This is a genomic window from Butyrivibrio sp. VCD2006 (assembly GCF_000423925.1).
Taxonomy (GTDB): Bacteria; Bacillota; Clostridia; order Lachnospirales; family Lachnospiraceae; genus Butyrivibrio.
The window spans coordinates 115,344-173,014 of the sequence record NZ_AUIX01000015.1 but is presented as its reverse complement, the minus strand read 5'-3'; the positions used below and the strand labels follow the sequence as shown (position 1 = coordinate 173,014).

The following is a 57,671-nucleotide window of genomic DNA, read 5'->3' as shown; positions in this document are numbered from 1 at the left end:
CTTTAACGCATTTTCAAGCGTCAGAGCCTCCTGTGACAGCTCATCCGCACCTATTGTCTTTGCTGTGCTCTTTAGTGAATGCACTGATATAAGATAGTTTTCCCAATCCTTATTATCGAGAAATTCAGTGAGTTCCTTCCCCTTATTGCTATCCGCAAACATCTCAAGCTGAGACAGGTAAAATTCCTCATCACCCATGCAAAATGTCAGGCCCGCTTCCACATTTATATCAGCGAATATCTCAGAAAGACTTTTTGTCTCCTGTACCCTCTCCCTCTCCTCAGGAACCTGGTTTACAGGCATATTCTCTTTATAGAAAAGATGCTCAAGCGATGCTCTGCTCTCGATAAGATTACTTGGCATGATATCTATAAGAAGATCGTAGAGCTTATCGGCAACCACAGGCTTTGACAGATACGCATCAAAGCCAAGCTCCTTAAATCTCTCCTCATCGCCGCGAAGTCCTCCCGCAGTCAGCATGATTACAGGGGCGTCCTTACTAAGACGCTCCTCCTTCATGATACTAAGGGTCTCGACGCCATCCATTATCGGCATCATATGATCCATAACAACAAGATCATATGTCTTTTTTCTAAGCTTCATCAGTGCCTTCTGTCCATCAACGGCAGTGTCTATAGAGGCCTCAGTTTTATTCAGGATTTTTAGTAGCAGATCCACATTCATGGCATTGTCATCAACAACAAGAACCTGTGCCTTAGGCATGATCGGAACTATTGTCTCATCAATGTCCGTCTCAAGAAGAGCAGAATAATCAAAAAGACTGCTGATATCCACATCCTCTCCTGGGTTCTGCGCAATAAGGTTAAGAAGATTATTGAAAAATGCCAAAAGAGTCTCTCCCGCACCCTTTATCTTAGATGCATATTCAGAAACTCTGGGCTCCCTGGTATTTTCAAGAATAAGGTTATCAAACCCTAAGATAGAATTGATGGGTGTCCTTATCTCATGTGACATCTGAGACAAGAACTCACTCTTTGCTTCACTGGCTTCCTCGGCCTTTTTTCTTGCATCAAGCGCTTCCTTCTCTGCCTTTTCCAGCTTGCCGATGGTTTTCTCCAACCTATGAAAATCAGGTGTTTCCAGTGAGAAAAACAGCACCAGCATTGCAAGGGATGCCGAGAAGAATATAAGCACCATATCTGTCAGAATAAACTTCTGAACAAAGTAGGTTCCTATTACGAGAATTGTAGCGATACCTATGCTGAAAAGCTGAATGATCGAGTAGCACTCATGATTGACCGCAGTAAAACCCGTGGCAAGAAGCACATAATAACAGGGAAGAAGAAATGCGCTTGCAAAGTAAAATGCACCATACGTAATGCCTTTTCCCGGCTGATAAGTGTAAACACTACCGGTATAAACATTTTGTACTATAAGAAAGCACTGACCAATAACAACTGCGAGATTGATCTTGTGCAAAAGAGTATCCTTGATATCCACATTTGCGCAGGCAACAATGTACTCAGCATATGCGTCTGCCGCAATGGTCGCTGCCAGAATAATGAATGCCTGAATCACATAGTGTCCCACCAGCGGAATCGCATCGCCTTGTATAAGAGACCATTCCGTAATTACATCAACTACCGTTGCTACGCCAAGATAATATGCGAACTTTCTAAAAGCCTTTGTTGTCCTTGACGCATCAGTATAAGTGATCGTCAGGAAAAGGCAGATCATTATATTGTAAAAAATCGCTGATATCTCAAAAGACAGTTTTGGAAATAACATCCGGTTCCCCCTTCATCAAAAACTTAAGCATACATAGAAATCGCAGCCTTTAGCATGTTAAATTCTACCGGCTTTTCCAGATAATTAATAAATGAACTCACCTTCAAAAAATCCCCTCGAAAATCGGCAGCGCTTCCCAGGACTACTGCCTTCGTCTCAGCATTACCCCCGGGATTCTGACTTAGTATTTCCTCCAGAAGTTCAGTTCCGCTAAGTGTTGGCATGTAATAATCAATGAAAATCAGATCATACTTCTTTGATAAAAGCTTCTCCATCGCTTCATCAGCACCGTCTGCCACATCAACGTCCACATCTTCAATTTTCTTTATCAGCTCCGACAAATACAGTCTCTCCGCAGCTGAATCATCTATTAATAGTATGTTTCTGCTCACTCTTTTTCCACCTGCAGCCTCTCATATACAGCATCTGAAAGTGCATCCTTCTCCTCAATAAAGGCGCCTATGCGCTCTCTTAAAGGCTCAAATTCCTTCCTCCTGCATAGTGCTTCAAGCTTCTCTGCAATTTTCAGAAGATTGTCAGCACCTATCAAACTCGCCATATCCTTCTCTGACATGATAAGTGACATTGCTTCATTATAATTCGCATTTCTCACAGCATTTGAAAGCCTGCTTCCGATATCCTCCTCAGAATATGCCATGAGTATCTTTTTATACAGCCCTATGTCATGGAGAAGATATTCCCTTGCATGCGCAACTCTAAGCATCGGGAACTTCTCCTGAAGATTCTCCCAGGCACTAAGATCCAAATCACTATCGAACTTCTCGCCCTTCTTGGGAAGGTGCTTCTTAAGCACTTCCCTCACGCTGTCTTCTGTAAAGGGCTTGGTAAGATATGTGGCAAAGCCCTCCTTCAGATACTTTTCCTCTTCTCCTGCAATTGCATTGGCAGTAAGCATTATGATCGGAGTATTATCGCAAAGTCTCTCACTTCGAAGTGTTCTTAATGCCTCTATTCCATCCATAACCGGCATCAGATGATCCATGAAAATCAGATCATATCTAAACTTCCTTACCTGTAAAATAGCCTTCTGACCATCACTTGCCGTATCCACCGTAAATCCCATGGATGTGAGCATCCTGTGCATCAGATCAAGGTTAAGGGGAGCATCATCCACAACAAGAATTCTCATGTCATGAGCCCCACGGAGCTTGCGATCTCCATCCTCATCGCTTTCATCCAAAAACTCACTCTCATCCATTCTCTCAATGAGATCTGCCATGGACGGCAGTCGCCTTGGACCATTTTCATCCGACTCCTCGGATACGTAATTGAGCACGTTTTCAAAAAAGGTCAGAAGACGTTTTGCTGAAATCTTTACACGTCTTGAATATTCCTTTGTTGTCTCCTCATTTGTATCTGCAAGTATAAGATTGGAGTAGCCCATTATCGCATTGACAGGAGTGCGTATATCGTTTGACATCTGAGCCAGAAACCTTGTCTTCGCACGGCTTCCCTCAGTTGCCCTGATGTTGGATGCCTCAAGCTCTCTCTTGGAAATTGACAGCTCCTCAAGAGTCTTTCTCAGCTTCACATAATCGGGAGTTTCAAGTGTAAGAAACATTACAAGAATAGCCAGCGAAGCCGCAAAAAAGGTCACCAGAAGATTTCTGTACAAGAACATCTGAAGCGCATAAAGAGCAATCATAAATATAAATGTAACAGCCAGTGCGTATTTCATCTTTTTCGCATAGCTCTCGGAATGACTTAGAATAAACACTCCGCCATAAAGAATATAGTAGAGTGGATACGCATACACAACCATCATGAAAAGTGGTCCTACTGCGGTACCCCTTCCATCAACATATGCAAAAACCGTGCCTGTAAAAAAGTTCTGCAATAGCATTATCACGTAAATCCCAAGAAGCACTCTGTTAATAAAGGCGCCTGTAGTCCTGCTGAACTGTTCCCCTACATAGGAGATAACATATCTTATGAACTGATATGCTCCAAAGGTAGCCAGAAGATAGTTGGCTGTGTTCATCAGATACATGAGAAAAATCGGAACCCTGGGCCCGAGACTAAGCAATATTGCATCTACCACGTCCACAACCGTTCCCCAGAAAACCAGAGAAGCCAGAAACTTAAACTCTCTGTTTACCCTGGTATTCTCCGTGTATCTGATTCTAAAGAACACACACAATATGAAATTTAGCGGAACTACTGCAAGTTCCAGAAAAATATTGTATTTTAGTATCAATTTAAATGCTCCCGATTTGCTAATATTTCATATGCTTCCCTGAGCTTCTCCTCAGTTGCAAGAAGCGGTAAATCCTTATTTTTACTCCTTCTGCCACTATCTGAAACCTTCTTTATCTTCTCCTTTGGCAGATATCTTCCAAGGATCATTTCAAGCTCCGTATAAACAATAGGCTTTAACAGATAGTCGGTAAAACCAAGCTTTTTATACTCACTCTTTGTCTCCTGAAGCGCCCCTGCCGTAAGTGCTATGCAGGGAGTCTTTCTGTTTCGTAATTTTGTATTTCTCCCATCATCCGCTTTAGTGTTTTCAGCATTGGATGAGTGATTTCTACGGGACTTACCGCCCGGGTAATTATGCCTTTTACCCTTCTCTCCCTTTTTGTCAAACTCACCGTGAAGTCTTCGTATCATCTCACCGCCGTTTAATCCCGGCATTTTGAGGTCTACAAATATCAGGTCGTAATCATTTTTCTCAGCCATCTCAAGTCCTGTCATGGCTGAAAGAGCGGAGTCAACCTGTATCCCGGTCCCGCCGAGCAAACCTTCCATAACCGAAAGATTGAGCTCCGCGTCATCAACGACAAGCACCCTCGCATCAGGAGCAGTAAAGTTTATCTTAAAGTTACTCTTATCTGCTACATTTCTGACATAATTCTGCTCCAGATCGCCTACAGGCTCACTGTCTGCCACCTTCTGTCTGATTGAAAAATGGAAGTTACTTCCCTCTCCGTAGATACTCTCAACCTCAAGATCGGAATCCATAAGTGAAAGTATCTTTCTCACAATCGAAAGCCCGAGACCGCTTCCCTCTATATTTTTTATCTTATCCTCTTCTATACGCTCAAAGGGCATAAAGAGCTTCTTTAAATCTTCATCTCTTATTCCGATTCCGGTATCTCTTATTGATACTTTAAGGAATATCTCATCAGTATCCGAATTCTGCCTTCTGGGGATAGCCTCATAATCAATGGAAAAATCTATTTCTCCCTCATCGGTATACTTGACCGAATTAGTGAGAAGATTGGCTATACACTGCTTTAATCTGTCAGCATCACCGTAGAGCCTCCTCGGAATATTTTCATTAACATATCCCTTTAGATCCAATCCCTTGGCAAGAGCCCTTGGACGGATGAGACTCACCATATCCTCAACCACCATCCCAAGGTCATATTCGGCTATGAAAAGCTCCATTTTTCCGGCTTCAATCCTGGAGTAATCAAGTGAATCATTTATAAGTGACAAAAGAGTATTTCCTGCAGAACGTATATTGTAGGCATACTGCCTGAGCGCAGGATCATTATATTCGCGAAGTATCAGCTCATCATAACCCAAAATAGCATTTATAGGAGTCCTTAGCTCATGCGACATATTCGCAAAATATTCCATTCTGCGCCTGGCATCCTCTTCATCGATTTCCTTCTGCCTTCTTAGTGTCTCATAAGCACTGTCCCTTTGGCCGGATATGTAAATAAATGCTGACATAACAAGGAAAAAGGCAAAAAGGAGCGTAAAAAAGAGAACCCACAAAATTTCCCATTTGTAGGATAATGCCACGCCTCCCATAAAAAGACTAAGGAGAGTAAGGATTACATAGATTATGAATTTTATACGATGAGCACCGAGAATCTTGTTTAAATCCATTGCCGCTTAACCCGTAATGCGATAGCCTTTTTCATCAAGGACCGCCATCGCTTTTTCAAAGTCCTCAGCTTTGACAAGAATATAATCCGTGTTATATGTAGAAACCGCGAAAATACCTATATTATTCTTAGCAAGGGCAGTAGATATTTTCGACAGAATACCGATCAGGGTAAAGTCCAGTTTCCCCTCGATTCTGAAGGCCTTCCATCCATCACTTCTCTCAGTGGTGTTATCAGGAACAATCTCTGTGTCACAAACAAGGGATATCTCTTCATCTGTTTTTCCCACGAAAACAAACTCCCTGTTCATATCAACTCCTGAGAAATCCTCCACCTTGCATACAGTAAAATTGTTTTCTAATCTCTTAAGTTCCATAGCTTCGCATTCCTTTTATTCTATAGTCTTATATTTTTTCAAAAAATCATCAAGCGGAAGTGGTGAAGAGAACAACATGCCCTGAAGATAATCGCAGCCTACATCCGTCATTTTCCTTGCCATCTCTTCTGTTTCAATTCCCTCAGCAGTGATCTCAAAATTCATCCTTTTAAAAGCTTCAACCATCATCGGAAGAATTTCATCCTCATGATTGCAGTAGTCCCAGACAATTTCCATATCAAGCTTTACGTTAATGAAGGGACTCTTCTTTAATCTTGTAAGATTAGAATACCCCTTTCCATAATCATCGAGCACAAACTTAAAGTCATCCCTTTGCATGATCTGTATCTGCTTTTCCATCTGCTGCTCATCGATCATGGCTTCTTCTGTTATCTCAAGATGTATCTTGTCAGGTGAAACCCCATAGGCCTTGATCGTTGATAGAAATCTCTTTCCAAGATCCGATCTCATAAACTGAATCGGGGACAGGTTTACATTTATGAAAAACAAGCCCCATTTCTCTGTTTCATTTTCGGCTATAAACTGGCAAACCTTCTCAAATACCTGTTCACCGAGCTGATTTATTCTTCCGTTCTTTTCAGCAAGCGGAATAAAAGCTGATGGTGGAATTATATCACCTTCGCTATCACGTATCCTTGCAAGTGCCTCCGCTCCGACAACCTTTCTGCTTTTAGCTGCTACAATTGGCTGAAGGAATACCTCAACCTCTCTCTTATCGATTGCATTCTCCATGGAACGCTTAAGTGAAATTCTCTCCTCAAAATCCGCAAGAGCATTCTCATCCGCCAGAATATTGAAATCACTTCCCAGTGCATCCGCCTTTTCCAGCATAACTCCGATAATATTCAGCACCTCATCCGCAGAGTTATAGCCCTTTGAGCAGTCAATCAGAGCAAATCCGGCCTCCAGATACAGTTCAGCATCATCGGATTTCCATGGAAGCATGAATCTATGCCTCATTTCCTCATGAATATCCTCCCAATTCATTGTTACATCACCTAAGATAATGAACCTGCCACCCTGATAATAGAACTCAAGACATTCAGGATAGTTACTTTTCAAAAAGTTGGAAATCATCGCTATTCCCTGATTCATCTGAGTACTGCCATAGATTTCCCTGACATCATGGTAATCGCGGATACAAAATGCAAGCATTTTGAACCTTCCGCGGCCTTCATTTTCCTCGATATAACTCCTTAGAGCCTTACTGTTAAACGCCATATTCCTGCGCTCTAAGTAATACTCAGGATTACCAAATGACAGATAAAGCACAATAGATGCCATCAGGCAAAAGGTATCATAGATCAGCAATGTGGGAAATATTATCCTGAAAATCGACCCCAAAAGAAGAATAATATTGAAACTTACCGTGCTGACTCTCTCATTTCTGCGTCGTATCTTATGGCGATATTTATAGATTGTTACAAAAGAAACCGCCAAATAGAAATAAAGACAAAGGTAAATCACAGGATAAAATGCGCCCTGATGATATCCGTTTTCATCAATATAAAAAACGGTTCCTCTGAAAAAGCCTATCAAAACTATAGACAGCGAAACAAAATAGGGAAGCGAAAGAATAAATCCACTTAGCTTATTTTTCCATAGATTCAGCCTGAGAATAGTAATGGTAATTTCAAAGAAAAGATAAGCTCGAACAAGAAATGCCAGAAAAAAAGCTGAATTCAATACAACCAGAAGCCATGCCGGCAATACAGCGTACATATTGTCAGCCCAACTGGCAAACACATCAAAAATTATTACCATTCCCTCGACTATCAGAATAGCCAGATATGTTTTGTTCATCCTTATGGGTAGTCTTGGCAATGCGAAATAGTACCCCATAATAATGATCAAAATCATAAAGCTCGGAATAATATAGCTATAATCCCAATTAACCATGTTAGTCCCCCGGATCAGGACGATTTTGTCTTATAGGAAATACATATTACTTTTTAAATCCAAAAACTATTTGGTGCATAGTATAACTAATATCATAATAACATTAATTATTCGGGTAAAACATTACTCCGGCCATTAAATACCCGAAAATTAATTTTAAGATTTAATGATAAAAATCTAAAATACTTCCCTTATCCAAAAGGCACTAGGCTTCGGCCTCTTCTGAATCTACTCAAAAATCTATGTCTCTGTGGCACCGGACAGGCTCACTTCTTACTTCCTATGCCGAAATTCCAAAATATGCCACGGGTTATATGTGTGATTTTGCAACATGTTTGAGTAATTTTCAGACGGTAGCACTGCCGGTACCGTCTGAAAATTATGAGTTATGCAAAATCACACATTCATATAACCCGTGGCATATTTTGAAATGTTTTGAGGCACGGAAGTAAGAAGTGAGCCTGTCCGGTGCCTACAGAGACATAGATATTGCCAAAAGGCCAGAAGAGGCCGAAGCCTAGTGCCTTTTGGGTATGGGAAGTAAAATGTTAATCCTTAAATTGTTTAAGTTCTGAGGCTGCAAGAGGAACTGTAAGTAGAAGTGACAGAACATCAGCGCAGGCCTGTGTTATCTCGACTCCGAGAATACCAAGTATTCTGGGGAGTATGAGTATAAGAGGTATGAAAAATATACCGTTTCTTGCCGATGAAGTGATGGTTGCCTTTAATCCTTTTCCGATGGACTGAAGCATCATATTGGAAATGACTAAAACTCCTCCAAGCGGAAGTGTGGCGGACTGACATCTTAAGGCCACTGTTCCGACAGCAATTACATCCTTATCATCACGAAACAGCCCTATTACCTGCGGTGCGAACGCAAAACATACCGTTCCAACAACCAGAAGGAATAAGGTTGAGTACTTTACACAGAAAAAATAACCCTCACGTACTCTTTTCTTAAGTCCTGCTCCATAGTTAAATGAGCAGACAGGCTGATATCCCTGTCCAAATCCGATAAGGGCAGACATCATCATCATCATGACACGGGTTGTTATGGACATTCCGGCAATGGCAGCATCTCCGCCAAGACTTCCGGCTGCTGTATTAAGAAGAAGTGTTGCAATGGCAGCCATACCCTGTCTGAAAAGTGAAGGTGCTCCGCCGTTGATTATCTCCTTAAGGAAATGCAGATTTAAGTGGACGTTTGCGAGACTAAGTCTGATATTCTCACCTTTCATGCTCCCCATAAATAGAACAAAAAAGCTTGTGATCTGACCTGCGATTGTCGCGATTGCTGCGCCTCTTACTCCAAGGCCGAATACAAAAATAAGTAGCGGATCAAGACCCATATTCATCACAGCGCCGCACATAAGGCCTACCATGGCATACATGGCACTTCCCTGGAATCTGAGCTGATTGTTAATAACGAACTGTCCGATCATAAAGGGTGCTCCGAGAAGGATGATTCTCATGTAATTCTGAGTATCCTCAAGAGTAGTCTCTGTTGCACCTATCATGAATGAAAGCTGTTCAATATACATGTTTCCGACAACTGCTATGATGATCCCGATTATAAGAGCAAGCGCAAAGCCGGAGGATGCCATCTCATTAGCTTCCTTGTGGTTTCCTGCCCCAAGCATTCTTGAGAGGTAGTTACCTGATCCGTGTCCGCAAAAGAAGCCTATGGCCTGTATCAGGGCCATAACAGTGAAAACGAGTCCGACAGCTGCTGTAGCCTGTGTGGATATTCTTCCCACAAAGAAAGTGTCTGCAGTGTTATATATTGCAGTTACGAGCATGCTGATTATGGTCGGTACCGATAACGTCAGTATCAACTTCGGTATCGGTGTCTTCGTCATCATTTCTCTTCTTCCGCTGTTCTTACTCATTTTGTTAAAACCTTTCTGGAATAATACGGGGCAAATGGCGCACTCTACGCTCAGCGATGCTGAACCCAGAGTATGTCATTTGCCCCTCATTTTTTCGGTATAATTTTGGTTGAGATATCTCCAAGCATAATTATTTCAATTATGCATAGGTTATCGCCAATATGATTAAATCATCATCCTTGCGTGGGTGCAGTGCTCTCAGTAGGTGTCTCGGTTGGAGCGGGCTCTGCGGGTTGTACTTCTGCAGGTGCGGGTTCTGCTGCCACAGGTGTTTCAGCATTTGCAGGATCAGCAGCGGGTGCTTCAGTGGGAGCAGGCTCCGTAGGCTGTGGTGTTGTAGCCTCTACAGGTGTGTTTTCTGTCTCAGAAACAGTCTCCGCATTTGCTGCTTCTGCTGCCAGTCTTTCATCCACTTCCATCTGCTGAGCTGCACTGATAGGCATTTTGACTACTTTTACTTCGCCTGTTTCAGGATTAACTACTTCTCGTTCTACAACAGCCTCAGGTGTTGTTTTTCCGCCATAAACAAATACGCACTCACCCTTCTCGACGATATCGTATATCTGGGCTGCTTTTTCTGTCGGCAGATTGATACAGCCGTGTGAACCGTTAATTATGTAATACCAACTTCCAAACTCTGATCTCCAGCTGGCATCGTGCATACCTACGTTTCCATTAAATGGCATCCAGTATTTAACATCAGATGCATAGTTTTCACCCACAAGAGTTGCATCTCTTTGCTTGTATGTGATTCCATAGGTACCCGTAGGCGTCGTTCTTCCCTTGTTTACACAGCCTGATACAAAGTCAGAATCAATGGCAACCGCACCGTCCTTGTAAACCCAGAGATGCTGCGCTGTCAGGTCGATCTCAACATAAGAATCTCCCCAATCGTTTTCTCCATACTGCTTGGCAGTGCCATAGTAAACCGGAGTTCTCTCGGTCTTTTCACCGTTTTTAACAGCCTCTATAAGTTCTCTGGTCTCAGTACCCCTGTCCATCCACCAGCCATAATCTCCGCCGGTGACAGTAACTTCCTCTCCTGTATGTGAGACAATAGTGCGGGTTTTACCAAAGCTGTCATACTGACGGGCCATGGTATTTACGAAATCCCTTACCTTTTCCTCGTTGAATGTGACGCTGGTGCCATCTATATCGCACCACTCTTTGATTCTGGTTCCGTCGACAACGAGCTGCTCATCACCAAATGTATAAACTATTCTGGCCTTGCAAAATGCATTCAGATTATTGCAAAGATCATTTAGCTCCTGATTATCCGAGAAAATAGTAGGCACCTTATAGCAGTCATCCTCTATTGTAATCTCAGGTTCAAGAACATCGACTGCGGACTCTATTCTACTGATAACCATCTCTTTTATTGGTGACTGTCCATAATCCTCAGGAACGATGTAAAATCCATCCTCTCCGGATTCATCGGGCATGTATGCATCCACAGGCTCCCTGACATTTTCAGGAAGGAACATGTTAAGACCATCCAGTTTTGCTTCAAGAGTTTCCTTGGAATAAACAACTATATTATCAGTAGTGATATGTGTCTCTTTGAAAAGATACGCAGGCCACAAAAATGGATTCTGCTCCTTTAAAGCTCTGTCAAACTGTCCGTCAATACGAAGCGACAGGTTTATATCATCCGAAGTGATCGTGTCCGTAATGCCACCTCTTGAATTTACTGTCAGCGAATACTGTTTGATTCCGCTCACTACCTCTTTCTCTATGTCCTTGGCAGTAAGCTTATAGGCAGGAATATCATTTACATAGGTATTGTATAAAAAATGTGTCATGAAGTAGACCACAAACCCAATGTAAACCATTGCCAATATTCCAAATGAAATAGCAAGAATGATCCCTGCTATATTTCCTTTTCTTTTTGTTCCACTCATTTTTTCATATACCCCTCAAAATCATATAATATAAACGTATCTAAAAGGATTTCGCTTGCGAAATCCTAGCGCCGAGCGCGGTTGCTGCAAGCAACATATTCCTATCGCGCGAGTGCGCATCCATAGCGGAGCGTTTATTTAATAAGAAATCCGGAGGAATTTCTTATTAAATAAAAAGAAGCCCCAACTGGACCGCATCACTATGCGGAGCATGTCGGGTGCTCCTAATATTTTAGTAAGAATACTACTATGCGTCAACCTAGATGATTATTTTACTATCATTCCGGTTTCTCTGTCTGCGAAAACGCCGACCATGATGAGGAATACGATGCCCATGATGAGCTGCTGAGTCTTGGGTTCAATTCCGAGCATTACAAGGCCCGCTGTAAGGATCTTGTATGTGAGGGCGCCCAGAATGATGTTGTAGAATTTCACCTTGGCGCCGCCGTTTACAGGCATTCCGCCGAGAACCAGTGCAATCATGATCTGTGTCTCAAGCTGATTACCTGCAGTTGAAGTAACGGAGCCGACCTTGATACTGTTGATAAAAGCTGCCAGTCCGGTGATCATTCCTGCCGACATGTAAACAAGCATTTTTGTCTTCTCAACTCTTACACCTGCAAAGCGGGCTGCTGTCTCGCCTGCACCGATTGCCTTAAGTCTGTTTCCAAGTCCGGTGTACTGAAACACAGCGAATGCGACTACCATAATGATGATCGTAAACGTCAGGTTAAAGGGCATTGTATTAAAGGTTGTGATATTTGATGCTCCGTAAACAGGACTCTTGGTGGTGGCATATGCAACCATTCCGCGAAGCAGATACATGTTACAAATAGTAACGATGAAGGATGTGATCTTGCGCTTTACATTAAAGAAACCATTTACAAGTCCTATAAGTCCGCCGGTGATAACACCGCAAATTATGGCTAGTACTATGTTGTAGTTTGACAAAAAACAGATAACAACAGAGCAGATGCCAAGCATGGACCCCTGTGAAAAATCAAGTCCTCCCATGGTCATTACCATAAATACTCCCACGCAGGCTATAAGAAGTACATAGGACTGCGACAAAAGGAGCTTTAGGTTTCCTGCTGTAAAGAGCTGTCCCCCTGTCAGGATCGCGAACAGAATAACTATAAATAAAAATCCTGCAAAGGGCATTATATTCCTGACTATCGGGCGGTCCATTAAGGGAACCTTATTCTTTTTAACCTCCGGCTTTTCAATCAATAATTCATTCTCAAATGATACATCCGGCTTTTCAACATTTTCCATATTAACCTCCACAAAACTCATACCATCTTGGCAATAAGATCAGTGTCCTTTAGATTTGCAGATCTCTTAAACTCACCATTTTGACGGCCATCCTTCATGATGATAATCCGGTCAGCCATTCCCAGAAGCTCGGATATTTCTTCGGAAATCATGATTATTGATTTGCCGCGTTTTCTCATGCTATCCATCATCTGGTAGATATCTGCCTTGACCTTGACGTCAATACCTCTGGTCGGTGAATCCAGAATAATGATGTCGGAATCCTTACCAATCCATCTTGCAAGGACCACCTTCTGCTTGTTTCCACCGGAAAGCGCTGACATAAACTGGTGCACGCCCTCCATCTTGGTGCTCATCTGCTTTGCATATTTTTCAGCAAAAGCCTTCTCATCCTTGGCATGAAGAATGTGATTCTTCTTGATGTCCTCAAGCGATGGCAGGCATATGTTGTCCTGGATCGTATCATTTATAACCAGCGACTCATTGTCTCTGTCCTTGGATGCGTACGCTATGCTGTGGTCTATGGCAGTCTTGATATCATTTATCTTTGTGCCATCAGCAAGGGTAACACTCCCTTCTCTATCATAAGATGCTCCGAAGAGGGCCTTCCCAACTTCATGCATTCCGCACTCGGAAAGGCCTCCGATTCCGATAATCTCACCCTTGTGAAGCTCGATATCAAAATCTTCTATTTCCCCGGGCACCGTCAGATGCTCACCTTTTAATACAACCTCGTCAGACACCTTCTCATCGTAGTCCGTACGATAGTAGTTGTTGCTCATCTCACGGCCAACCATCAGCTTCTTCAGATCATCTGTGTTTACGTTGTCGGCTTTAACCGTATCAATAAGCACGCCATCTCTTAGAACACTGATATTATCTGACTGTTCAAGAACCTCATCCAGGTCATGTGAGATAAAAATGACACATCTTCCGTCATCCTTAGTCTGCTTCATAACCTTGAAAAGCTCTTTTCTTCCCTTCTCACCAAGAGCCGTTGTAGTCTCATCCACAACAAGAACCTGCGGCTTAAAATGAGTTGCCTTCACTATCTCAATGAGTTTTCTGTCCTCGAAGTTATATTTGTCGATCAGATCCGTGGCCTTTATATAGCTAAAACCATAGGCGTCCAAAAGCTCCTGTGCCTTTTTATTCATGGACTTTGTGTGCTTTACCTTGAAGCTTGTAAACTCATCCTCTTTTCCTAAAAAGATATTTTCAGCAACAGTGAGCCCCGACAGAGTTCCAATCTCCTGTACGATAATTGCGACACCTTGGTAATTGCCATCAACCTGATCCTTTGCGTTTACTTCCTTTCCATTTAAAGAAAAGGTTCCGGTATCCTTGTGGTATATGCCGGTGAGGCAGGATGTGAATGTGGATTTACCGGAACCATTCTCACCGATAAGAGCATGTACTTCGCCTTCGTAAAAGTCGAGAGTGACATGGTCAATCGCATGTGTAACACCGAAATTCTTATCGATTTTTTCGGCATGGAGCAAAACCTTACTCATGTCTCCCCCTCCTTACTTAACAACTACAGCCTTCACAGGCTTGATGGTCATGGTTACTATTGCAAGAAGAACAACACCTGTAACGATGTTCTGAACCGTGGTGGGTGCGCCGAGAGCAACAAAGCCCTGGAAAAGCAGCTGAATTATGAATTCGCCTACCACGATGGCGATTACAGGATGCCCATACTTTTTAAAAGCAAGTCCGAAGAACGTTCCCATAAGAGGCGGGAAATTTCGGCTCATTGATGCAAGGTTTGAAGCACTTGTCATGGAGGTCCCGTAGGATATTGTCAGAATAGCCTCAACACCTACAAAGAATCCGCAAAGAACAAATGCAACCACTTTATATTTATCAACATTGACACCCATGTTCTTAGCAACTACCTCGTTGGAGCCAATCGCATAGGTATAGGTTCCGATTTTAGTGTACTTAAGGATAAATCCGCAGAGGAAAAATGCTGCAAGGGCAAGAACAAGATTTCCCGGATAGTCTCCGAAAGCCCTGTACTGCGGCGCAAGAATTGCCTCTTTTCCATTGGTAGCAAAAATGGATAAGGCCTCATAAACCAGGGAAAGACCTGCTGTTACGATAAGTGATGAAATCCTGAGTTTTATATATACAAGTCCGTTGAGAAGCCCAACCAGCACGCCGCTTATCATAGGTGCTATAAGGAGTCCTGCATATCCGAACCTTTCGCTCATATTTACTGCAAGCACCGAAGAAAGCACGATGTTTGCTCCGACACTCATATCAAAAGGGCCCATTACGCAGATAAAGTAGAGACCGCAGCCTCCCACAGCATAATAAAGAGCCGTCTTTAAATATGTCTGAAGTTTTCCTAAATCTCCGAAGGTCTGTGGCGCCAGCATCTTGAAAAACGCCCAAAACACAAATGTAAGCACAGCCAGCATGGCAAGACCATACCAATGGCTCTGTTTAAATTCCTGAAACTTACTCATAAAACCTCCCGAATGATGAAGCTCTGTTTTCTACATCTTTAAAGCTTCATTCATTTTTCACTAAGTAGTCGTGGTAATGTGCTACGCATCTCAGAATCATGGAGATACGTAGCACTTATCATCTTATGTTTGTATTGATGGCCCATTTTACCAAGCCATCGGCCTGATCATATTTCGATCTTTTGCCCTATCATCTGATTAGTTGTTATGACGGGAAATAACGTCGTCAATTGAAAGGTTAGAAGCAGCCTTGTTGAGTTCGTCGAAGCTGTAAGAAGCCATCTCTGCAAGCTCTTCATCTGTGTAAGGATCGTCGTTTACGAAATACTTCTCATAGTTTGAATAGTCATCAGGTGATGATACATACAGATAAGGGAAGAGAATTTCATAACCGAAGGTTCCTTCTTCCTTCACATAGTTGCCCTTTACTGCATTAAGTACAAGATAGAATGCGAAGAGAGGATCACAGAAGTGTCCGCCTGACTCTGCAAACATTCCGCCTGACTTGAGCTGATCAGCAAGGTCATCAAGGAAGTCTGTTGATACAACGTCAATCTGTCCTGTGAGGCCCTCGTTAGCATAAGCACCGATTGATCCTACAAGGGGATCGCCACCGCCACCTGCAACGATGAGGGCATCCATTCCGGGATTTGAATTGTAAAGTGACATAGCTGCTGCAGCACCTTCTTCTGAAGAAGTGTTTGCATATACAGGCTCTGTCATAGTTGCGGGATCATCTGAATGAGCTGCGTTCCACTCATCGATTGCCTGCTGATATCCCTGCCATCTGAGCTGGAATGTAGCATCACCAACTGTCCACGCCTCAAGTCCGATTGTTCTGTCGCCATTCTCAAGAAGAAGGTTAACAAGTGTATATCCGTTTGTAACCTCATCTTCATGAACTGCGCCGACATAATACTTGGAATCGCATGCTGTCTTATAAACTTCAGGACTGTTGTCCTTGGAAATAATACGGAAGAACTGTGCTATATAAACACCGTGCTCTGTACATGTATTGATTGCTGAAGTCATCTCAGAATCTGCTGAATTACAAATAATGATACCCTGGCATCCTGCTGCGCAAAGCTGCTCAACAGATGCTGTAACCTGCTCGGATACATGCCCCTGATCAACATACTGAACATCAACGCCTGTAGCTTTTGCAGCCTTATCTACAATCTTCTTACACTGGCTGCCAAGAACGTCTGTTGAACTCCAGATTGATACACCAATCTTGATTTTTCCTCCATCTCCTCCTGCTGAAGCTGCTGCCGCACCTGAGCCGGCACTGCCTCCGCAACCGGTTATCAGAGAAGCGGTCATAATACCTGCCATGAGCAGTGCTCCCAATCTTTTGATACTCTTTTTCATATATCCGTAACCCTCCTTAAGTTGTATTGCTCCGATCACTGGATATCTCAATTATCAATTTGTATATTCTGCGTCCGGAGAAACATTGAAATAGATATTTTCTATCGATCCCGGCCGTGGACCGACTATGGTACCGTTTTTTTACTCTTTTATTTGTTTTCTGTTTAGTTTTTTATTTTTAACTTGTTCTGTCTTTTACTATTTCCAGTAATACTTGTTCTTCCCTTTTACTTTTTTAGGTCTTTTACTTTTTTAGCCCCTTCACTTCATAGGTCTTGCTGCTCTGATCTCCGAAGTTCACTCCTGCTGCCTGGGCTGCAGTGTCGTCATAGCTTACAGAGACGATAACCTGATCCCCATTGGAAAGTCCTGCATTTTTGTCAATGTTGAAAGAGATTGATGAAACAGCGTTGATATATTTTGTAAGTGCAGAAAGATCCTCAACCTCATCCATCTCTTTTATCTTTTCTTCTCCGCCAACCATCTCTGTCTCAATTCCGTCGTAGTCCACATTTACATAAGCGGTACCTTCCCCATTTTTCCCGCTAAAATCTACCGTCACGTAGTCGAGAATATTTGTTATGCCATCTGTTGTGTCAATTTGAGAATTCTTCTTTGAACTGCAACCGGTTAGTGTAAACGCTGATGTTAATGCTACTGTTAATACCAATGCTAGTATTACCGGCACCGCTAAAACTGGTGTCCTGTTACTTGCTACAAATACTCTAAGTAATTCTTTTATATGCTTCTTATTCTTGTTTAATACTCTGCTTTCTTTATTCATATTTTTCCTATCACTTGATGATCTATGATTGAACACCGGATTTCCCTCCCATTTTCTATCCCCTAAGCAGTACTTTCCTGCAAGATTCATGCGTTATAAACGTTTATTTTATTCTTAAAGAAGCCCCCTGCTCAAAGAAAAAACATCGCAAACAGGCCATTTATTCCTGTCTACGATGTTATTTTAGCAATTGTATTTTTTTGTAATTAGCACAATTATGAAAAAGTCACTGTCAAAATTTTGAAGTAGATTTTTACTTGTCTATTTCTAATTCTTTAATCTGTTACGTAGGCTTTTGGTTCAAGTCGCAGGACATCTTCTAAAATCATATGAAGCAAGTAAAAAAGCGCGGCCGAAACTACTCCTAAATTGTTAGTGCGGCCGCGTCTTGGTGCAATTCTTCTTCTAAAAAATCATAAACCAAGCAAAAAGCGCGGCCGAAACTACTCCTAAATTGTTAGTGCGGCCGCGTCTTGTTACAATAGTCCTTCTTAAAAATCATTAAGCAAACAAAAAGCGCGGCCGAAATCACTCCTAAACAGTTAGTGCGGCCGCGTCTTGTTACAATAGTCCTTCTAAAAAATCATAAGCCAAGCAAAAAGCGCGGCCGAAACTACTCCCAAATAGCTGTTGCGGCCGCGTCTTGTTACAATAGTCCTTCTAAAAAATCATTAAGCAAGCAAAAAGCGCGGCCGAAACTACTCCTAAATTGTTGTTGCGGCCGCGCTTTGATGCAACTCTAGCAATTCTAGCAATCACTACAAATCACAAGACCATGTCATCTCCCTGAATCACAAGCTCAAACCATAGCTCCAACAGCCACCTGAATCACAGCTTTTTTCTATACTCCGTGGGGCTCACACCCTCAAACCTCCTGAATACGCGACTGAAATAGTTGTAGTCATCGTATCCCACTTCGAAGGAGATTACTTCCAGCTTATTAGACTCATCCCTCATCATCTCCTTTGCCTTGTCCATTCGACATCTTGTGATGCAGGCAGTTATGGTCTCCCCATACTTTTGTGAAAACTTCTTGGAGAGATAGCTTGGCTCAACATAGAACTGCTCCGCAAGATCTGACAGAGACAGATGATCCATGAAATGCTCAAGTATGTAATCATGTACGCTCTCAACCTGACTGTCTATTGAGCTGTTTTCAGAAGCCCCGGTACCTGCTGCTATCTGAAGTGCGAGCTCAATGTTGTCCAGAATAATCTCCTTATTCAAAGTCCTAAGACCATAGTTGATGGCATCCTGCACTTCCTCATAGGTACGATAATTCCCGTCGCGGTCAAGCTCAGCAATTGTATTGATGACACCTGTTGTAAACTGCGTCACTTCAAAGAGACTCCATCCGGCTGTGTCACACCTATTAAGGCCAGCTGTTTCCATGATAATATTCCTCGCCTGACTTATATCATGTTTTCCAAGGAGTCCTGCTATCTGCAGCTCTATTCTGTCAGTGTAGCGGTCTCGAAGCTTCATGATCCTCTCGCCACCTGAGCAGGCAACAATACTATGCTCCCTGCTAAATGGTCTCGTTACCAGTTCGGAAATCATCTCTCTGTAAACCGTAGCGATATCATCAAGTGAGCTCGCTTGATCATGAATGACAATTGTCACAGGCCCCTGCATCTCAATAGGAAATGTCGCATGTATCCGATCAGCGATGAGTCGCAGCTTAGCAGGAGTTGCATTTAGCTCGATAATGAATTCGTTCACCTTATCTGTATAATTGAAAACTATCGACCGCTCTACATCGATAAGTTCCCGAAGCTTTGTTTTCATGTCATAGGACATCCGCAAAACATCCCTGTCATAGTTTTGTTTTAAAATCTCAACATCATGAAATTTCACAAGGATAGTTGATATCTCAGAAAACACATTTGTACTTGGCACATGGGATTCTTTTCTTGGTCTGAAAAGCTTTCCGTTTAAGAGAGATGAAAATTCATCATCCTCAAGAAATGATGAAACATAGCTCTCGCGAAGACGACTATCCTCTGTGGCAGCCTTTTCCTTTTCTCTCTCCTCCAGCGTTTTCAGTGCTTTACTAAGTGAATCCACAAGCTGTGCTTTCCCTACAGGCTTAAGAAGATAGTCAATTCCTCCTGCCATGAAAACACCCTTCACCTTCTGAAAATCATCATAGCCACTTACTGCCAGAGTTATAATTTCCGGATATTCACTGTGAATTTTATCAAGCAGTTCAAGGCCGCTCAGAAAAGGCATATTGATATCCGTTATGACAATATCCGGTTTTTCCTCGGGTATTCTCTCTAAAACCTCCTCCCCGTCACAGGCCGGTTCAAGGAAATCAATTGAATAATCCTCCCACGCCAGCATACGTCTGATATTTTCACGGCTCCATAATTCATCATCAGCCGACAAGACCTTATATTTTGACCCCATTTTATACCTCCCTATATTATGTTCAAACTAAGTTGCCATTTTTACTTCTTATGCAGGTGTCTCAATAACGCTCTCATTCTTTACAGCTTTTCCCTTCTCGTTCTTTGCTGTCATCACATGCTCGTTTTTTGCAGCTATTTCCTGCTCACTCTTCGCTGCTATGATAGTCTCACCTATCCGCTGCTCATCTTCGCCTTCTCTGACGATAGGAAGAACGATTGTTACCTTTGTCCCCTCACCCGGAATGCTTTCATAATGAATTCCATATCCGGCACCGTAAACATCCTTAACACGAGCGTTTACATTCATAACCCCAATAGACCGTCCCAGCTCAATTCTGCCGATGTCAGCCTTTTCAAGCTGCTCATTCATTGCCGCGGCATCCATGCCTGCACCGTTATCTTCTATTGTTATCACAAGCTTATCGTTTTCATGCTTTGATGAGATGATTAGCTCCTTGTCTTTCCTTCTGGTATTGCGAAGCCCGTGCTGCAACGCATTTTCAACAATAGGCTGCAGGGTGATCCTTGGAATATTGTCATCAAGTGTATCGGAATCTATCTGATAGGTGTACTTTACTGTATTACCATTTCGCACATCCATTACATATAGATAGTTTCTTACATGGGCCATTTCCTGCTGCAGCGTCGACTGTGTATCCGAGATATTTAGACTATATCTGAAAATCGCAGACAGTGACTGGCAGAGTCCGCTCACCAAAGTGCAATCCTGAGATGCCGCAATTCCGCTCATGGTGTCCAAAGTATTGTACAGGAAATGCGGATTAACCTGAGCCTGTAGCACCTTGTACTGTGTGCGTTCCATGAAAACCTTTGCCTCATATTCCTCCTTGACCATCTGCTGCATTCGGTCAAGCATCTCGTTGAATTCCTCACCCATGACCTTAAGTTCTTCACTCCAGCCATCGGTTTTCGCCCTAAGATCAGTATTTCCGTTTTTGATCTTCTTGATTGTCTTGTTGAGCTGTGCCATCGGTCTGTAGATATATTCCGACATAAGAATTCCCAAAAAAAGAGTTCCAAGAATAATAAAAATCGCAATGAATGTCAGCGTTCTTGCCAATGCACTTTGTGTATGCATCATAAGAGACTGTGGCGTAAGCATCACAATGTGAAGATTGTATTTTTCAGAAGGTCTGCTGTTTAAGTAAAAAGCTCCATACTCATCCTCAAACTCAGGGAATTCCTCTGAGGAAGTTGCAATCATCTTAGATAATCCAGTAAACAGCTTACTTTCTTCTTTTGTGGTATTTCCCACCTGTGCGATTGCTGCATCTCCCTGGGGCTGCAACCACACGTACACATCTCTTGATGAGATATATTTGCTCATGATATCAGCTATATTCAGTGATCCAAAGTCACAGATGTAGTAACCAAACTGAGATTTGTCACCATCATATGTGTGGAGCTTCATCATGAATCTGACCACATCCTGATCTGCCTCTTCGTTGTGATAACCTGACAGAACAACCGCATAGTCTTCTGAATCAAGGAAACTTTTCAGGTGTGCTATGTTGACGTATTGCTCAGTTTTATAAAGATCATATGAATAATTGTATGGCTGTTTTCTAAAGGAACTTACAAGATTATCATTATTGTCATAGATATACATGGCAAGGAGCTGATCCGATGCATCAAAGCGTTTCTCAGAAATGTGCCACGCATCCCAGTAATGATCCGTGCGTTTCTTGTGCTTTTTATCTGCATGTCTCATGTCATAGACAAGCTGCTTTTCATTGTAAATGGTCTGCATTTTGACAATAATGCCATGAATATAGGAATTGAGTTCCGTCTCAATGCGCTGAAGTGTCTCATCATTATTAAGCAAACTCTCCCCACGAATCTGCTGCCTCGACACCACCTCAAACACCACTGTCTGAGTAATAATTGCAAAGAGCGTACACAAGATGACCAGCCCTAGAATGGCCTGGCGCATAGTCCACTTTATTTTTTTTCATACCCATGTTCCCTATATTGCGATTATGTTTACTACCTAATCCTATTAACCTCCAAACGCAGGAGGCTACTTTAGCATTCACATGCCTGCCGGCGCGAACAAATCAGACAGAGCAGGTGAAGGTTGTCCATAGTCATGGCCATTATTGATAGGTGAAAATCGCAAAACACCTTGTAAAAATGTCTGGTAAAATATCTTCTCTGTTTATGATAATAGCATAAAAAACAAAAACGGAGTAATCTTTATGACTACTCCGTTTTTATTTTATCGCTTTATTGCTGCTTCTATTGCCATATTGTTAATTATCGTTTCTCATGTCGATACTCATTATATCTTATTTCACATAAATAATTAGTCCATTCAAATAACCAGAACACTAAGCTTGCCAACATATTAAAGGCTCAGTTTACCCCTCTCCTCCTCAATTACTGATTTATCAAGTCTCTCAAACAATATCTGAATCTTGGGAAGTCTGTATCCAGCAGGAACCTTCTTAAATTCCCACTCACCAGAAATCCCTAGCCAGTTACATACCTTCTCGGAAGAGAAAGGAAGGAAGGGTGCAAGAAGAACTGCAAGATTAGCAATAATCTGCACGCACTGATACAACGTATCTCTGCAAGCTGCATCATCATTTGTTCTTGTCTTCCAGGGCTCCTCGTCATCAAAAAACTTGTTGGCCCTTCGAACCACTTCAAAGATTCCCTCAATTGCGTCCTTGAAATTCCCTTTTTCAATTCTCTGACCTGTAGAGGTAAAAAGATCATCCAAAACTCTATTCCAATCACCTTTAACACTACCAGTCTTTTCTTTTGAATTGTCACAGGTCACTTCTTCTGAACCATCTGTAACTTTATTTCCCTCATAAGCTTCTACTCTATTAACACCATCATCTGAATTCTTCCTCTCAGGCACAACACCGTCAAAATACTTGTTTATAAACGCAAGACTTCTATTCACAAAATTGCCGTAAGCGCCAAGGAGCTCACCATTGTGATTATTCACATATTCCGTCCATGAAAAATCTGCATCCTTTTTCTCAGGTCCATTGGCAAGGAAGTAGTATCGAAGAGAGTCAGGATCATATTTATCAAGAAGGTCCTTAACCCAGATTGCATAGTTCTGGCTTGTGGAAATCTTCCTTCCCTCAAGTGTAAGGTACTCACTTGAAACAATCTGATCAGGAAGATGGTAACCTGCGCCATGGGCGATAAGCAGCGCCGGAAGAATAATTGTGTGGAAGGGAATATTGTCCTTTCCATGTACATAGTAGTGTTTTATACTCCGCTCTATAAAGCCACATTTACTACCGGATTCAATATTCTCATCAGTACTATTGAAGGCATCCTTACCATCTACTCCAAAAAGCTCTTCAAAGCTCTCACCTCTTCTATCTGCCGCAACCTTCGCAGCAGACAGATATCCAAGCACGTTCTCAGCCCAGATGTATATTGATTTATTCTCATAGCCTTCCTTGGGAACAGGAATTCCCCAATCAAGGTCTCTTGTCAGTGCTCTGTCCCGAAGCCCTTCATCAATATAGCGGTTTGTAAAAGCTATTGCATTCTTACGCCAATCCTTACCATTATCCACAAGGTTACGAAGCTGTTTTTCAAGTTTGGAAATGGCAATATAAAGGTGTTTCGAATCCCGGAATGTCACCGGGTTCTTACAGACAGCACAGATAGGCTCCTTAAGACTCTCCGGATCAAGAACTGTACCGCAGAGATCACACTGATCTCCCCTGGCAGGTTCTCCGCACTTGGGGCAGATTCCTGTTACAAATCTGTCAGCAAGAAAAGTCTCACAGTGCTCACAGTATGCCTGCGGAGTCTCCTTTTCATAAATATATTCACTCTCATAAAGTTTTCTGTGGAAATCCTGAATAAAACTCTTATGCTCTTCTGATGATGTCTTGGTGTAGCAGTCATAGCTAAATCCCAGACGATTGAAAGCATCCACAAACTCCTCATGATAATGATCACTGATTTCCTTTGGTGACTTTCCTTCTGACTTCGCGCGGATTGCCACAGGTGTCCCGTGGCAGTCACTTCCGGACACAAAATATACCTTATCACCTATAGCTCTGTGATACCTTGCCAGTACATCCCCCGGCAATAATCCTGCTATGTGTCCAATGTGCAGTGATCCGTTTGCATAGGGCCATGCCCCTCCGATTAAAATGTTTCTCTTCATAAATCATTACCTCCTTTTGCAACATGAAACTGTGTTGAGCGGAGGTCTTTCGCACCGGAAATACTGGATAGTATCCCGAGAGACGCGAACTTTATCATCGATCAGCCATTTACGATAATAAAAAAGCCCTCCTCTCTGAAATTAAATTCAGGGACGAGAGCTATAAGCTTCGTGTTACCACCCTAATTCACTCACACCTCACGATATGAGCCTTATCAACTACGGACGGGAAATGATCTGCTTGTGTCGCCCCCTCCCTTTCAGTCGGCGGCAATACTGTCGATGCATTATAATCAGCTTCGCTGATGGCATCTCCCTATCGATAGTCTAGCACTGTAACGGGCGCACCCGTCGTAGCCTAAGTTTTCACCTCGGTACGCAGCTCCAGGACCATGTTCAGACGTTCCTTGCTCACCGGCTCTCACCAAACGCCGACTCTCTGTAAAGCTCCAAACAACCTACTCTTTCCCTTCACAGCCTTTTTCATAGGTTAGTACAGTGACATTATTATGTCAATATTAGATTTCAAAATTTTTATTAGGCAAAAACTCTATCGTAAACCTCTATCCTTTTCCATTCATCTCACCCTGTGGAGCACCAGCGTAATACTGATATCTCCGCCATCAATAGATGAAAAAATCTCTCCGCCCATCTTCTCCATGAGCTTTTTGGATATATAAAGTCCAAGACCACTTCCGGGCTTGCTGCAAACATTGCAGACATTATTACAAAAAGCAGCATATCCAAAAGAGACAGAGGCTTAGAGCACTTTCGGGTATGTAAAGTTTTAGTTATTAAATAAAAAAACAGATCCTACCCCTTTCGGAGTAGGACCTGTTTTGTACTTCTATATAGTTTGTAAATCAAATTCTTTCTAAATGCTTTTAACAGAACATTACTTGAATGCGATCTGAGCGAAGTTGTAGAAGCCAAGATACCAGATGTTGAAATCATGTCCGCCATCAAGCTCCTGCCACATGAAGTTCTGTCCGTCTACAAACTGGTTGCATACTGAAGGTAGATTCTTTGCAGCAGAAGATGCGCTTGCATAAGCTGTTCCATCCTGAAGTCCACAGATATTGTAGAAATAGTGAATCGGGTACTGATTACCATTCAGGATAGATGCTGTCTTTGATGCGGTATTACTTGTAGGTGCTGCTGAGAATGCTCCAAAGTAGCTGAACAGATCAACACACTCGCCGATACCGATGTTTATTGTCTGCATTCCACCCATTGAAAGACCTGCACATGCTCTGTGATCTCTGTCACTGTAGGTGCTGTAGTGAGAATCAATGTAAGGAATAAGGTCATTTCTAAGCTCTTTTCCAAAGTTGTAGAAAGAATCCACGGAACCGCTTGCTGATGCTTTTCCGTTAGGTGTTACAACGATAAAGGAATCGATATCTCCATAATATGAAAGGTTATCCATGATAGCTTTTACTGTAGATGAATTACCTGTCATACCCCACTCATTCTCATTGCCGCCGATGCCGTGAAGAAGATAAAGTACACTGTACTTCTTATCCGGGCTGTAGCCTGCAGGCAGATATACGTTAGCTTTCTTTGTATATGCTCTTCCGTTTGCCTGAGTGTCATGAGCAGTATAAGAGATATTAACAATAGTTCCGGCCCCATCACCATTTCTAACCGCAGAATACTTCGAAGGAATTGCATTTGCTATTGTAGCTGTAGGATTGTAATTAGGATTTGTAGCCTGTCCGCCTGAGGGCTGCTGACCTGACTCACCGCCTGAAGGCTGCTCACCGGTTTCACTTCCTGTCTGTCCGCCTGTTTCTCCGCCGGTCTGTCCACCAGCCTGAGAGCCGCTCTCTCCACCGGTTGTTGTGCCAACTCCGTTGCCATCAAGTGAATAGTCAAATGAATCTCCAACCTGTCCAACGCCTATTGAACCAAACTCAATACTCTGTCCGTTTGCAATAGTCTTGTTCCAGTCTACAGGTGTGATCACATAATAATCACCGTCAGTTGTTACATTCACGTTCCAGCTTGAATCAAGGTTAACCTGATTCTTATTTACCTTAAGTGTCCATCCATCTACTGTGTTTCCTGAATTGTTGGAAATCTTGAAGCTGATCTGATAGCCTGATCCCCAGCTGTTTACAGAATAATCAAGACTAAGTCCTGATGCTACAGGTGTCGGCTCGGGTGTAGGTTCAGGTGTGGGTTCAGGATCAGGAGTGGGCTCAGGTGTAGGCTCAGGATCGGGTGTAGGCTGAGGAGTAGGCTCCGGATCAGGTGTAGGCTGAGGATCCTGAGACTGCGTAGCATCAACCTTCTCGAACTGCCACTGCTGATTAGCGCCACCGTTGTAAGTCCACTGGCATACGTTTGTACCATCAGCTGTCTTCTTTTCATAGATATCAAGGTACTTGCTCTCGTTTGAGCACTTTGTTGCAATTGTGTAATAGCCGCTGTTAGAAGTGTTCTTAACTACGAATTTCTGAGCATTTCCGCCATATGCCTGATAGATTCCGACATTTGCTCCATTAGTGTTCTCACCGTTAGCAACGTCCAGCATGAAGTTGCCAAGCTTGGATGTGAGGTTGATGTATCCATCATTTGTATTTGTTACATACCACTTCTGGCCATCAACACCTGTTCCTGTATTGATGCATACATTTGTCCATCCGCTTGCGCTGTTACCCTGCACGGAAAGATATTTCTGTGACTGAACTGCCTTTAAGTAATACCAGCCATCATCTATGTGTGCTGTGGAATTCTCATTTCCTGTCTGTCCACTCTGCTGTCCGGGCTGAGGATTTGTCTGAGATGAACCCTGTCCCGGTGCACCGAATACATCAAGGTAAGCATTAACCTGAGCATCATAAGCGCCCTTTGGATTACCGATTGTTGACCACGGAAGGGGCTTTTCGCCTCTAAGCCATGTTTCAGCATCAGAAGGTCCCCACCAAGTAATACAGGTGATGTTTCCGCCATTCTTCTTGGCTGTATTAATGTTCTTAAAGAGATTGTAGGTGTAATTGTTAAGATCCTGGTCACCCTTATTCTTAATATCAAGCTCAGTGATCTGCACTTCAAAGCCTGCCTTGATAAAGGAATTAAGTGCAGCTGTGTAGTAATCTACTGAAGGATACTCTGTGCTGACATGTGACTGCATACCGATTCCGGCACAGACTTTTTTACCCTGATTGATATAGTTGATAAGTGTGATGGCATCATTAACTACCATGTATGTGTTGTAGTCGTTGTAGAAAAGCTTAACGGAATCCGTGAGCTTGTACTGCTCGAGAACTTCATAAGCAAAATTGAATGCCTTCTTCACATAAGAAGCGTTTGTTCTATTGTTTCCATAAACTGATTCCCAACCTGAATTGTTGGCGTGAAGGATCTCATTTGCAACATCCCAGAAAACAACAGTGCTTCCGTACTGACTGGAATAAACATGTCCCATAACTGTTTTTACATAAAACTCGAGACGTGCATCCATAGTACTTGTGCTGACAAATCTTCCGTTTCCGGAATAGTTTTCTCTGAAAAGCCATGTGGGAGTCTGAGAGTGCCACACCAGAGTATGTCCTCTCATCTTGAGACCATTTTGATAGCAGATCTTTATTGCCTCATCGATTGTACTAAAATCGAGCTTTGGCACATAACGCTCTGAATAATTAGACGGAATATAATATCCAAGTCTTCTCGCTTCATCAACAGTAATAAGTGTTGCCTGTCTGCTTCCAAGAAGATAATCGGGCTTCATCTCATTACCGAGTGTGACGATATTAGAATCCTTTTTGATAGCATTAACTGTATTAGCGTCCCTTAGCATATATGTGTGGACGCAGTTTCCTGAATAACCATACTTAGCTCCATATGTGTCCATGAAGCTGTAACTTGCTGCTTTTACTTCTGTTTTAAAAAACGTTCCAAGTGTGCATAACAAAAAAACAATAACCAAGAACTTAGAAAATAAGCTCTTTCTATCTCGCTTTTTCATACCTTCTCCTTTTTTGTAAAAACAATCAGTATTCACATGTAACCTAGAGAAGTCCCTATATTCCCTGCACCTTTGAAAGCAACCCCTATCATGCTTCCACCCCCTCAGTCGGTGGAGTTCATTAAAGAGCTTCCGTAAAGCCCCCTCAATTCCCTATTCTTTGATGCCTCCTTTCTTTATAAACTTTTTTTAGTACATTAATGCTTGTTCAATTAAATACATCATAACAAGTTTCTTTTCTCTAAACTTGTCACAAATTGCTTCTACTGCGCATATATTGCGTATTTAATCAAGATTAAGTTTTTCTTAAGAATTTGCTTTTCAAAGTGCTCTTACAGCCCTTGAAAGTATTTTCATAATATAAAAACTCCCCTCAATGCAAAACACATTGAGAGGAGTTTGAAGTTTAATTAAAATTCCAAGCCATGATGAATAGTCAGGAATCAATAATTATTCCTTTACAGAGTTCTCGATGTCAGCGATTACTTCATCCATAAGTGCTGAAATCTCTTCATCACTTTCGCTGCCATTTACTCCATCAGCATTCAGAACTGCGGTTGAAGGATACTGTACATTACCGCCTGAGTAGATATTCTTATCAGTGAATTCTACGGATCCGTCTTCCTTAACCTCTATTCTACATACATTCCAGATTGTTCCTGCTGAATCAGGTGATACAAAGTAATCCTTCTGAAGCTCACCTGCCTTGTACATCTTAACTCTTGCGTTAGACTGTGCCATCTTTGTTGATGTCTCACTGTCTCTTGTTGTGTAGTCATGTACAAAGAAGTAGTAAACACCGGGTGTCATATCGTAGATAGTTGTATTCTCGGGACCAAATGATGTTGTGTCATCGTAGTCAAGATCTGCAGCCAACTCTCCATCCTTCTTGTAAGTCTTATTCTGGTAGTAAACATGGAAGATCTTTGAGCCCGAAGGATTCTCCGGATTAAGCTTTACAAGGTGTGAATCAAGGTCTCTGGGTGTCTCACCCCATGTAAGAGTGATCTGTACTACGTTAAGCTCTGTAATTCCAACAGCATCGAAAGCATCCTTGATTGCCTGAGTCTGATCAGCTGTAAAGCCAAGCTTATTAGCTGCGTACAGGATAGCTCTTCTACCTGCAAGGAAGTTAGAATCTGTTCCGAGCTCATAAAGTGAATTGTAGAATAACTTAGCCCAAGTCTCTCGTGATACATCTGCTGTTCTTGAATCTGACATCATAAGAGCTGCTGCCTTATTGAAGATACCGCTGTTTGAATGTACTCCGCCATTATCTTCATTTCCACGATAAATATTGCTGTAATGTCCGATGTCACCCTTTGATTCAGGATTAAGCATATCTCTTAAGGTCTCATCAGTATCTTCAGCAAGGAGCCAGCGATCATCGCCGGTCTTACCTTCGATAAGGTTACCCATGATATCAGCATAAGACTCATTCATGGCACCTGACTCACCATGGTATGTAAGAGTTCTGTCTCCTCCGTTACCAACTACATAGTTTACAACAGCGTGAGTGAACTCATGTCCGAGAACGTCAAGTCCGTCTGCAAGGTTACCATCATTACCGATAACAAACTGCTGATCATCTGATGTCCAGTAAGCATTGTAGTAATTAGTGTTCCATACTCCTGCATTGAAGTAGTCATATGTCACATTAATCTCTGCTCCATTACCATCGAAGGAATCTCTTCCAAGAACGTTCTTGTAGAAGTCATAAACTGTTTCCATGTTTGCATGAGCTGAAACAGCCTTGGTATTGAAGTTACCTTCTGTAAATGTCTCAAAGCTTCCGGGTGTTATAGGATACTTGTAGAAAAGGAAGCTTCCCTTATCAGCCTTAAGTGACTTGATGTTTCTTACAGTATCTGAAAGCTTGTAGTTATCGCCATCCTTAGTTACTTCGATGTTGCGATCTGCATCTCTGTGATCCTTAGCACTTACAGATACACCTTCATGATGATCAACAACGAAATCAACTGTTCCTGCATCACTACCATTTGCAAAAATATAGTAGGTTCTGTCGAGACGCGGAACTACAGGAGCTGCATCATCAACATCAAGATTTCTTGCAGCAGGCTCTACTTCTTTTTCCTCAAGAGGAGTTTCAGCATCTTCCTCTGTTGTAGCAGTAGGATCTGCAAGTTCGTTTTCTGTATCCTTAGGCTGTGCCTCTTCTGCATTTTCTACAGGTGTCTCTTCTGTAGCCTGCTCAGCATTCTCATCCTCTGACTTCTTAGTATCGTCAGCTTCCTCGCTTACGTTAGAAGCCTCTTCCTCTGATACCTGCTCTTCTACAGGAGTCTCTGCCTCAGTCTGCTGTACATTTGTATCATCTGAAGCATTTTCAGCGGCCTCAGTATTTTCAGCGTTGCTGCTTGCTTCTGTTGTCTCTTCAGTTGCAGGCTGCTGCTCATCTGTCTGTGCAGTATCCTCTGAAGGAGTAGCATTTTCTTCAGTAGTTGCAGGTGTCTCTGCCACTGAAGAATCTTCGCCTTCTTCGTTAACAAGTACTCTTGTCTCTCCGATAACGCTTGCAGCACCCATAAGGATATCGTTATCAACACTTACAGATGCAGTTGTTACCTTGTTATAGTTCACCTTAACTGTTACTTCATAAAGAAGTGCAGGCGCAGCATTTTCTCCCTCATCGGGTACATAAATGACAAGTCTTGCATCCGTATCAAGGCATTCACAGAACTTGTTGATCAGATCCTCTTTGCTATATGTCTCATTTGCATGCTCTTCCATATATGCGCCAAGGGCTTCGTCTGCTTTTACGCTGTTGATTGCTGCTGTCTTTGCAGCTTCCTCATTTATACTTGTACTTGTGCTGACATCCTTGATTTTAACGTCATAGTTGTTAAACAGACCAGTTACCTCACCGTTAGCCTTTGTGGAAAGGATAACCTCATTACCTATTACAGGAATTCCATTTTTCTCCTGGCTAACACTGTAATAGTTCTCTACTCCGTTTCCGGAATCGTTCTGCTTAACAGTTATATTATCTGCATCGGCATTAAAGTTGCCATTACTTCCAGCAATGATTTTCTTAGCATGGTTAAGCACTGATGCTGCAGAAGCTTTATCTGTAGCAGTTTCACGAGTAAACTTACCATCGATAGCACCGACAACGCCGCCCTTATTGTAGTTAGCCCTGATTACTCCCTGTGACTGAAGATAAATAATATCACCAAGATCTGTTATATCATCAGTAAGGTTATCTGATATATCCGAATAACGTGCAACGAGTGTAAAGCTTGAACCAACAGGTGTTGTGAAGTCATATCTCTGACCATCCTTATACCATCCGTCAAAGCTCTTTCCTGTGATATATGGAGGAGCCGGCTGAGTTACCTTATCATTTCCGCGAACCTGCTGAGGTGCAATTGTTGCAGGTGTTCCGCCATTTGTATCAAAGTTAATGGTGTGAATAACATTGCTGTCATATCTAACCTGAACATCACAATAGTATGACTTAGAACCTGCTGTAGCTGTGATCTTAGCATCGCCGTACTTGATACCCTTAACGACACCGTTCTTATCAACGGTTGCAATGCTTGTCTTTGATGACTTCCAGCTTACACTAAGTGATGTGCTTACTGAAAGCTGCTCGCTCTGACCTACAAGAATAGTTGTGCTGGTCTTATTGATCTTAGGATCTGTAACCTTTACTTTACAGGAATATTTCTTACCGCTCTTGGATGTGCAGACGATCTTAGCTGTTCCTTCATTAACAGCCGTAATCATTCCTGTCTTTGTTACTGTTGCTACTGCCGTATTTTTGGATTTAAAAGATTTAGCTTTTGCACCCTTAAGTGAAACCGTCTTGCTCTCACCCTTGCCAAGTGCAACTGTTTTTTCAGACAGGCCAATCTTAACTTTAACCTTGCAAGTATATTTCTTCTTGCCAACGATTGCAGTAATTGTGGCCTTTCCTTTCTTTTTAGCTTTTATCACTCCAGAACTGGAGACTGATGCGACTTTCTTATTTGAAGTCTTCCATTTGACGCCTTTGCTTGCACCGTTGACACTAAGCTGAAGTGTCTCACCGATTACAAGGTTTGCTTTTTTCTGACTGATACTTACAGACGCTGCCTGCGCGTGAATAACAGTCGGCACTGCTAAAGGCGTAGCATTGCCAAAGCAAAGAAAGATGACCATTAGTACAACTAACAGTCGTCTTAAGGTGTTACCTTTTTTCATACCTTTTCCCCTTTCGTTCCTCTCTTTTTGTAAAATTTTGTTCCTCCGTGTAATTGCACAATAAGGCAGTTTCTCGCGCAATTACACAGATTAAATCTTAATAAATTTACGAGTGGATATCAATAGGAAGAAAGTGTATTTTTTAAATCACTAAAATTCCCCATCCAAAAGGTAACTAAGCCTCGGCCTCTTCTTACTTTTTGGCAATATCTTTGGCTCTGGGGGCACCGAGGCTCAGTAACCTTCCGGTTATGGGAATTAGTAAATTATTCAGTGATTCCGGCGAACTCATAACCGGCATCTTCAACTGCAGCTTTAATAGCAGCTTCATCTACATCCTTTGAATTGGTTATAGTAACAAGGTTATCCTTATGAGATGCTACTGCGCTGTCAATACCATCTATTGCCTCAAGTGCCTTCTTTACATGTGCCTCGCAGTGCTCACACATCATTCCGTTAACTGTAATCTTCATTTCATTTGTCTCCTTTACTGTTTCATTTTTAATTTCTTTTTCTATTAAAATACCTGTTACGGCATTTTTAATGGCTTTATCTTTTGTATTGTCATAGGGCTTTATCCAGTTGAGACGCAGCGCATTTGATACTACGCAAAAGCTTGAAAGTCCCATGGCTGCAGCACCGAATATAGGGTTAAGCTCCCATCCAAAGGCTGCCACATAACAGCCTGCAGCGAGCGGTATTCCCAAAACATTGTAGAAGAATGCCCAGAAAAGATTTTCATGAATATTCCGAAGTGTACTTCTTGATATTCTGATGGCCGCTGCAACATCCTTAATGCTGCTCTTCATTAAAACAACATCTGCTGCATCGATGGCAACATCCGTTCCTGCACCGATGGCAATTCCAAGGTTTGCGGAAGTAAGAGCAGGTGCATCATTTATCCCGTCTCCAACCATGGTTACCATTCCATGCTCCATGAGCTGTCTTACAACTGCCTCTTTTCCATCAGGCTTAACTGAAGCGACAACCTCATCGACACCCGCCTGTTTTGCTATAGCCTCCGCCGTCACTTCATTGTCACCTGTCAGCATGACCACATGAACTCCCAGCTTTTTAAGCTCCGAAATTGCCTGCGGTGAATCTTCCTTGATCACATCCGAAACACCGATCACACCAAGAAGTTTATCGTTTTTAGCTATCAAAATCGGTGTCTTTCCAAGTCTTGAAAGACTGTCAATTTTCTGTCTGATTTCATCCGTAATCTTACCGGCAACGCTCTCAATATATTGGAGGTTTCCGCCATATATAGCATCGCTGCCCTGTCTTGCCTTAAGTCCTTTTCCCGACAAAGCCTCGAATTCTGTAGTGTCTGAAAGCTCGACATTTTTTCCTGATGCATATTCAGTCACGGCCCTGGAAATTGGATGCTCACTCTTGGACTCCAGCGCGTACGCTGTTCTAAGAAGTTCGTCCTCGGATACCGAAGGTGCTGCGATAAGATCAGTAACCTTCATCTCACCGGTTGTAATTGTTCCTGTTTTATCAAGAGCGACTATCTGTGTCTTGCCTGCCTGCTCAAGTGAAGCTGCCGTTTTAAACAGGATTCCGGTTTTCGCAGCGATGCCGTTTCCTACCATGATCGCCACCGGAGTTGCAAGTCCCAGCGCACAGGGGCAGCTGATAACAAGTACCGAAACAGCTCTGGCCATCGCATAGCCTACGCCCTGACCAGCAAGGAGCCATGCAAAAAATGTAATAACCGCAATTCCAATAACCACCGGAACAAAAACTCCCGATACCTTGTCAGCGATCTTAGCAATTGGTGCCTTTGTTGCAGCGGCGTCACTTACCATTTTTATAATAGCCGAAAGAGTTGTATCCTCGCCTACTCTTGTGGCCTCGCAAACCATATAACCTGAAGTGTTTATGGTGGCCGCAGATACTGTATCTCCTGCGCTCTTCTCAACCGGGAGACTTTCTCCTGTAAGTGCTGCCTCATTTACCGCACTCTCTCCCTCTTTGACAATACCATCGACAGGTATGCTGTCCCCGGGCCTAACCACGAATCTGTCTCCGACCTTTACGGCTTCGATCGGAACTGTGTTCTCAATGCCATCACGCAGCACAACCGCAGTTTTCGGAGAAAGATCCATTAAACCTTTGAGAGCATTAGTGGTTTTTCCCTTGGATCTTGCCTCGAGCATTTTCCCCACGGTGATAAGCGTAAGAATCGTGGCTGCTGCCTCAAAGTAAAACTGATTCATGTAGTACATGACCTGATCGGTGTTATTATCAAGCACCGCGCCTGTCATTCCAAAAAGCGCGACTACGCTATATGAAAACGATGCAGTAGCTCCCAGCGCTACCAGGGTATCCATATTCGGAGAACGGTGGATAAGACCTCTGAAGCCACTAATAAAAAACTTCTGATTGATCACCAGGATGATTCCGGACAGCAATAGCTGATATAGTCCCATGGCCACATGATTGCCATCAAGGAATCCCGGCAGAGGCCAGTCCCAAAGCATATGTCCCATAGAAACATACAAAAGGGGAATTAAAAAGATGACCGAAGCTATCAGTCTCTTTTTCATTTTGGGTGTCTCAGTATCAGCTAATGAATCATCAGAAGCTGCTGCCGTACCTTTATTATCACTGCCATTTTTAATGCTGGCGCCATAGCCTGCTGCCTCGACCGCAGCTATGATATCCTCCGGTCTGGCAGTTCCCTCGACGCCCATTGAATTTGTTAAGAGGCTCACCGCACAGCTGTCAACACCATCAACAGCACTAACCGCCTTCTCAACTCTGGTCTGGCAGGCGGCACAGCTCATTCCTGTTACCTTGTATTGCTCCATATTTTCACCTATATCTTCTTAGTTATTTCACAAGCTTCTGCAAAACAATCATTTCATAAACTTCTGTAAAGTAGTTATTTCATAAGCTTCTGCAAAGTTGTCACAAGCTCATCTATCACTTCTTCGTTGCCTTCTTTTATGTTGTCCACAACGCAGGTTTTCATATGATTAGCCAGAAGTGCCTTGTTAAAGCTATTAAGAGCACTGGTAATCGCCGAAACCTGCATCAGAATATCCGTGCAATATGCGTCATTCTGAAGCATCCCCTCAACGCCTCTGACCTGTCCCTCAATTCTCTTTAATCTATTCATGAGGTCCTTAAACTCTTTTTCGTCTCTCTCCTTGGTCTTGCCTGAGCAGCAGCATTCGCACGTTTCCTGTATCTCTTCTGTTGTATCTAAATCTTTTGCCATATGATATCTCCTTAACATACCCCCAAGGGGTATTCCCTGATAGTTGCATCATATACCCCTATAGGGTATCTTGTCAATTAGATTTTTTACAATTTAATAATGAGGCTTACACTTTCCTTTTAAAGCCCATTGTCATTGCGCTTTTTTGCATGAAAAAAAACGAGGAAATATCTTATTAAGTAAAAAACCTCATGTCTGCCGACATGAGGTTCCATTTTAAAGATTATGAATTTCATCAATGTTTTTTGCAATTTCATCAAAGACGTTCTTGGCGCTGACTCTGTCAGGGAACCCGATAAAAGCTCCAATGTGAGTTTCAACACTGTTAGCCATTCTTAAGCTCTCCATTTTTTGCTACATATCGGTCCGATAAATAAGTTATAGCATGTAAGGAGGAAGGTTTCTTGACTTTTTGCGGAAAAAATTTTGATTCTCGTCCTATATTAAACGCATTTCCTGGCCAGCTGGTCAGCAGCATTTCCTGAATTCTCCAGAACTCCGCTTTTCCTTCTAATATGATTCAGTTTTGCATAATTAAGAACAAATCTAAGAGTCTCATCCACAACTACCAGAATGAATATCTCCATAATACCCATATGAAGCTGTGTGATCATAATAGTGCTTGCTGTGATAACAAACACAGTTCCGATAAGCTGAGTCTTAAGCATCCATGAAGGTTCTCCATACCCCTTGATTCCGGAGCCAAAGATCATGTTACCGGCCTTAGGGAACAAATCTAACCCTGCAATAAGAAGATAAAGGCCGGCCGCAGCAAGAACTTCTTTATCAACTGTAAATAATCCGAGTATCTGTCCCGGGAATATGACGAATATTATGAGTGTTACAGCACAAATCGCCCAGCTAAGGAATGCTGACGAAAGCACAACGTCCCATACGCCCTTAACACTCTTTTTACCTGTTTCAAATCCCGAAAGAGAAAGCGTTGCGGTTCCTATTGATGAAACCAAAACAACCGCCATAACCTCTACTCCGAATACGATGGAATGGATTCCCGCAGCTTTTACTGAAACCTGATTAAGCATTGCTATAAGATAAAGATTCCCAAGATTCCACGCGAAATCTTCGCAAGCAGCAGGTGCACCGTATTTGATTGTTTCAACAAACAGTCCAAACTTTGCTCTTAGTATGTCTGATAACGATGGTCTAAGCTCCAGATCCTTTGTAGTAAGCACGTATATAAGTACTATTGCATCACCTAATAATTCCGCAATAGTTGTTGCCAGAGCTGCTCCCTTTACTCCCATAGCAGGGAATCCGAAATGTCCGAAGATCATCACGTAATCAAGTATTACATTTGCTACGGATCTCGATACGCCGTACCATATCATTATCTGTGTCTTCTGGCTCACCTGAAGCATGCAGCTTATAGAAGCCCCACCTCCGGTCAATATGAATATCGGTGCAAAATAGCGGGCATAGTCGATACTCATTCCGATGATACTCTCATCCACACCCATCAGGTTAAACGCAACCTGCGGACATATAAACCAGAATAGAAATAAGATTATTCCAAGTGCATTATTATATTTAAACAGCGATGCAAGTGTTTTCTTTGCTTTCTCAATTTCCTTTGCACCATAGGCCTGGCTCACAAGTATGGTTGCACCGGTAGTAAGTGCAAAGATTGCACTCATGGTTGTCCACATAGGTGTAGAGGCATTACCCACGGCACTCATGCTCTCGAGAGAAAGTCTTCCTATGAATACGCGATCTATCATCATCTGAAGCTGAGAAATCAGGTTAGATAGCATGATAGGAATCGCTATAGCAAGTATCCTTTTTATATTTTTGTTCATTTTAACTCCTCTTTATCTGTCAGAGGATCCCAAATGCCATATCATACATGTCTCTTGAATCAACAGTATTCCTGATGTATGTGGGATCATCTGACTCATATCTGACATATTTTTCTACTTCTTCAATTAGCGCAAGATAGCAAACAGCAAGGGCATATCTGATCTCTGTATCCTTTGTCAGCTGAATTTTCTCCTCCGCCATCTCATTATAAATATCAAGTTCCTTCTGCTTATCTGAAAGCGGCGACTTCTGGCCGGATCCAAGCGTGATAAAGTCTGCAACAGGATCACCCCAAAAACCACGTTCAGGGTCAATCCAACAAATTTTCCCTGTCCCTGCATTAAATAAAACATTGCTGTCCCAAAGATCAAAGTTCACCATGCGACAAGGCACTGCTCTAAGGAGCTTTTCATGTTTATCGATAAGGCTTATAAACTTTTCTCCATCAGGTGTACCATAGCCAAGCTCTTTACAGTCAGTAACAAGCTTAAGTGCCATATTCCTAAGCGCCTCATACCATGAAGGCATAAGTCCCATCTGCATATATCCAAATCTGTCATTTGTGATTCTATGGATTTTTGTGAGCATGCAGATCTTCTGCTTTTGGACCTCTTCATATTCCTTATCGGAGAAATTCATCGCCCACAAGGGTTCCCCCTCCATCATCTCCATGATGAAGCAGTTACTCTTTATCACTTCCTTTGAAAAATCAGAGGCATAAACCTTAGGGCAGAGAATATCTGTCTTTTCATGCATTTGCGAGTACCAGAAAACCTCAGATTCCATCATATTTTTCTCATAGCTAAGAACCTTCGCATTTTCCGGGGGTGCTATCTTTAAAGCGTAGCTAACTCCATTATCACATGTAACCTTATATGCTGCATTGAATTCTCCATTCCCCAACGGTGCAATTTCAGTTACATCTCCAACTTTATGTAAAGCAAACAATTCCTTAATCTCCGCTTCCGAAGCCTCATATTTTGTCTTACTTACTACCATTATCTATACCTCCTTCCTTCTCTTGATACAAATTATCACAAAACAAAAAACAGGCCTTTGCTTTCACGCCTTTAGCCTGTTTTTACACTGTTTTATATTTCAATGTTAGGACATGTTCGCAGCTCACCTGGCATATTCCAACATGTCTTTTCGCTATGTTTTACTGTGGCAACAATTCTGTGCATTCAGAATCTACGCTCTTTTTTAATGCTTTAGTACCACAAGCTTTCCCCTGACTTCCCATTGACTCTAGTATCCCATTCCATTCTCTCTGGCTAAATAGTGAGTCAATGAGAACCGTCCCGGTTGTCTCACACTTGGCGTACCCAAGTACATCCCGCTAATATATTTATCACCGCTAGTATTACACTCACCCCCAAAGCAATACTGGCCGTAAAAGGGAACCATACATAAATCATTGTCAGCGGATAGTGGAAAACAACCGGCAGGATAACCAATGCTGCAATAAAAACTGCACTTCCCGCAATTCTTTTCACGCATGATGCCTTCGATTTTTTATCCCAAAATAGCAAAGTAAAATATATAAATAGCAGCATCAACTCAATAGAAAGAAAATCTATCAGTTCATTATCATCAATCTGAAGTCCGATCTTCAGCTTCTCTCCCAGGAGAATTCTGTAAATCCCGTCAGCTATTCTGGTCGCCGATGAGCCTGCCAGACTGGATAACGCGAATACGCCCTGCTGCCTGTCTCTGGCTATTATCACCTGTGAAGAAAAGTTGGGATTATTCCCGCCATGGCAGATATACGTATCATAAATGTTCCAACCCGCGTAGTAATTATCTGTCTTTGATACATCGTGACCCAGAGTCTCTCCGACAATATCTGAAAAAACATATCCTAAAGACTTATTCTCTTTGTCTAAGGATTTAGACTCTATGGTCTCATTTTCAACATCAGAATAATCCAGTGTCCCATAACCTTCCCTGCTCCATATCTCTATCCACTTCATAAGCTCCGATGTTGAAGAAACCAGGTATCCTGCTGCTGTATTGCCGTAATATGACGGAGCATCGTAAGGATGAGCCTTAAAAAACATGGTCTTATATCCCTGAACACACTCATCATTTTCCTCATCACTTACCCTAAAAAGTGAATTCTCCATTCCCACAGGCTTAAGTATCTGCTCAGAAATATAATCCTCATACTTTTCACCAGTCACCTCTTCGATAATAAGTCCGAGCACATCATAATTGATGGTCGCATACTCGTGATGCGTTCCGTGCTTGGAGCTAAGCTTTACATCCTTGATATTCTCAATTGTTTTTGTAAGCTCCCCTTCCTTGGTGGCATCACCTTCCGGAATTGTTGTAATAGTCCACACCGGTATTCCACTTGTGTGGCACAAAAGATTTTCAATTGTAATATCGTAGGCATTTCCTTTGTAAGTAGGCTTAAACCAAGGAATATACTTAGTTGCAGGATCAGCAATACTTAGTTTGCCCTCTTTTTCAAGCTTCAAAATGCCCAGCGCTGTAAAAGCCTTGGTGGTCGATGCAAGCTCAAATCTGCTGTTTTCATCAATTCCTTCACCATAGTTTATGTAATATTCGTTATCACCATCTATTATGGCAGCTGAGAATCCGGGAACATCAGAGAGTTCGCACATCCTGCAGACATATTCTTCAAGATTATCCCTTGTGTATTCAGTTTTGTCGTAGTGCATTATCCCGAAAACAACTGCCAACACCAATATGAAAACAAAAATCAGTCTTCTAATAATCTTCTTTGTCATAACCTTCCCCTTAAACACCACAGTTAGCATAGCAAAAAAAGCAGACTGATGCATCAAATCACACATTCAGTCTGCTTTTACACGGCTTTGTCAAAGGACTTCAGCTATTTTCATCATAAACAATGACCTTATCTGTGAGCTTCCTACTCATTTCATGCCTCGCCTTACGGTTCGCCACAGTATCGAAGATAATTGAAAAATCGTAATCTTCAGGGTAAAGCTCTTCTGCCTTTACGTGCAACTTAACCCTCTTGTGATTTATGTAAATCTTCTTGTTTGGCAGTTGCACCCTGAGGATCCCCTTTTTATTTATGGGTTCACAGACAATTCCTATCTTCTTGTCAGGATAGACCATTACGCTGTCACCTATGCTGAATTTCTGTTCCAGCTCTGCGGTGTAGTGAGTCTTCTTGATTTTTTCGATTCTGCTTCCACTCAGCTTTCTTGCTGATCTCTTTTTATCGGAAGCCTCATAACCACTAGCTGTCCCAATTTCATCAAATGGCTCAAAACCACAGTCTGTCCCCACTCCATCTGAGGAACCCATACCTGCCTTATCTAAAACCTCACGCTCCCTTACCGCATCATCACCATAAGCAGCCTTAGCAGCAACCTTCAGCATTTCTTCAGGCATGCCAAGTCTCTCAGCAATATAGAAAGCGCAGCTCTCTCCGGCCTCACCGATTATCATCTCATAGGTCGGGCGTAGTGTCTCTTTATCAAAGGCCATTCTTGCATTCACAACATGCTCAGCCCTTGAAGCGTAATCCTTGATCTCGGGGTAATGGGTTGTAACAAGGAAATTTGCTCCGCTTTTTCTAAGTTCTTCAAGTATGGCGGTTGCGATTCCCATGCCCTCTGCCGGGTCTGTTCCTGAGCCGAGCTCGTCCATGATAACAAGGCTTTCATGGTTCACCTGCGCAAGAATATCCAGAACATTTTTAATGTGTGCCGAGAAAGTCGACAAGTTCTCTGACAAGTTCTGCCCATCTCCAATGTCTGACAGATAGTTACTGTTCATGCAGATATCCGCCTCCTTGCAGGCAACGTGAAGCCCGCACTGAGCCATGTAGCAGCTTAGCATAACCGTCTTGATGGCAACTGTTTTACCGCCGGTGTTCGGACCGGTTATCACTATTCCGTTTACATCTCCATCTCCCAGTGAAAAATCCAGCGGGACATTTACTTCTCTGTCCATAAGTGGATGCCTTGCTTTCACAAGCTTTATGCGCCTCTCAAGATTGATGGTCGGCTCAATGCAATCAAGATCAATACTGAGCTTACCCTTCGAAAAAACGTAATCCAGCTTTTCCATCATCTTGACGTTTTCTTCCAATATCGCAGCACTATCTGATACCATCACGGTGAGAATATAGAGAATCTTATATACCTCATTCTCCTCATCTATGCGAAGAAGCTCTAGCTCTTCATAGCACTTGGCAAGACCCTCGGGCTCGATGAAAAGCGTATTCCCTGTCGCTGATTTATCGATCACACTTCCCGGTATCTTTAATCTGTATTCCTTCTTTACAGGCACGCAAACTCTGCCATTTCTCATGGTGTAGTAAGAGTCTGCCATATATGTCTTGTTTTTTCTGATGATCTGCTCAGCCTTCTGCTTCATGGCTTCTTCAGTGGAAGTTATTTGATTCCTGATTTCATAGAGTTCCTTTGTTGCCCTGTCATCCACCTCTTCATTTCTTATCTGTCTGCAGATTTCATCCTTAAGCTCGGAAAGCGGATTTAAGTTTTCATCATAGTAAGCAAGCGAGTTTTCATACTGTTTCCCACGTGAAAGATAATCCATCATCCTTTCCACAGCAACAAGTACCTTTTCCACCCTCTCAAGCTGATAGGATGTAAGACATTTTCCTGTATCTGCTATCGTCAAAATCTCTCTTATCTCAGTGACATTCTGCACTGGTGGATTACCAAGCTTTTCAATCAGCATGCGGCTGTCCGTAGTATCCTGAAGCGCCTTTCTAAGGTCGCGTTCATTTAGCATGATGTCTATCTCACTTATCTTTTGTTTTGCATAATCTGTACTTGTGAGCCCCGCCCACATATCTTTAATTTTATTGAATTCAATTTGTGTTTCTGTATTCATTTTTCCTCCTCGAGCCATGGGGACGGTTCTTCTGACTGGTTGTTCCCAATGAGTCATTGGAACCGTCCCTCTGACTGGTTGTTCCCAATGAGTCATTAGAACCGTCCCCGTGACATATTTTCATTCCAACAAATTCTTAAGCACCTTCGTAATCCTGGATTCGTTTTCATCCTTATGGTTCCAGATAAACTGCACATCGCTTCCCACTTCTGGCTTTTTGTCTAAATTCTCAGAAAGCTTTGTGGGTATCAAAAGCTCCCAGTAGCGAACCATATAGGTATCACCTTCAATCGCTTCAACAACTCCAAGGTGCTGCTCAAATATCTGCATAAAACCTTCCTGTACCTTAACTACGCGGTATTTGGGAAACTCCTCATTGATCTTTGCAAGCCTTTCTCTGTCTTCAAGCTTCTCGAAGTCCTTGCTCTCAATGAATTTTCCCTTGATCTCTGAAAAATCCCTGTTTAGCGGAAGGACCATAAGTGCATCAAAGGAGTTGCCCTGTTCATCAGTAATTCCATACTTTGAACCGCGCTCAAATCCAAAGCGGGGATAGTAATTAGGTTCTCCCATAAGCGCAATTCCCGCAAAACCTGCTTCTTTTGCAAGCCTTATAGTTTCGCGCATAAGTGCGCCGCCAATATCATTTCCCTCCATGGTTGGCTCCACCGCCAGCGGGCCAAAGGTTACCACGTCATGTGTCACATCGCCGTCCACTATCCATGCCTTTGTGTAGTAAACAGCTCCGACTATGCGTCCGTTATACTCAGCAATTCTGCTTATTTCCGGAATATAGTCCTCGGATTCTCTTATTATCCTTATAAGGAAATGCTCATCTGCAGCAGGGCCATATTTGTTGAAAAAGCTGCGCATAGCCATTAGTTCTGTATTCTTGTAATCAGCAGACTTTTCTGCTCTTATAATTAAGTTTTCTAACATTCTTGTATCTCCTCGACTCCATGCAACTCGGAAGAATTTCACATAAAAAACCATGATATCTTACGCCAAGATATCATGGTTCCAAAATCAAACATATCAAAAAATAACCTCATAAAATGCGGCCTCTTTACCATAATATTATTAAGCGTAATCTAATAAGCCAGTAGTCTTCACCACTAACCCACAAATATTGATTCATTGAATCTGCCCATTGCAATATCATGTAGCCGTATTGCAATGAATTAATTTACCACGCTTAACATAAAGCTCCTCTTTAAAATATTATGGTCAAGCACATTTTATGCTCTGATTTGAATATATTACTTCAAAAAAGTAATGTCAATCATTCATTTCATCTTTGGAAACTTCGCATAATTCCGGTTAATCCTTCTTGATCGGTATCCAGATATATACGGTCATATCCTTTGAACCTTCCTTGGGAGGAAGATATACCTCGAAGTCATAATCTCCTGCAAGCGAGTAACCCTGAAGTGATGGCAGCCACTCTGACCATATCTTCGTGTTAACATCCTGCAGATTGTCCATTGTGCACGGGAACTGAGCCCACAAGCCTCCGGGAATCTCTCTGGTTTCACACCCTTCCGGAATGTCCTCCCAGGGGAAATAGAGATCTGCAATCCAATAATCAAAGTTCTTTCCATCCATATCAAGGCAACCGCCAAATGTTCCCATAATAGGACGCTTTTCACCCTGTGCAAGCCATTCATCCCAGAACTTCGGAACCTCCTGATAACTTGTGTCCGAATTAAATGGTCTCTTCACTCCTACAATTGTAAATGATGCTTTTTCAACAATACGATAATCCAACATAGTACCACCCTCCATCGTGATTTTAATATGCAGCGGAGCAAAAGAGCGTAGCGGCGCTCCCGGTTCCTTGGCCTGCAATGGTGTAATTCCATGGAACTTCTGAAAAGCCTTTGAAAAACTATCCGGTGAATCATAGCCGTATTTAATAGCAACATCAATCACCTTTACATCCTTCCTGCTAAGCTCCTGTGCTGCCAGCGTCATTCTGCGCGCACGAATGTATTCGCCAACAGTCACACCACACAAAGCCCCGAAGATGCGCTGAAAATAAAACGGCGATAATGCCGACTTGCCGGCTATTACCTCAATGTCCAGGTCTTCCGTCAGGTTCTGTTCAATTAAGTCGATGGATTCCTGAAAACCTTCGATCCAGCCTTGCATCCCGCTCACTCCTTTCGTTCTCTGTACTATCAGTATATCAATCCTGAAAAATCTAACCCGACATTCTGTGCACTCTTAGTCGGGGATCACAAGCAGCCATATTCGATACTTGGAATTGCCTTGTTACCATGCTAGTTTTTCATGTTATCAATATCATACAAAAATTTATATTGTATTTAAAGCATTGGTCCTTCTTCCATTTTATAAACTTCTTCTGTATAATTTTAAGTGTAATTATTGACGGATAATAGTTTGTATGGAGGTGAGCCATGTCAGCTAATTCATCTACAAACCTGTCAGATATTTTGAAAATGCCTGAAAATACAAGTCCTGCACGTACCCCGGTCTCATCTTCTCATACTTGGAAGCCGCAGTATCAAAAGTCCATCCTAGTCCATCAAGTGCCGGCATCACATTCCCTCCACAATAATTCTGTATTTTCCCAAATCCACCTTCCCATCAACGACCTCAACACCCTCACTCTCAAGGATCTGTGCCTGTTTCCATGCTCCGCCAAAGGCATATTCACCGGCAAGCTCCCCCTTGGAATTCACCACCCGGTGACAGGGTATCGTACTTGGATCAGGATTTTTATGAAGCGCGTTTCCAACCGCTCTCGCCATCTTCCTGTCGCCGGCCATCTCTGCAACATCAGCATAGGTAGCGACCTTCCCCTTTGGAATTTTCTTTACCGCCTCGTAAATTCGTTTTGTAGGAGAGTCTGTAACAAGATCATAACTCTCGGCAATCATCCTTTTTATGACATCATCCGGCACCTCTCCGTCCAGAATAATAGTGCTCCAGTGTTCCTTATTCTGATGATAAGCCGGCAGAACTGACTTATATGTTTGTCTCCAAAAATCTCTCCACTCAGCATCAACCTTAACATTGATATTGATGTAACCATCCTTTTCATAGGTCCACAAAAAGGCCTTCTTCGACTTTTTTACGCGAACAAGCTGCCAGTTTTGATCACGAAAAGGAGCCTCCTGATAGGTATCAGGAAGCGATAGACCATACTGTAATGCCTCTTCTCTTGTTTTCATAAATCTCTCCAAAAATGGACCTAGTGGGGTACGAGGTTAGTGGTCCATTTTTCTCATCCCTTTGCTAGCTTTAAAAACCTCTTATCATTCATCTGCTCATTAGTCACATATTCCCCATCATGAAACAGCGCATATGTAGTGATGGGAGTTGGCGCATTCTGAGCCTCCTGCCTGCTGCCTATTTTTATTGCCTTAAATGGTATTCCGTTTTCCACAGCAGTCTTCTCCACAACAGGGACATACTTGGCATTAAAAGGGCACTGATTCGTATAGTATAGAACGTAGCCCATTTCACCTAAATGTGGGTGTTTTGCACATTCCTTAAAAACCGGAGCTTCTGCACCATTATCAAACGGCAGGTACCACAACTGAATTCCATTATCCGCTTCGTCACAGACCTTGAAGCCTTTGGCTGTCAGAAATTTCGGATCTGAGAGGAACGGCTTTTTCTTTGCTGCAGCTAATATGCACAGTCCCTTCTTTCCCTTTTCTTTGCTGTCCTTAATACACTCATTAAGAAGGTCACTGGAATAGCCATGTCCCTTTAAGGAACCTGAAACCCACAAGCAATCGATATACATATATCCAGGAGCATCAATGGGATTCCAGGCATTCTCTGCTGGAATATACTCTATAAAGCATTTTCCGCGCTCTACGCTCTTTAAGAAAACCAGTCCCTCATCAAATCTGTCCGCAAGCCAGGCTTTCTTGGACGATACCTGAACGTCCTTATTATTGGATATTGCACAGCAGATGTGTTCATTATCAAGATTATCCTTCGTAATCTGTATATACTCCATCTTAAAGCCTCCTTCTCTGTACTTCCACTAAAACTGCATTTTTTTATTAATGCTTACTCACCTCAGCCAATTCAACCTTCTCTTATCGGATGCCTGATTACTGTTTTCAGTTTTTCAGGCGCCACCCTCCTTGCATCACTTAGGTAAATTTCATGGTGCAATCGTTTTTCATTGATGTCCAAAATATAACCCTGCTCTTCCATGAAGCGATGCATTGCCTCCACTGTTACAGGTTCATCATCGTATGCTCCGACATGCATACATTGGACGCATAATCCCTCATCATATGTAAAAAATTCTACCTTTGAAAAGTCAATTTTCTTCTTGGCAGTTGCTTCCGCCACAGCCCAATCAAAATCTGCTTTTGTAACAAAGTCCGGCAGGCGAATAACGGAGATCCAGTTGAAGTCATCTTTGCGGGTGTAATCTATTCCACCAAGATTCTTCTGATTGTCGTTAGCATCAGTCTCTATTTCTGTGCCATCATTAACTATTGCCGTATCAGCTTCCTGCCACCAGAATCCTTCTAAAGGCGGAACCACATAATCGAAGTAGCCATCAATCTTATGATCTCCTTTTTTACTCATCTTAATTGTAAACGCGATGCCATAAAGGAGTCCTATCGACTCCTTGTACTCGCCACCTTCAACATTGGGATCACCGCTGCCTCTCACTGCAATATAATTCATCTTCGGAACTGTCACTATTGAAGGCGTGCCCTTTGGCATATAGAATTCCTTATACTCTTTCTTATAATCGAACGCCATAATTATCCCCTCCATCTAATCCGTCATGCATCTTCAAGACAGGTCTTTTTCCTCATAGGGTTTATTCCAGGATCCAATCTCAATAAGATTCCCCTCAGGATCCGCTATATAGCAGGTTCTCTGGCCCCAGGGCTCAAGCTCGGGAGCAAGCACCGATGTAGCTCCTTTTTCTATGGCTTTGTTATATGCCTCGTCAACCTCCTCAAATGTGTCGACGTAGAGAGCAAGTTCAAAGTGACCATTCAATCCTTTTATATACTCATATTTACGACTCGTCATCTTCTCAAAGTCTTTTCTCCCATATAGCAGGAAAAGAGTTCCATCCTTCACCAGATACACGTTGCCGGAATCCTCTGATTCCTTGATTTCAAACCCAAGAACATCCCTGTAAAAGCGGATCATTTTTCCCATATCCTCTACAAAAAGGCCAAAACCGTCTAACCTCATTACGCTACCTCCATATACTCATTAAGATTTTTAACCTCGCACCCCTTGCTTGCATAATAGGCATACATTTCATCCAGCTTTTTAAGATCATAGCTTGTGACGCAATCGGAGATCACATGAACTGTATATCCCGCTTTTGTCATATTGAAGCACGTCGATTTTACGCAGCCGGTGGCGTCAGCACCTGCAATATAAAACTCCGAAATCCCGTTATCATTGATGAATCCGGAGAACTCTTCTGATGTTAGTGAATTTGACTTTGACTTGGTAAAAATGTTGTCAGATACCACCTTCATTTCGGGAACCAGTTCCGCCCCCTTTGTACCGGGCTTAAAGGTCCTTGTTCCCGCCGACAGATTGTTATGCTTAATGTAGACAACCTGCATATTTTCTGCAACAGCCCAATCAATTGCCCTGTTGATACCATCAACGATTTTCCTATAATTCTTAGTTATATCATTTTGAATGTCGATTACGACCAGTGCTTTACTCACCATGTTTTTATCCTTTCATTTTCAGAAGATAGCCACAACTACGTTATTATTTTGAAAACCGGTGGCCCTTCTTCGCCTAATTATTATTTGCATATTTAATAGTCATTTCTCTGGCGATCTCATAAAGCTTATCTCTAACAGACTCAGGTTCGAGTACCGTAACCTTATCCCTGCATGAAAGAATCCATGATATCAAGCCTTCATCATCCGAATACTCGTGCTCAAAAAGCAGCGTCCCATCAATTTGTTCCTTGAAGGAAGTAGTGCCATACTCTTCCACAAGCTGCCATTTCATTGATGAATCGAAAATTGCTTTAACTCTGCCCTTTGCCGGGAAAACCTCCTCATTTGAAACTGCCGGAGTAGGTATCTCACCTCTTTTTTCAAAGTCATCCCCAAGGACAATTCCATCCATTCGGTTCAGTTTGAACAGCCTGAAATCCTTTCTCAAAAGGCAATATCCATACACATACCAGCTGGCCCACTTAAAAATGAGATAATACGGCTCAATTTCTCTTTTGGAGTCACCCTTTGGTGAATAATAGGAAAACTCCATTCTTTTATGAAGCTCAATGGCATCCTGGATAAGCGCAATCTTCGGTGAAAGCGTATCCCTATACCATGACGACAGGTCGATAAGGATGGAATCCCTTCCGCTGATAAACTCCGAAGACCCCGCCTGGATTTTTTCCATAAGCTGTCCGTAATACCCGCTACCGCTGACACTATCAAGGCTTCGAAGTCCGGCAAGTATCATCTGCATATCTCTGGACGTAAGTATCGTCCTATCCATGCGATACCCGCTCATAATGCTGATTCCGCCTCCTACTCCCTGAGTAGTCTGAATAGGTATCCCTGCCTGGCTTAGTGTTTCAATATCCCTGTTGATAGTCCTTCTCGACACCTCAAAATGCTCAGCAAGCTCCGGTGCAGTTGTCATTTCCTTTTGCAAAAGAATAGAAAGTATTCCTATAAGTCTGTCTATCTTCATTTGATCACCTTCTGAATTTAGCTTAACACGCAAAACATGTCATCTATATGTCATGTTTCTATTTTACACTGATTTAGCCTGATTTTGCACTGATTTGGACAGCCACGATGTGAAAATGTAACTTGGACAACAAAGAACCCACATCCGCATGGCTGTGGGTATTAGACTTGCATTTTGAAAATGGATCACTAACTCCGTACCCGGGTCCATATATTTTATGCATTTATTACGCATTCATTCAGCTCTCTGATCTTGTAGCCAACATCCTCAGGATGATGAGCATCTGAAGAAGTAATGATTTTTACGTTATGCCTCTTAAGCGCCCTGATCAGTTCTGCATCCATGCCAAGGGGTGCAGTATCATGGCATCTTCGCTCCACTCCGCTATTTTGGTCAGCATACATATTACTATCGGAAAGTGCCTTCGCAAGTCTCTCGTAATAATCAGAAAGAGCATAAGAGGGTTTATGTCCGAAAAGTTTTATGGCATCAGGATGACCTATTCCATCAAATACATGGCTGTTGGCCAGTGCTATCGAGTCTTCAAAATAGTCTCTGTAAGTCTTATCTACATCTATTCCTTCCCATAATTCTGCGGTATGGTCAAAAGCAAAGTTACCCACAAAATGAATGCTGCCAAGCAAAAAGTCCAGGCCCTTATCCTTTGTATGTTCCACCACAAAATCCTCATAATCTCTGAAGTAACATACCTCAAGCCCAAACTTGATCTTAACCGGATACTCTTTTTCTCTTACTTTATCAGCCAGTTCCAGAAACTCATCATAGTTCTTTCTACCGGCGTTTCTGTGAAACCAATCATTTACAAACTCACTACCCGCACACACTGACTCATACATCGGAGCAAACTCTTTAAACATGTAGTTATGCTCAAGAAGGTAAATCTCATCAAGCTGCATTTCTACCGCTTTGTCCACAAACTTCTCAATCCACTCGAGCGTGTAATCGCCATACTCTATATGAATATGTCCGTCTACCATTTGAACTCCCCCAACTTAAATATTTGCATTTATCTCTTTTACAATCTCGACGAATTCAATATCTCCGTCAGCAAGGATCTCGACTATGCGCTCACGGCCATCTTCATTTTCTCCGTTTTGCCAATAGATTTCAGCCATCTTCAGATTTTCTTCCTCATCAGGGGTTCCATCAAAACACTTGTAGGCATCGCCTTCGTAGACATTGCCGTTAACCTTGATCTTGGCGATTCCATAGGTGGGTCTTCCGAGCTTGGCAAAATAGTCTCCCCACTGCTCAGCCTCTTTAAATGATTTTGATACATATAAAGATGCCATCCTGGATGGATATTGAGGATATTTTTCCTTCCTTACTTTTTCCAGAGCAAGCTCCCTTATTGCCACCTGCACAGGATATGATAATTCCGCATCCTTATATTTCTCAGGATTCGCTGCAATATCATCAACTACTTCTTTCTGTTCCTGAATACGCTTATATACTCCATTGGGATGTTTTTCATCCAAAATAAGATGCTCCCCCGCATGCTTTCGAACATCAGATATTACATGATAATAATATTGTTCTTCCACTTTTTCTCCTTACTTACTTTTCCATACACTCCTAAATATCTCTCGCTTTTCTCCCTGGTAATCACCAAGGCCTTCAAAAATGGCTTCAAAGCCGCATTTATTAAGTACGTGCTTGGATGCCACATTTTCACTTAGGCAAATGCCATACACTTCTTTTGTGTTCACAACCCCCGCCACAACAGGTAAAAAGGCAGTCACTGCCTCTGTGGCATAGCCTTTTCTTGTATAATCTTTCGCAATATGGTATCCAATTTCCCACTTACCATCATCGATCGGAACCATCTGGACATAGCCTATATTTTTGTTGTCTTCTTTTACAAACACAGGATATACCAAAGGTCCATCTGCACTGCCATACTGTGACATCAGGAATTCTATCGTCTCTTTTGCATCCTCTTCTGTCTCAAAAACCTCATCCGGTACAAATCTCCTGTTATCCTCATCCAGCGAGTTCTTGTGAACATCATATGCCATATCCAGTGTAAATTCTTTAATCTCTAATCTATCGGTCTCAATTCTCATTTCGCTCTTATCTCCTTAACAAAAAAGATTCGAACGGAAGCTCTTCTCCCATTCGAACCTTTTACAATAGTTTTTATCAGCAATACTTTTAAGCAAATGACTTATTAATTTCACCTGTAGCACCAATATGGAATTTACTCAGAATCTTATATATAGTTTTCTCGGAAAGTGAATACTTTTCAGCCAAGCAAGCCACTGACATTCCTTCCATATATTGTGCATGAATCTCCTGATTCCTTAATTCATAATATCTCTTTGAGCAGGTCCTGCTCCCCCAATCTTTTTTGTCTATACATGGGATATAGATATTTGTCCCATTTACATACTGCTGAATAGCTTCAATCAGTTCTTGTGGCAGAATATCTTCTGCTTTTAAATAGCTCATCAAATCCTCCTGTCTTTTTTCGGATCCATCTGAGCTTAATGATTATTGTATTTTAAGCTCAGATTACTGAGCGATTACATATCTTTTCATACGTTTTCCTCCTTCTCCTACCCTAATAAGATAGTACGCTTTTGAATGCGCTATCGCAATCTCCTCTTTGATTATAATTAATCTAGAGAATGAATTCTGTTCTATTCCTCAGGGATACTTCCGTAAGCTGCAACAGCCTCATCCACTGTCATTGTCCCGTTGCCGACAGCATAAATAGCAGCCCTGAATTGTCTGACTGCCTGATCCAGAAGACCGGTTTCCTTGTCACTAAAGCTCCTGTCGTCCGGTACATCAGCAAGTGCCGAATATAGTTCGTCAGCCGAAAAATCATCTACAGGCGTGATAAGGCGCTTTAATCCGGCCATATTATCAAGCTCCTTCTTACTGATAAGAAACCGCATAAATTCATTGGCCATATCGATATTCCTGCTGTTTTTATTTACTGAAAAACAGATGCTGATCGAGTTGATAAAATATCCACCATCGTCCCCGGCAGGTGCTGTGAAGAATCTATACTTGAACGGATTCGCAGAAAAAGCATCAGACTTACTCTCTCTCTTTGCCGTTCCCGAAACCACATCACCGGTAGCAAGCATCATCGGTACGTCGCCCTCAAAAAATCTCATGATTACGGAGTCATATTCGTCTACTATCTCCTCCTCACATTTTGCCACATCAATGCAGTCAGAGTTCACAAATTCATATAGTCTCTCTAATGAAGGGCGCATCAGCTCACCTGCTGATGGCTCTAAATTGTTGAGGTCGTCAATTTTATCGCTATTCTTAATAACATTATACGCATACATCGGATAGACAAAGCAATTAAAGAGTCCCGATCCGCTGAATCTGTCCGTTCCCATCACAGGAGATTCATATCCCGCATTTTTAAGCTTGGTGCAAACATCCATTAGCTCTTTAAAGTTAGTCGGAACCTTTAATCCTTCCTTCTCAAAGATGTCCATATTGACTAGCATTCCGTAGGATGTGGTAAAAATCGGGAGCATAACAACATCACCCGAATCCGTAGTTCTGATCAGTGATTCCCTAATGCAGGAATAATCAATGCCAACAGAAGAATCTGACAAAACCTCGCAGGCTTCAAACATATCGTCATACATTTCATTGCCGATCATATAGCTGTTAGTCGTGAAAATATCCGGCGGCTCGCTGTTTACAATAGCGCTGGATATGACGTTATTGTAATCATCCATTGTGACATACTGCAGATTTGCGTTTGGGTAGTATTCGTAAAAGCGCTCAAACTCTGCTTCAAGCGACTCAAAGTTACCGTAACTACCCGCAACAGTCAAAGAAAACTCCGTATCCTTGTCATACTTTGGTTCAAAAGGAACTTCCGCTTTCTTCCCGCTGCCACAGCCCTCTAAAAGAAGCATAGCGACCATGCTCAAAGAAAATAACGTCTTAGCTGTCTTTGTCATAAGCAATACCTCCACTTATACTCAATGAAAATCATCCACTTTTCAGATATCATCCAGGTCATTTAAAGGTTCAAGATCCTTCGCCAGCTGTCTGTACCTGGAAAGTAGTTCTCCCAGTTCTTTATCCAGCACTTCCTCGTCACTGCTGTTTCCGGCCTTCTCAAGCCTTTCGGCTAGTGTTCCCAATTCTAATGCGCCTATCGCTCTTGAAGAGCTCTTAAGCCCATGAACCTTTATTGTTACGTTCTTTAAATCTCTTTCAGACCAGTATTTCTCAATCTCGTCCGCTTTTTTCTTAGCACTTCCAAGGAACGTCTCCAGAGTCTCCAGATAATCCTCCTCGTCGCCGCAATATGAAATCCCCGAGTCTAAATCCAACTCCTTAATATCATATAGGAATTTTGGAAGTGCATATTCTTCAGTGTCATCGTCATCAGATGCAATGATCACCTTATCCTTCGGAAGATACTGTAGCAGCATCATCTCCAGTCGTTCTGCGTCAATCGGCTTGGTGAGATAGTCATCAAATCCTGCATTTGTATACATCTCCCGCATACCCGATATCGCATTGGCAGTAAGACAGATTACCGGAGTCCCTATATTCGGTGTATCCGTTATGGCCTTTATCTCCATGAGCGTCTCAATACCATCTTTATCAGGCATCATATGGTCCAGGAAAATTGCATCGTATTTATTTTTAGTAAAAAGTGATATACATTCATCACCACTTTCAGCCGTATCGATCTTTAGCCCTGTCTTTTTAAGCAGGTTTACAAACACAGTAAGATTAACAGGAGTATCATCTACCACAAGTACTCTAGCATCCGGTGCCGTGAACTTCTCATGATAGTTCTTCCTTTCAATTATTGAACGTTTGAAGGCCTCCTCGAAATCTCCAATGGGATCCCATTTAACGACCTTCTGCTCAAGTTCAAAGGAAAATACTGAGCCCTTACCATATTCGCTCTCAACCTCAAGATGACTCCCCATCATGTCAAGAAACCGCTGAACAATGGTCATTCCAAGACCCGTGCCCTCAACGTTCCTATTCCTTTTTTCCTCAATACGTTCAAAAGCAACAAACAGCTTGTCAAGGTCTTCAGGTTTTATACCTATACCGGTGTCCGCAACACTGACTTTTAGCATGACGATATCCGGCTTATCCTGGAGCTTATTAGCATGTACAGAAAATGTTACGGCTCCCTGCTTTGTATATTTTACGGCATTCGAGAGAATATTTATGATGACCTGTTTGATCCTGATCTCGTCTCCGTAAAGGACACTGGGAATACTCCTGTCTATATCCAGATTAAAAGAAAGGTCTTTGTCTTCCGCTTTCTTTTGCACCATATTTACAAGGTCATTAAGAAGGGAGGCAAAACTGTATTCAACGTTTATAATTTCCATTTTGCCGGCCTCTATTTTGGAAAAATCAAGAATATCGTTGATGATGCTAAGGAGCGTACTTCCCGCAGTTTTTATACTCTCCGCATACATTCTGATATTGTCATCCCGAGAATCCCTAAGGACCATCTCATTTAAGCCCAGAATTGCATTCATAGGCGTACGGATGTCATGGGACATAGTAGATAAAAAGTTAGATTTGGCCTCATTTGCCTGATTTGCCTGCTTCGCAGCCTCTGAGAGCTCGCGGTTGTAGATCATCATGACAATCGAATTGAATATCAAAAGAAGTAAAAAGCCAATTGATGCTATACCAAGAAGCTGCCAGTCTATCGACCTGCTTACCACCAGATCCTTTGCAGGTATATACGCCAGCAGGAACCATGTCGTCATAGTCTCAAGAGGAGTGTACGATAAAATACAGTCCTCTTTCTTAAAGTTCTTGATCGGCATGGTGCCTGTACCACCGGCTATCTCTTTGATCACATGCTCATATTCTTCTGACGTAGATGTATTATAAGACTTGTAGTACTCAAAGAAATTACTGTTCTTAAAGGACTTACCATGAACTACGTAATTACCCTCTTTGTCCACGATACTTATCTCAACGTTCTCGTACTCACCTTTTAAGAAAACAAGCTTTTGTTCAAGGCGACTTAACGGAACAACGCGCAGCAAAAGGCCTTCCCTTGTCTCACCTCTTTCTTCGTCAAAAACAGTCACTTTATTCAGGAATGCAATAGACTGCACTCCGTTCATGGGGTTTGTATAGGCTCTTGTGAGGCTGACTACTTCATCCGTATCAGACTCATCTTCAATATTGTCAAAAATATTTATATTCTTGTAAGAAACCGTGTATACATTGGGGTCAGATACCTTGGCTGCAGTGGATATGCCTTCCCGCCCTGAAGTGTCAAGAAAGATAAGGTGCCCCTCAATCTCTGAAGACACCTTTGCCTTTCTGATGAATGATACAGCGTCCTCGGCAGTCATTGGAGTGCCACCTTCCGCTGAACGATTGATATAGTTCGCCCATATATCACAAAGATGCTGTTCATCCTCAAGGTAATTGGCGATAATCTGATTTGTAGTTACAGTCATCTTTTCAAAGGCGATGATCGCATTTTTGTTGCTCTCTTCCGCCTTAATATTCGCATACCTGATGATAAAGAACAGAATGGATCCCATTATCAAAAGATTTATTATTATAATCAGCCCTCTTTTCACCCTCTGCCCTCCGGTTTCCAGCAAAGAAAAATGGCACGATGTTATCATTATAATAACATAAAGTAGGCAATAATCCGTCTGTTAAATATCAATGGCATACATTTTTCATATTATTAAAGCGTATCTTATTTTTTTATAAAAATTTAGTGAAATGTAACTACCTTGTCGTAGTCGTAACCTCTGTCCGGTGTGAAATTTCTCTTGGTGAGCGTGAAATATACAACACCGTTATTTCTTACAGGTACAGATATGAGTGTTTTGTTACTATCAGCATTTTTATTAGCGTTAGCATCAGAACAGGCCACGCCTCCAGCCATCACAACACTGCTCGTAACAAGCGGCCAGGCTGCACTCTTTATAAGCTCAGTCTCTTCCTTCGTCGGATAAGCAGGCTCTCCCAGATCATGCCATAATTTAAGCGGATTACAGCATGTCTCATCCACAGTCTTGGTTATCAGTGTGTACTCATTTTCCTCAGCTATAAGATTAAAAGAAATCTCTTTAACCCTGTCTCCTTCGTCTATGTTCCAGAGAATTCCTGCAAAGCCCTTGTCGCTCTTAACTATTACAGCATTATCATCTCTATAAACACATTTCTGGCTAAAGAGCTTAAGCTGCTTGAAGAAGTAGAATGTCCAGAAGGTTGGTTTTGGAATATTGCCTGCTGCCACCATGCCAAATCCGCCGTGGAATAAGGAATTCTGAACACCCTGCTCCTCAAATACATCACCGAAAGTCCAGTATGAATAAGCCTCATTCACATCCCCAAGACCTGCAAGCTGCCTAGCAAGGTAAGCTGCATTGATGTTGGTATCATGAATCACGCCTCTTGGTGTGTAAGAAGTGCTAAACTCTGTGAGGTGAATAGGCAGTCCCTTAAACTCCTCATAAGAATCCACAATATCTCTTGTGGACTGAAGATTTTCAAAGCGCATCTTAGAATCCTCAAGCTTTGAGTAGTCATAGTGACCGATTCTCTCAGGAAATTCCACCGTATAATGATGTCTCGTAATCCTGTCGGGATGAATTCCCTCTTTTTTACAAAAATCAAGGAACCCCTTAATCCACTCTGCATCTCTGACACCGCAGATTGCAGGACCGCCCACCTTAAAGCGTGCGTCGTAGTCCTTTATTGCCAAGAAGGTCTCTTTAAATAATTTGCAATACTCCTCCATATCAGCCTTATACCAAAAGCCGGGAAGATTTGGCTCATTCCACACTTCAATAGGCCAGTCCGTAACTTCCTCACCGTAGCGGCCTCTCAAATGCTCAAGCAGAGCAATAACCATGTCCGTCCATTTCTTATATTCCTTCGGAGGAGTGGTGTTTCCCTTCCAGTAAAAGATAGTCTGAGTGCCGCTTGCAAGCTGCTCCGGCATAAAGCCAAGTTCAAGATATGGACGAATTCCAAGCTCTAAGAACCTGTCAAAAATCCTGTCTATGTAAGTATAGTTATACTCTACCTTGTTTTCGCCATTTTCCTCATACTCATGGTAAATAGCCACATCATCTGAAAAAAGGCCATGGCCTCTGATATAGGAAAAGCCGATCATGTCTTGCACAAATTTAAGCTCTTTTAGATATTCCTCCGTAAGAGCAAGACCCAGTCGACCTGTGCCCACGCAATAATCTACGTTATTGTTGAAAGATACGCTCGCTGTCGCATCCACTACTATTTTTTCTGTTTCCATTTTGTCTACCCCAATCTAGTTTTTTATTATTATAAAATCCGCAAAGCCTCAAAACCCCTTAGAGCAATGCAAAATATTATACCAAGTTTTTTCTAAACAGCTGATCTACCGTACCATCGAGATCATTATTGCAGACCTCTGTCTCCACTACTTTTCGGAAGCGGATACCAAAGCCACTCTATAGAGTCTGTGTACGGAAAAAATAATATGATTCCTCTGCATCCGGATAAGGTTATATCTGAATTAGCGCTTCAATTCATACCAGACATCTATTTCAGATTTGTCAGGTATTTCAAACATTGAAAGTAGCTTATTTAGCAACCCCTCATCAACATAAAAGTCTGAACCGCCATTTCCTTCTTCGATTCTTTTATTGCGCTCTTCTATATTACGGTTCCAGGTATCATCATTGGCA

Annotated in this window: 41 protein-coding genes and 1 other annotated feature (2 of these 42 cut by a window edge); all 41 genes read right to left on the bottom strand. The window is 42.3% G+C overall.

Annotation, left to right across the window (positions count from 1 at the left end):
- A protein-coding gene (locus G586_RS24785) for an HD domain-containing phosphohydrolase (RefSeq protein ID WP_051204633.1) crosses the window boundary here: on the bottom strand, window positions 1-1,749 show its 5' portion. 735 nt of this gene lie to the left of the window's left edge; the window shows 1,749 of its 2,484 coding nt (coding positions 1-1,749); the start codon lies at window positions 1,747-1,749; its stop codon lies beyond the left edge, outside the window.
- A gap of 23 nt (window positions 1,750-1,772) precedes the next feature.
- On the bottom strand, window positions 1,773-2,141 hold the full coding sequence (locus G586_RS24780; RefSeq protein WP_051204632.1) for a response regulator: 369 nt from the start codon (window positions 2,139-2,141) through the stop codon (window positions 1,773-1,775).
- The gene (locus G586_RS0107530) at window positions 2,138-3,967 is read right to left on the bottom strand and encodes a response regulator (RefSeq protein WP_026527260.1); all 1,830 of its coding nucleotides are present in this window, start codon (window positions 3,965-3,967) and stop codon (window positions 2,138-2,140) included. Before G586_RS0107530 ends, G586_RS24780 begins: the two co-directional genes overlap by 4 nt.
- Entirely contained in the window at window positions 3,964-5,610 is a 1,647-nt protein-coding gene (locus G586_RS22140) for an ATP-binding protein (protein ID WP_026527259.1), read from the bottom strand. Before G586_RS22140 ends, G586_RS0107530 begins: the two co-directional genes overlap by 4 nt.
- A gap of 6 nt (window positions 5,611-5,616) precedes the next feature.
- Window positions 5,617-5,985: an ACT domain-containing protein gene (locus G586_RS0107520; RefSeq protein ID WP_026527258.1), complete on the bottom strand. Its 369-nt coding sequence runs from the start codon at window positions 5,983-5,985 to the stop codon at window positions 5,617-5,619.
- 15 nt (window positions 5,986-6,000) lie between these two features.
- Window positions 6,001-7,905: an EAL domain-containing protein gene (locus G586_RS0107515; RefSeq protein WP_026527257.1), complete on the bottom strand. Its 1,905-nt coding sequence runs from the start codon at window positions 7,903-7,905 to the stop codon at window positions 6,001-6,003.
- Between the two features lie 548 nt (window positions 7,906-8,453).
- Complete coding sequence (locus G586_RS0107510; protein ID WP_026527256.1) at window positions 8,454-9,794, bottom strand: MATE family efflux transporter; 1,341 nt, start codon at window positions 9,792-9,794, stop codon at window positions 8,454-8,456.
- 173 nt (window positions 9,795-9,967) lie between these two features.
- Window positions 9,968-11,695, bottom strand: coding sequence for a L,D-transpeptidase family protein (locus tag G586_RS22130; protein WP_051204631.1), 1,728 nt, complete (start codon window positions 11,693-11,695; stop codon window positions 9,968-9,970).
- 267 nt (window positions 11,696-11,962) lie between these two features.
- On the bottom strand, window positions 11,963-12,970 hold the full coding sequence (locus G586_RS0107500; protein ID WP_242831983.1) for an ABC transporter permease: 1,008 nt from the start codon (window positions 12,968-12,970) through the stop codon (window positions 11,963-11,965).
- A 17-nt stretch (window positions 12,971-12,987) separates the two neighbouring features.
- Window positions 12,988-14,484 carry a sugar ABC transporter ATP-binding protein gene (locus G586_RS0107495; protein ID WP_026527254.1) on the bottom strand — a complete coding sequence of 499 codons (1,497 nt, stop codon included), beginning with the start codon at window positions 14,482-14,484 and terminating at the stop codon, window positions 12,988-12,990.
- A 12-nt stretch (window positions 14,485-14,496) separates the two neighbouring features.
- A complete protein-coding gene (locus G586_RS0107490; RefSeq protein ID WP_026527253.1) occupies window positions 14,497-15,444 on the bottom strand; it encodes an ABC transporter permease in 948 nt (315 codons plus the stop codon).
- A gap of 198 nt (window positions 15,445-15,642) precedes the next feature.
- Window positions 15,643-16,815 (bottom strand): sugar ABC transporter substrate-binding protein, encoded by a 1,173-nt coding sequence (locus G586_RS0107485; protein ID WP_026527252.1) that lies wholly within the window; start codon window positions 16,813-16,815, stop codon window positions 15,643-15,645.
- Window positions 16,816-17,059: 244 nt separating this feature from the next.
- The gene (locus G586_RS0107480; protein WP_155834049.1) at window positions 17,060-17,599 is read right to left on the bottom strand and encodes a hypothetical protein; all 540 of its coding nucleotides are present in this window, start codon (window positions 17,597-17,599) and stop codon (window positions 17,060-17,062) included.
- A gap of 828 nt (window positions 17,600-18,427) precedes the next feature.
- Window positions 18,428-20,011: a response regulator transcription factor gene (locus G586_RS0107475; RefSeq protein ID WP_035772716.1), complete on the bottom strand. Its 1,584-nt coding sequence runs from the start codon at window positions 20,009-20,011 to the stop codon at window positions 18,428-18,430.
- Window positions 20,012-20,059: 48 nt separating this feature from the next.
- Window positions 20,060-21,967 (bottom strand): sensor histidine kinase, encoded by a 1,908-nt coding sequence (locus tag G586_RS22125; protein WP_242831982.1) that lies wholly within the window; start codon window positions 21,965-21,967, stop codon window positions 20,060-20,062.
- Between the two features lie 414 nt (window positions 21,968-22,381).
- On the bottom strand, window positions 22,382-24,184 hold the full coding sequence (gene metG, locus G586_RS0107465) for a methionine--tRNA ligase (protein WP_026527249.1): 1,803 nt from the start codon (window positions 24,182-24,184) through the stop codon (window positions 22,382-22,384).
- Window positions 24,185-24,330: 146 nt separating this feature from the next.
- Window positions 24,331-24,668: a binding site (T-box leader), on the bottom strand.
- Window positions 24,669-25,079: 411 nt separating this feature from the next.
- Window positions 25,080-28,157, bottom strand: a complete 3,078-nt coding sequence (locus G586_RS24775; RefSeq protein ID WP_196811556.1) for an endo-1,4-beta-xylanase — start codon at window positions 28,155-28,157, stop codon at window positions 25,080-25,082.
- 450 nt (window positions 28,158-28,607) lie between these two features.
- Window positions 28,608-32,363: a M4 family metallopeptidase gene (locus G586_RS24770; RefSeq protein WP_051204629.1), complete on the bottom strand. Its 3,756-nt coding sequence runs from the start codon at window positions 32,361-32,363 to the stop codon at window positions 28,608-28,610.
- Window positions 32,364-32,629: 266 nt separating this feature from the next.
- A complete protein-coding gene (locus G586_RS0107440; RefSeq protein ID WP_026527248.1) occupies window positions 32,630-35,182 on the bottom strand; it encodes a heavy metal translocating P-type ATPase in 2,553 nt (850 codons plus the stop codon).
- A gap of 74 nt (window positions 35,183-35,256) precedes the next feature.
- Window positions 35,257-35,595 (bottom strand): metal-sensing transcriptional repressor, encoded by a 339-nt coding sequence (locus G586_RS0107435; RefSeq protein WP_081674271.1) that lies wholly within the window; start codon window positions 35,593-35,595, stop codon window positions 35,257-35,259.
- 443 nt (window positions 35,596-36,038) lie between these two features.
- Complete coding sequence (locus G586_RS22105) at window positions 36,039-37,412, bottom strand: MATE family efflux transporter (protein ID WP_051204628.1); 1,374 nt, start codon at window positions 37,410-37,412, stop codon at window positions 36,039-36,041.
- Between the two features lie 19 nt (window positions 37,413-37,431).
- The gene (locus G586_RS0107420) at window positions 37,432-38,412 is read right to left on the bottom strand and encodes a phosphotransferase family protein (protein ID WP_026527246.1); all 981 of its coding nucleotides are present in this window, start codon (window positions 38,410-38,412) and stop codon (window positions 37,432-37,434) included.
- Window positions 38,413-38,723: 311 nt separating this feature from the next.
- Window positions 38,724-40,169 carry a serine hydrolase domain-containing protein gene (locus G586_RS0107415; protein WP_026527245.1) on the bottom strand — a complete coding sequence of 482 codons (1,446 nt, stop codon included), beginning with the start codon at window positions 40,167-40,169 and terminating at the stop codon, window positions 38,724-38,726.
- Window positions 40,170-40,269: 100 nt separating this feature from the next.
- Window positions 40,270-42,276 (bottom strand): endonuclease MutS2, encoded by a 2,007-nt coding sequence (locus G586_RS0107410; protein ID WP_026527244.1) that lies wholly within the window; start codon window positions 42,274-42,276, stop codon window positions 40,270-40,272.
- A gap of 120 nt (window positions 42,277-42,396) precedes the next feature.
- A complete protein-coding gene (locus tag G586_RS22100; RefSeq protein ID WP_051204627.1) occupies window positions 42,397-43,215 on the bottom strand; it encodes a GNAT family N-acetyltransferase in 819 nt (272 codons plus the stop codon).
- Between the two features lie 381 nt (window positions 43,216-43,596).
- Window positions 43,597-44,427, bottom strand: a complete 831-nt coding sequence (locus tag G586_RS0107400; protein ID WP_026527243.1) for an AraC family transcriptional regulator — start codon at window positions 44,425-44,427, stop codon at window positions 43,597-43,599.
- Between the two features lie 285 nt (window positions 44,428-44,712).
- Entirely contained in the window at window positions 44,713-44,838 is a 126-nt protein-coding gene (locus G586_RS27210) for a hypothetical protein (RefSeq protein ID WP_255346248.1), read from the bottom strand.
- Window positions 44,838-45,473 carry a methylated-DNA--[protein]-cysteine S-methyltransferase gene (locus G586_RS0107390; protein ID WP_026527242.1) on the bottom strand — a complete coding sequence of 212 codons (636 nt, stop codon included), beginning with the start codon at window positions 45,471-45,473 and terminating at the stop codon, window positions 44,838-44,840. The genes G586_RS27210 and G586_RS0107390 overlap by 1 nt, the downstream gene beginning before the upstream one ends.
- A gap of 53 nt (window positions 45,474-45,526) precedes the next feature.
- A complete protein-coding gene (locus G586_RS0107385) occupies window positions 45,527-46,273 on the bottom strand; it encodes an N-acetyltransferase (protein ID WP_026527241.1) in 747 nt (248 codons plus the stop codon).
- A 71-nt stretch (window positions 46,274-46,344) separates the two neighbouring features.
- The gene (locus G586_RS0107380) at window positions 46,345-47,040 is read right to left on the bottom strand and encodes a GyrI-like domain-containing protein (protein WP_026527240.1); all 696 of its coding nucleotides are present in this window, start codon (window positions 47,038-47,040) and stop codon (window positions 46,345-46,347) included.
- Between the two features lie 33 nt (window positions 47,041-47,073).
- Window positions 47,074-47,487 carry a VOC family protein gene (locus tag G586_RS0107375; protein ID WP_026527239.1) on the bottom strand — a complete coding sequence of 138 codons (414 nt, stop codon included), beginning with the start codon at window positions 47,485-47,487 and terminating at the stop codon, window positions 47,074-47,076.
- On the bottom strand, window positions 47,487-47,984 hold the full coding sequence (locus G586_RS0107370) for an isochorismatase family cysteine hydrolase (protein ID WP_026527238.1): 498 nt from the start codon (window positions 47,982-47,984) through the stop codon (window positions 47,487-47,489). The genes G586_RS0107375 and G586_RS0107370 overlap by 1 nt, the downstream gene beginning before the upstream one ends.
- Window positions 47,985-48,057: 73 nt before the next feature.
- Window positions 48,058-48,972: a helix-turn-helix transcriptional regulator gene (locus G586_RS0107365; protein ID WP_026527237.1), complete on the bottom strand. Its 915-nt coding sequence runs from the start codon at window positions 48,970-48,972 to the stop codon at window positions 48,058-48,060.
- Window positions 48,973-49,187: 215 nt separating this feature from the next.
- The gene (locus G586_RS0107360) at window positions 49,188-49,970 is read right to left on the bottom strand and encodes a PHP domain-containing protein (protein WP_026527236.1); all 783 of its coding nucleotides are present in this window, start codon (window positions 49,968-49,970) and stop codon (window positions 49,188-49,190) included.
- A 15-nt stretch (window positions 49,971-49,985) separates the two neighbouring features.
- Complete coding sequence (locus G586_RS0107355; RefSeq protein WP_026527235.1) at window positions 49,986-50,537, bottom strand: DUF2441 domain-containing protein; 552 nt, start codon at window positions 50,535-50,537, stop codon at window positions 49,986-49,988.
- A 9-nt stretch (window positions 50,538-50,546) separates the two neighbouring features.
- A complete protein-coding gene (locus G586_RS24765) occupies window positions 50,547-51,059 on the bottom strand; it encodes a GNAT family N-acetyltransferase (RefSeq protein WP_026527234.1) in 513 nt (170 codons plus the stop codon).
- Between the two features lie 88 nt (window positions 51,060-51,147).
- Complete coding sequence (locus G586_RS0107345; RefSeq protein WP_026527233.1) at window positions 51,148-51,444, bottom strand: CD3324 family protein; 297 nt, start codon at window positions 51,442-51,444, stop codon at window positions 51,148-51,150.
- A 191-nt stretch (window positions 51,445-51,635) separates the two neighbouring features.
- On the bottom strand, window positions 51,636-52,934 hold the full coding sequence (locus tag G586_RS0107340) for an ABC transporter substrate-binding protein (protein ID WP_026527232.1): 1,299 nt from the start codon (window positions 52,932-52,934) through the stop codon (window positions 51,636-51,638).
- 42 nt (window positions 52,935-52,976) lie between these two features.
- On the bottom strand, window positions 52,977-55,565 hold the full coding sequence (locus G586_RS24760) for an ATP-binding protein (protein WP_051204626.1): 2,589 nt from the start codon (window positions 55,563-55,565) through the stop codon (window positions 52,977-52,979).
- Window positions 55,566-55,708: 143 nt separating this feature from the next.
- Window positions 55,709-57,256: a GH39 family glycosyl hydrolase gene (locus G586_RS0107330; RefSeq protein WP_026527231.1), complete on the bottom strand. Its 1,548-nt coding sequence runs from the start codon at window positions 57,254-57,256 to the stop codon at window positions 55,709-55,711.
- A gap of 243 nt (window positions 57,257-57,499) precedes the next feature.
- Window positions 57,500-57,671: the end of an AAA family ATPase gene (locus G586_RS0107325; protein WP_026527230.1), read on the bottom strand. Its footprint extends 317 nt past the window's final position; the window shows 172 of its 489 coding nt (coding positions 318-489); the start codon falls outside the window, past its right edge — the gene reads right to left on this strand; the stop codon is at window positions 57,500-57,502.

Excerpts from the sequence above, each read along its gene's own strand:
- G586_RS22140 (WP_026527259.1), bottom strand. The coding sequence starts at position 5,610 with ATGGATTTAAACAAGATTCTCGGTGCTCATCGTATAAAATTCATAATC.
- G586_RS0107520 (WP_026527258.1), bottom strand. The coding sequence starts at position 5,985 with ATGGAACTTAAGAGATTAGAAAACAATTTTACTGTATGCAAGGTGGAG.
- G586_RS0107515 (WP_026527257.1), bottom strand. The coding sequence starts at position 7,905 with ATGGTTAATTGGGATTATAGCTATATTATTCCGAGCTTTATGATTTTG.
- G586_RS0107510 (WP_026527256.1), bottom strand. The coding sequence starts at position 9,794 with ATGAGTAAGAACAGCGGAAGAAGAGAAATGATGACGAAGACACCGATA.
- G586_RS22130 (WP_051204631.1), bottom strand. The coding sequence starts at position 11,695 with ATGAGTGGAACAAAAAGAAAAGGAAATATAGCAGGGATCATTCTTGCT.
- G586_RS0107500 (WP_242831983.1), bottom strand. The coding sequence starts at position 12,970 with ATGGAAAATGTTGAAAAGCCGGATGTATCATTTGAGAATGAATTATTG.
- G586_RS0107495 (WP_026527254.1), bottom strand. The coding sequence starts at position 14,484 with ATGAGTAAGGTTTTGCTCCATGCCGAAAAAATCGATAAGAATTTCGGT.
- G586_RS0107490 (WP_026527253.1), bottom strand. The coding sequence starts at position 15,444 with ATGAGTAAGTTTCAGGAATTTAAACAGAGCCATTGGTATGGTCTTGCC.
- G586_RS0107485 (WP_026527252.1), bottom strand. The coding sequence starts at position 16,815 with ATGAAAAAGAGTATCAAAAGATTGGGAGCACTGCTCATGGCAGGTATT.
- G586_RS0107480 (WP_155834049.1), bottom strand. The coding sequence starts at position 17,599 with ATGAATAAAGAAAGCAGAGTATTAAACAAGAATAAGAAGCATATAAAA.
- G586_RS0107475 (WP_035772716.1), bottom strand. The coding sequence starts at position 20,011 with ATGGGGTCAAAATATAAGGTCTTGTCGGCTGATGATGAATTATGGAGC.
- G586_RS22125 (WP_242831982.1), bottom strand. The coding sequence starts at position 21,967 with ATGCGCCAGGCCATTCTAGGGCTGGTCATCTTGTGTACGCTCTTTGCA.
- metG (WP_026527249.1), bottom strand. The coding sequence starts at position 24,184 with ATGAAGAGAAACATTTTAATCGGAGGGGCATGGCCCTATGCAAACGGA.
- G586_RS24775 (WP_196811556.1), bottom strand. The coding sequence starts at position 28,157 with ATGAAAAAGCGAGATAGAAAGAGCTTATTTTCTAAGTTCTTGGTTATT.
- G586_RS24770 (WP_051204629.1), bottom strand. The coding sequence starts at position 32,363 with ATGAAAAAAGGTAACACCTTAAGACGACTGTTAGTTGTACTAATGGTC.
- G586_RS0107440 (WP_026527248.1), bottom strand. The coding sequence starts at position 35,182 with ATGGAGCAATACAAGGTAACAGGAATGAGCTGTGCCGCCTGCCAGACC.
- G586_RS0107435 (WP_081674271.1), bottom strand. The coding sequence starts at position 35,595 with ATGGCAAAAGATTTAGATACAACAGAAGAGATACAGGAAACGTGCGAA.
- G586_RS22105 (WP_051204628.1), bottom strand. The coding sequence starts at position 37,412 with ATGAACAAAAATATAAAAAGGATACTTGCTATAGCGATTCCTATCATG.
- G586_RS0107420 (WP_026527246.1), bottom strand. The coding sequence starts at position 38,412 with ATGGTAGTAAGTAAGACAAAATATGAGGCTTCGGAAGCGGAGATTAAG.
- G586_RS0107415 (WP_026527245.1), bottom strand. The coding sequence starts at position 40,169 with ATGACAAAGAAGATTATTAGAAGACTGATTTTTGTTTTCATATTGGTG.
- G586_RS0107410 (WP_026527244.1), bottom strand. The coding sequence starts at position 42,276 with ATGAATACAGAAACACAAATTGAATTCAATAAAATTAAAGATATGTGG.
- G586_RS22100 (WP_051204627.1), bottom strand. The coding sequence starts at position 43,215 with ATGTTAGAAAACTTAATTATAAGAGCAGAAAAGTCTGCTGATTACAAG.
- G586_RS0107400 (WP_026527243.1), bottom strand. The coding sequence starts at position 44,427 with ATGCAAGGCTGGATCGAAGGTTTTCAGGAATCCATCGACTTAATTGAA.
- G586_RS27210 (WP_255346248.1), bottom strand. The coding sequence starts at position 44,838 with ATGCCGGCACTTGATGGACTAGGATGGACTTTTGATACTGCGGCTTCC.
- G586_RS0107390 (WP_026527242.1), bottom strand. The coding sequence starts at position 45,473 with ATGAAAACAAGAGAAGAGGCATTACAGTATGGTCTATCGCTTCCTGAT.
- G586_RS0107385 (WP_026527241.1), bottom strand. The coding sequence starts at position 46,273 with ATGGAGTATATACAGATTACGAAGGATAATCTTGATAATGAACACATC.
- G586_RS0107380 (WP_026527240.1), bottom strand. The coding sequence starts at position 47,040 with ATGGCGTTCGATTATAAGAAAGAGTATAAGGAATTCTATATGCCAAAG.
- G586_RS0107375 (WP_026527239.1), bottom strand. The coding sequence starts at position 47,487 with ATGAGGTTAGACGGTTTTGGCCTTTTTGTAGAGGATATGGGAAAAATG.
- G586_RS0107370 (WP_026527238.1), bottom strand. The coding sequence starts at position 47,984 with ATGGTGAGTAAAGCACTGGTCGTAATCGACATTCAAAATGATATAACT.
- G586_RS0107365 (WP_026527237.1), bottom strand. The coding sequence starts at position 48,972 with ATGAAGATAGACAGACTTATAGGAATACTTTCTATTCTTTTGCAAAAG.
- G586_RS0107360 (WP_026527236.1), bottom strand. The coding sequence starts at position 49,970 with ATGGTAGACGGACATATTCATATAGAGTATGGCGATTACACGCTCGAG.
- G586_RS24765 (WP_026527234.1), bottom strand. The coding sequence starts at position 51,059 with ATGAGAATTGAGACCGATAGATTAGAGATTAAAGAATTTACACTGGAT.
- G586_RS0107345 (WP_026527233.1), bottom strand. The coding sequence starts at position 51,444 with ATGAGCTATTTAAAAGCAGAAGATATTCTGCCACAAGAACTGATTGAA.
- G586_RS0107340 (WP_026527232.1), bottom strand. The coding sequence starts at position 52,934 with ATGACAAAGACAGCTAAGACGTTATTTTCTTTGAGCATGGTCGCTATG.
- G586_RS0107330 (WP_026527231.1), bottom strand. The coding sequence starts at position 57,256 with ATGGAAACAGAAAAAATAGTAGTGGATGCGACAGCGAGCGTATCTTTC.